General features: G+C 66.2%; 45 protein-coding genes and 4 pseudogenes (1 of these 49 cut by a window edge). 25 read left to right on the top strand and 24 right to left on the bottom strand.

All coding sequences use genetic code 11. The features are described from left to right. The 4 genes from I6H87_RS24405 to I6H87_RS24390 form a co-directional block, all read right to left on the bottom strand. Nucleotides 1-1,509, bottom strand: partial view of an efflux transporter outer membrane subunit gene (locus I6H87_RS24405; protein WP_037025558.1) — the 5' portion only. Its footprint begins 24 nt before the window's first position; the window shows 1,509 of its 1,533 coding nt (coding positions 1-1,509); its start codon is at nucleotides 1,507-1,509; its stop codon lies off the left edge, out of view. Between the two features lie 11 nt (nucleotides 1,510-1,520). Next, nucleotides 1,521-4,706 carry an efflux RND transporter permease subunit gene (locus I6H87_RS24400; RefSeq protein ID WP_041688376.1) on the bottom strand — a complete coding sequence of 1,062 codons (3,186 nt, stop codon included), beginning with the start codon at nucleotides 4,704-4,706 and terminating at the stop codon, nucleotides 1,521-1,523. Nucleotides 4,707-4,900: 194 nt separating this feature from the next. Continuing rightward, on the bottom strand, nucleotides 4,901-6,142 hold the full coding sequence (locus I6H87_RS24395; protein ID WP_011617018.1) for an efflux RND transporter periplasmic adaptor subunit: 1,242 nt from the start codon (nucleotides 6,140-6,142) through the stop codon (nucleotides 4,901-4,903). 183 nt (nucleotides 6,143-6,325) lie between these two features. Beyond that, entirely contained in the window at nucleotides 6,326-7,291 is a 966-nt protein-coding gene (locus tag I6H87_RS24390) for an alpha/beta hydrolase (RefSeq protein WP_011617017.1), read from the bottom strand. Between the two features lie 388 nt (nucleotides 7,292-7,679). On the opposite strand from I6H87_RS24390, the gene I6H87_RS24385 reads away from it, so the two are divergent. After that, complete coding sequence (locus I6H87_RS24385) at nucleotides 7,680-8,615, top strand: LysR family transcriptional regulator (RefSeq protein ID WP_011617016.1); 936 nt, start codon at nucleotides 7,680-7,682, stop codon at nucleotides 8,613-8,615. A gap of 152 nt (nucleotides 8,616-8,767) precedes the next feature. Then, nucleotides 8,768-9,340 (top strand): superoxide dismutase family protein, encoded by a 573-nt coding sequence (locus tag I6H87_RS24380; RefSeq protein ID WP_010812454.1) that lies wholly within the window; start codon nucleotides 8,768-8,770, stop codon nucleotides 9,338-9,340. A 103-nt stretch (nucleotides 9,341-9,443) separates the two neighbouring features. On the opposite strand, the gene I6H87_RS24375 is transcribed toward I6H87_RS24380, so the two are convergent. Continuing rightward, nucleotides 9,444-10,442, bottom strand: a complete 999-nt coding sequence (locus tag I6H87_RS24375; RefSeq protein ID WP_011617015.1) for an isopenicillin N synthase family dioxygenase — start codon at nucleotides 10,440-10,442, stop codon at nucleotides 9,444-9,446. Nucleotides 10,443-10,985: 543 nt separating this feature from the next. Between I6H87_RS24375 and I6H87_RS24370 the strand changes: the two genes are divergently transcribed. Both I6H87_RS24370 and I6H87_RS24365 read left to right on the top strand, forming a co-directional pair. Beyond that, nucleotides 10,986-12,026 carry an ABC transporter substrate-binding protein gene (locus I6H87_RS24370; protein WP_041688374.1) on the top strand — a complete coding sequence of 347 codons (1,041 nt, stop codon included), beginning with the start codon at nucleotides 10,986-10,988 and terminating at the stop codon, nucleotides 12,024-12,026. A 174-nt stretch (nucleotides 12,027-12,200) separates the two neighbouring features. Further along, nucleotides 12,201-13,778: a phospholipase D family protein gene (locus tag I6H87_RS24365; RefSeq protein ID WP_011617013.1), complete on the top strand. Its 1,578-nt coding sequence runs from the start codon at nucleotides 12,201-12,203 to the stop codon at nucleotides 13,776-13,778. Nucleotides 13,779-13,803: 25 nt separating this feature from the next. Here the strand turns inward: I6H87_RS24365 and I6H87_RS24360 are convergent, their stop codons facing one another. Beyond that, nucleotides 13,804-14,067 carry a hypothetical protein gene (locus tag I6H87_RS24360; RefSeq protein WP_010812450.1) on the bottom strand — a complete coding sequence of 88 codons (264 nt, stop codon included), beginning with the start codon at nucleotides 14,065-14,067 and terminating at the stop codon, nucleotides 13,804-13,806. Nucleotides 14,068-14,189: 122 nt separating this feature from the next. Continuing rightward, the gene (locus tag I6H87_RS24355) at nucleotides 14,190-15,449 is read right to left on the bottom strand and encodes a M20/M25/M40 family metallo-hydrolase (protein WP_011617012.1); all 1,260 of its coding nucleotides are present in this window, start codon (nucleotides 15,447-15,449) and stop codon (nucleotides 14,190-14,192) included. A gap of 185 nt (nucleotides 15,450-15,634) precedes the next feature. Here I6H87_RS24355 and I6H87_RS24350 point away from each other — a divergent pair, with 185 nt between their 5' ends. Continuing rightward, the gene (locus I6H87_RS24350) at nucleotides 15,635-16,717 is read left to right on the top strand and encodes a GlxA family transcriptional regulator (RefSeq protein WP_011617011.1); all 1,083 of its coding nucleotides are present in this window, start codon (nucleotides 15,635-15,637) and stop codon (nucleotides 16,715-16,717) included. Nucleotides 16,718-16,735: 18 nt separating this feature from the next. Here I6H87_RS24350 and I6H87_RS24345 read toward each other — a convergent pair whose 3' ends face one another. Both I6H87_RS24345 and I6H87_RS24340 read right to left on the bottom strand, forming a co-directional pair. Next, nucleotides 16,736-17,467: a BON domain-containing protein gene (locus tag I6H87_RS24345; RefSeq protein WP_010812447.1), complete on the bottom strand. Its 732-nt coding sequence runs from the start codon at nucleotides 17,465-17,467 to the stop codon at nucleotides 16,736-16,738. Between the two features lie 148 nt (nucleotides 17,468-17,615). Next, nucleotides 17,616-19,268: an AMP-binding protein gene (locus I6H87_RS24340; protein WP_011617010.1), complete on the bottom strand. Its 1,653-nt coding sequence runs from the start codon at nucleotides 19,266-19,268 to the stop codon at nucleotides 17,616-17,618. Between the two features lie 240 nt (nucleotides 19,269-19,508). On the opposite strand from I6H87_RS24340, the gene I6H87_RS24335 reads away from it, so the two are divergent. Then, on the top strand, nucleotides 19,509-20,183 hold the full coding sequence (locus I6H87_RS24335) for an SOS response-associated peptidase (protein WP_010812445.1): 675 nt from the start codon (nucleotides 19,509-19,511) through the stop codon (nucleotides 20,181-20,183). 51 nt (nucleotides 20,184-20,234) lie between these two features. Here the strand turns inward: I6H87_RS24335 and I6H87_RS24330 are convergent, their stop codons facing one another. From I6H87_RS24330 to I6H87_RS24315, 4 genes are all read right to left on the bottom strand, one after another. Continuing rightward, a complete protein-coding gene (locus tag I6H87_RS24330) occupies nucleotides 20,235-22,442 on the bottom strand; it encodes a TonB-dependent siderophore receptor (protein ID WP_011617009.1) in 2,208 nt (735 codons plus the stop codon). Nucleotides 22,443-22,659: 217 nt separating this feature from the next. Beyond that, on the bottom strand, nucleotides 22,660-23,208 hold the full coding sequence (locus I6H87_RS24325) for a TetR/AcrR family transcriptional regulator (RefSeq protein WP_011617008.1): 549 nt from the start codon (nucleotides 23,206-23,208) through the stop codon (nucleotides 22,660-22,662). 110 nt (nucleotides 23,209-23,318) lie between these two features. Continuing rightward, complete coding sequence (locus tag I6H87_RS24320) at nucleotides 23,319-24,710, bottom strand: dihydrolipoyl dehydrogenase (protein WP_010812442.1); 1,392 nt, start codon at nucleotides 24,708-24,710, stop codon at nucleotides 23,319-23,321. Nucleotides 24,711-24,848: 138 nt separating this feature from the next. After that, nucleotides 24,849-25,580 carry a glutathione peroxidase gene (locus I6H87_RS24315; RefSeq protein WP_010812441.1) on the bottom strand — a complete coding sequence of 244 codons (732 nt, stop codon included), beginning with the start codon at nucleotides 25,578-25,580 and terminating at the stop codon, nucleotides 24,849-24,851. Nucleotides 25,581-25,884: 304 nt separating this feature from the next. Here I6H87_RS24315 and I6H87_RS24310 point away from each other — a divergent pair, with 304 nt between their 5' ends. Continuing rightward, nucleotides 25,885-27,603, top strand: coding sequence for a dipeptidase (locus I6H87_RS24310; RefSeq protein WP_011617007.1), 1,719 nt, complete (start codon nucleotides 25,885-25,887; stop codon nucleotides 27,601-27,603). 129 nt (nucleotides 27,604-27,732) lie between these two features. Here I6H87_RS24310 and I6H87_RS24305 read toward each other — a convergent pair whose 3' ends face one another. After that, nucleotides 27,733-28,212 (bottom strand): nuclear transport factor 2 family protein, encoded by a 480-nt coding sequence (locus I6H87_RS24305; RefSeq protein ID WP_010812439.1) that lies wholly within the window; start codon nucleotides 28,210-28,212, stop codon nucleotides 27,733-27,735. 234 nt (nucleotides 28,213-28,446) lie between these two features. On the opposite strand from I6H87_RS24305, the gene I6H87_RS24300 reads away from it, so the two are divergent. Both I6H87_RS24300 and ada read left to right on the top strand, forming a co-directional pair. Then, complete coding sequence (locus tag I6H87_RS24300; RefSeq protein WP_371852256.1) at nucleotides 28,447-29,223, top strand: 2OG-Fe(II) oxygenase; 777 nt, start codon at nucleotides 28,447-28,449, stop codon at nucleotides 29,221-29,223. Nucleotides 29,224-29,231: 8 nt separating this feature from the next. Continuing rightward, a complete protein-coding gene (gene ada, locus I6H87_RS24295) occupies nucleotides 29,232-30,302 on the top strand; it encodes a bifunctional DNA-binding transcriptional regulator/O6-methylguanine-DNA methyltransferase Ada (protein WP_011617005.1) in 1,071 nt (356 codons plus the stop codon). An 11-nt stretch (nucleotides 30,303-30,313) separates the two neighbouring features. On the opposite strand, the gene I6H87_RS24290 is transcribed toward ada, so the two are convergent. Beyond that, nucleotides 30,314-32,050 (bottom strand): FAD-dependent oxidoreductase, encoded by a 1,737-nt coding sequence (locus tag I6H87_RS24290; protein WP_010812436.1) that lies wholly within the window; start codon nucleotides 32,048-32,050, stop codon nucleotides 30,314-30,316. 192 nt (nucleotides 32,051-32,242) lie between these two features. On the opposite strand from I6H87_RS24290, the gene I6H87_RS24285 reads away from it, so the two are divergent. The 3 genes from I6H87_RS24285 (at nucleotide 32,243) to I6H87_RS24275 (ending at nucleotide 34,848) form a co-directional block, all read left to right on the top strand. After that, nucleotides 32,243-32,974, top strand: a complete 732-nt coding sequence (locus I6H87_RS24285) for a YceH family protein (protein ID WP_010812435.1) — start codon at nucleotides 32,243-32,245, stop codon at nucleotides 32,972-32,974. 225 nt (nucleotides 32,975-33,199) lie between these two features. Further along, nucleotides 33,200-34,102, top strand: coding sequence for a patatin-like phospholipase family protein (locus I6H87_RS24280; RefSeq protein WP_010812434.1), 903 nt, complete (start codon nucleotides 33,200-33,202; stop codon nucleotides 34,100-34,102). 152 nt (nucleotides 34,103-34,254) lie between these two features. After that, nucleotides 34,255-34,848: a TetR/AcrR family transcriptional regulator gene (locus tag I6H87_RS24275; RefSeq protein WP_011617003.1), complete on the top strand. Its 594-nt coding sequence runs from the start codon at nucleotides 34,255-34,257 to the stop codon at nucleotides 34,846-34,848. A gap of 15 nt (nucleotides 34,849-34,863) precedes the next feature. On the opposite strand, the gene I6H87_RS24270 is transcribed toward I6H87_RS24275, so the two are convergent. The 3 genes from I6H87_RS24270 to I6H87_RS24260 all read right to left on the bottom strand — a co-directional run bounded on the left by I6H87_RS24270 (nucleotide 34,864) and on the right by I6H87_RS24260 (nucleotide 36,931). Then, the gene (locus I6H87_RS24270; RefSeq protein ID WP_010812432.1) at nucleotides 34,864-35,370 is read right to left on the bottom strand and encodes a hypothetical protein; all 507 of its coding nucleotides are present in this window, start codon (nucleotides 35,368-35,370) and stop codon (nucleotides 34,864-34,866) included. A gap of 214 nt (nucleotides 35,371-35,584) precedes the next feature. Beyond that, nucleotides 35,585-36,265, bottom strand: coding sequence for an Hpt domain-containing protein (locus I6H87_RS24265; protein ID WP_011617002.1), 681 nt, complete (start codon nucleotides 36,263-36,265; stop codon nucleotides 35,585-35,587). Between the two features lie 39 nt (nucleotides 36,266-36,304). Further along, the gene (locus I6H87_RS24260) at nucleotides 36,305-36,931 is read right to left on the bottom strand and encodes a response regulator transcription factor (RefSeq protein WP_010812430.1); all 627 of its coding nucleotides are present in this window, start codon (nucleotides 36,929-36,931) and stop codon (nucleotides 36,305-36,307) included. Nucleotides 36,932-37,694: 763 nt separating this feature from the next. Between I6H87_RS24260 and I6H87_RS24255 the strand changes: the two genes are divergently transcribed. Continuing rightward, a complete protein-coding gene (locus I6H87_RS24255; RefSeq protein WP_011617001.1) occupies nucleotides 37,695-39,521 on the top strand; it encodes a PAS domain-containing sensor histidine kinase in 1,827 nt (608 codons plus the stop codon). Between the two features lie 140 nt (nucleotides 39,522-39,661). Here I6H87_RS24255 and I6H87_RS24250 read toward each other — a convergent pair whose 3' ends face one another. Further along, the gene (locus tag I6H87_RS24250; RefSeq protein WP_010812428.1) at nucleotides 39,662-40,135 is read right to left on the bottom strand and encodes an Lrp/AsnC family transcriptional regulator; all 474 of its coding nucleotides are present in this window, start codon (nucleotides 40,133-40,135) and stop codon (nucleotides 39,662-39,664) included. A 230-nt stretch (nucleotides 40,136-40,365) separates the two neighbouring features. Here I6H87_RS24250 and hppD point away from each other — a divergent pair, with 230 nt between their 5' ends. The 9 genes and pseudogenes from hppD to I6H87_RS24210 all read left to right on the top strand — a co-directional run bounded on the left by hppD (nucleotide 40,366) and on the right by I6H87_RS24210 (nucleotide 49,469). Next, nucleotides 40,366-41,445: a 4-hydroxyphenylpyruvate dioxygenase gene (hppD, locus tag I6H87_RS24245; protein WP_010812427.1), complete on the top strand. Its 1,080-nt coding sequence runs from the start codon at nucleotides 40,366-40,368 to the stop codon at nucleotides 41,443-41,445. Nucleotides 41,446-41,619: 174 nt separating this feature from the next. Then, nucleotides 41,620-43,014, top strand: coding sequence for an amino acid permease (locus I6H87_RS24240; protein WP_010812426.1), 1,395 nt, complete (start codon nucleotides 41,620-41,622; stop codon nucleotides 43,012-43,014). A gap of 109 nt (nucleotides 43,015-43,123) precedes the next feature. Continuing rightward, nucleotides 43,124-44,320, top strand: coding sequence for an amino acid aminotransferase (locus I6H87_RS24235; protein WP_010812425.1), 1,197 nt, complete (start codon nucleotides 43,124-43,126; stop codon nucleotides 44,318-44,320). Nucleotides 44,321-44,765: 445 nt separating this feature from the next. After that, nucleotides 44,766-44,810, top strand: a pseudogene (locus tag I6H87_RS34920) (hypothetical protein); the annotation flags it as partial. Nucleotides 44,811-44,890: 80 nt separating this feature from the next. Further along, nucleotides 44,891-45,384, top strand: a pseudogene (locus I6H87_RS24225) (molybdopterin cofactor-binding domain-containing protein); the annotation flags it as partial. Nucleotides 45,385-45,495: 111 nt separating this feature from the next. Then, nucleotides 45,496-46,356: a MipA/OmpV family protein gene (locus I6H87_RS24220; protein ID WP_010812422.1), complete on the top strand. Its 861-nt coding sequence runs from the start codon at nucleotides 45,496-45,498 to the stop codon at nucleotides 46,354-46,356. 175 nt (nucleotides 46,357-46,531) lie between these two features. Then, nucleotides 46,532-47,533 (top strand): Bug family tripartite tricarboxylate transporter substrate binding protein, encoded by a 1,002-nt coding sequence (locus I6H87_RS24215; protein ID WP_010812421.1) that lies wholly within the window; start codon nucleotides 46,532-46,534, stop codon nucleotides 47,531-47,533. Between the two features lie 440 nt (nucleotides 47,534-47,973). Further along, a pseudogene (locus I6H87_RS34500) lies at nucleotides 47,974-48,098 on the top strand (IS5/IS1182 family transposase); the annotation flags it as partial. A 294-nt stretch (nucleotides 48,099-48,392) separates the two neighbouring features. After that, nucleotides 48,393-49,469: a porin gene (locus I6H87_RS24210; RefSeq protein WP_010812420.1), complete on the top strand. Its 1,077-nt coding sequence runs from the start codon at nucleotides 48,393-48,395 to the stop codon at nucleotides 49,467-49,469. A gap of 45 nt (nucleotides 49,470-49,514) precedes the next feature. On the opposite strand, the gene I6H87_RS24205 is transcribed toward I6H87_RS24210, so the two are convergent. The 4 genes and pseudogenes from I6H87_RS24205 to I6H87_RS24190 form a co-directional block, all read right to left on the bottom strand. Further along, nucleotides 49,515-50,651, bottom strand: a complete 1,137-nt coding sequence (locus tag I6H87_RS24205; protein WP_011616998.1) for a 3-deoxy-7-phosphoheptulonate synthase — start codon at nucleotides 50,649-50,651, stop codon at nucleotides 49,515-49,517. Nucleotides 50,652-51,151: 500 nt separating this feature from the next. Continuing rightward, nucleotides 51,152-51,877 (bottom strand): SDR family NAD(P)-dependent oxidoreductase, encoded by a 726-nt coding sequence (locus tag I6H87_RS24200; RefSeq protein ID WP_037025498.1) that lies wholly within the window; start codon nucleotides 51,875-51,877, stop codon nucleotides 51,152-51,154. Nucleotides 51,878-52,196: 319 nt separating this feature from the next. After that, nucleotides 52,197-52,486, bottom strand: a pseudogene (locus I6H87_RS24195) (hypothetical protein); the annotation flags it as partial. Between the two features lie 284 nt (nucleotides 52,487-52,770). Then, nucleotides 52,771-53,130 carry an alcohol dehydrogenase catalytic domain-containing protein gene (locus tag I6H87_RS24190; RefSeq protein ID WP_011616996.1) on the bottom strand — a complete coding sequence of 120 codons (360 nt, stop codon included), beginning with the start codon at nucleotides 53,128-53,130 and terminating at the stop codon, nucleotides 52,771-52,773. 540 nt (nucleotides 53,131-53,670) lie between these two features. Here I6H87_RS24190 and I6H87_RS24185 point away from each other — a divergent pair. Further along, a complete protein-coding gene (locus tag I6H87_RS24185) occupies nucleotides 53,671-54,060 on the top strand; it encodes a cupin domain-containing protein (protein WP_011616995.1) in 390 nt (129 codons plus the stop codon). Nucleotides 54,061-54,262: 202 nt separating this feature from the next. Continuing rightward, on the top strand, nucleotides 54,263-55,030 hold the full coding sequence (locus I6H87_RS24180) for a sulfite exporter TauE/SafE family protein (RefSeq protein WP_011616994.1): 768 nt from the start codon (nucleotides 54,263-54,265) through the stop codon (nucleotides 55,028-55,030). A 368-nt stretch (nucleotides 55,031-55,398) separates the two neighbouring features. Here I6H87_RS24180 and I6H87_RS24175 read toward each other — a convergent pair whose 3' ends face one another. Next, nucleotides 55,399-56,193, bottom strand: a complete 795-nt coding sequence (locus I6H87_RS24175) for an alpha/beta fold hydrolase (protein WP_010812413.1) — start codon at nucleotides 56,191-56,193, stop codon at nucleotides 55,399-55,401. Between the two features lie 1,005 nt (nucleotides 56,194-57,198). Between I6H87_RS24175 and I6H87_RS24170 the strand changes: the two genes are divergently transcribed. Continuing rightward, a complete protein-coding gene (locus I6H87_RS24170) occupies nucleotides 57,199-57,537 on the top strand; it encodes a hypothetical protein (RefSeq protein ID WP_011616993.1) in 339 nt (112 codons plus the stop codon). Nucleotides 57,538-57,671 lie beyond the last annotated feature (134 nt).

The following is a 57,671-nucleotide window of genomic DNA, read 5'->3' as shown; positions in this document are numbered from 1 at the left end:
GCCCTCGGCCGCCGGCGCCGGCACGGCCGCCACCGTCTCCGGCAGCGGGCCCCAGCCGCCGCCCAGCCGGCGGATCAGCGACACCGTTGCCGCAGCGCGCAGGCCGGCCACCTGGTTGGCCTCGCGCTGCGACTGCAGCACGGTACGGTCGGCATCGATCACCGTCAGGTAATCGACCGCGCCGGCATCGTAGCGGCTACGCGAGATCCGCGCCGCGCGCCGGGCGCCGCCAAGTGCGCCGTCCAGCGCGCCGGCCTGCTGGCTGAGCCAGCGCACGTCCGCCAGGCTGTCTTCCACCTCGCGGAACGCCACCAGCACGGTCTGCCGGTAGCCGGCCACGGATTCCTCGTGCGCGGCACGGGCACCGGCGAGGTTGGCGCTGTTGCGGCCGCCATCGAACACGGTCTGTGCGATGGTGGAGCCGATCAGCGGCCCCAGCGCCCAGGTGCGCGACGACCACTTGAACAGGTTCGACAGGTCCGCCGATTCAAAGCCGAACAGCCCCGTCAGCGTGATGCGCGGGAAGAACGCCGCCTTGGCCACGCCGATGCGCGCGTTGGCCGCGGCCATCTGGCGTTCCGCCGCGGCGATGTCGGGGCGGCGCTCCAGCAGCTCGGACGGCAACCCGGCGGGAATCGCGATCGGCGCCGCGTCGAACGGGCGCGCCGGCAGCGAGAATGCCGCCGGCGGCACGCCGGTCAGCACCGCCAGCGCATGCTCCTGGTTGGCACGGCGGCGTTCGATGCCGGCCAGGTCCGCGCGCGCGGTGCCGAGTTCAGCTTCGGCACGGGCGGGATCCAGGTCGGTGGTCTCGCCGGCGTCATAGCGCTTCTTCAGCAATGACAGCGCATCCTCGCGCAGTTTGATGGTGGCATTGAGCAGGTCGCGCTCGCTGTCCAGCGTGCGCAGCGCGAAGTACGCCTGCGCCACGTCGGCCTGCAGCGCCAGCTGCACCGAGCGGTACAGGTCCTCCGCGGCCTCGCCTTCAGCCCGGGCGGCGTTGACGCTGGACGCGACGCGGCCGAACAGGTCGAGCTCATAGCTGGCGAACGCGCGCGCCTTCAGCACCGTCTGCGGCGGCACCCGCGTGCCGTCAGGCAAGCCTTGCGAGGCCGCCGACGGCTGCGCGCGTGTCGGGTCCAGCCCCACGCTCAGTTGCGGGTACAGGTCCGCCTCAGTGGCACCCGTGAAGGCCCGCGCCTGCTTCAGGCGGGCAGCGGCAATCGCCAGATCCTGGTTGGAGCTGCCAGCCGCGTCGATCAGGCGGTCCAGTTCGGCATCGCCAAAGATCTTCCACCAGTCGCCGCGATGCTGGCCTTCGGCCGGCGTCGCGGTCTTCCATTGCGCGCCTTCGGCCTGGGCGGCCTCGGCCTCCTTGAAGGCCGGCACGGTGGCCGTTTCGGGCACCTTGTAGGTCGGGGCCAGCGAGCAGCCCGCAAGGATCAGCGCTGCCGCCAGGGTCGCCAGCTTAGGCAGCCAATTTGTTGTCGAAAATGCAGGGGCATTCATGTTGATCACCATTATTCAGCCGATGCCGTCAGTTGCGCGCCCTGCTCTTGCGTGGCCGCGCGGCGCTGGCCGCGCGTAGCCAGCAGGCGCAGCGCCACATAGAACACCGGCGTCAGGAACAGCCCGAAGAAGGTCACGCCGAGCATGCCCGCGAACACTGCCACGCCCATGGCATGGCGCATCTCGGAGCCGGCGCCGGTGGAGATCACCAGCGGCACCACGCCCATGATGAAAGCGAACGAGGTCATCAGGATCGGGCGCAGGCGCAGGCGGCTGGCTTCGATCGCGGCCTGCACCACGGTGCGGCCGTGATGCTCCAGTTCGCGCGCAAACTCCACGATCAGGATCGCGTTCTTCGCTGACAAGCCCACCAGCACGATGAAGCCGATCTGCGTGAAGATGTTGTTGTCGCCCTGCGTCAGCCACACCCCGGTCATCGCCGCCAGCAGGCTCATCGGCACGATCAGGATCACCGCCAGCGGCAGCGTCAGGCTTTCGTACTGGGCAGCCAGCACCAGGAACACCAGCAGCACGCACAGCGGGAAGATCCACACCCCCGCATTGCCGGCCAGGATGTCCTGGTAGGTCAGCTCGGTCCATTCGAACTTCATGCCCTTGGGCAGGGTCTCGGCGGCAATGCGCTCGGCCGCGGCCTGGGCCTGGCCCGACGAGAACCCGGGCGCGGGCCCGCCGTTCATGTCGGCGGCGGTAAAGCCGTTGTAGCGCACCACGCTGTCCGGACCAAAGCCCTGCTTGACCTGCACCAGCGACGACAGCGGCACCATGTCGCCGGCGGCGTTGCGCGTCTTCAGCTGCAGGATGTCCTCGGCATGGGCGCGGAACGGCGCGTCTGCCTGCACCTTGACCTGGTAGGTCCGGCCGAACTTGTTGAAGTCGTTGACATAGGCCGAGCCGAGGTAGGTCTGCAGCGTGTCGAACACCTCGGTCACCGGCACGCCCAGCTGCTTGGCCTTGACGCGGTCCAGCTTGACGTCGAGCTGCGGCACGTTGACCTGGTAGTTGCTGAAGATGCCAGTCAGCTCGGGCGTGGCGCGCGCCTTGTTGGCAAACGCGTTGGTGGCCTCGAACAGCGCGTCATAGCCCAGCGCCGCACGATCCTCGATCATCAGCTTGAAACCGCCGATGGTGCCCAGGCCCTGCACAGGCGGCGGCGGGAACACCGCGATAAAGGCATCCTGAACGGCCGCGTACTTCTGGTTCAGGTCGGCCGCGATCGCCGCGCCGGACAGCTCCTTGGTCTTGCGCTCCTCGAACGGCTTGAGCGTGGCGAAGACGATGCCGGCGCTGGGGCTGTTGGTGAAGCCGTTGATCGACAGGCCCGGGAAGGCCACCGCCGATTCCACGCCCGGATGCTTGAGCGCGATATCGCTCATCTTGCGGATCACGTCCTCGGTGCGGTCCAGCGTGGCGCCGTCCGGCAGCTTGGCAAAGCCCACCAGGTACTGCTTGTCCTGCGCCGGCACAAAGCCCTTGGGCACCAGCTGGAACACGCCCCAGGTCAGCGCCAGCATCACCGCGTAGACCCCGAATACCGAGCCCTTGCGGCGGATCACGCCCTTCACCCCACGGCCATAGCTTTCAGCGCTGCGGCCGAAGAAGCGGTTGAAGCGCTTGAAGAAACCGCCGAACACGCGGTCCATCCAGCGCGACAACCAGTCCTTGGGCGCGTCATGGCTCCTGAGCAGCAGTGCCGACAGCGCCGGCGACAGCGTCAGCGAGTTGAACGCCGAGATGATGGTCGAGATCGAGATGGTCAGCGCGAACTGCTTGTAGAACTGGCCGGTCAGGCCCGTCATGAAGGCCAGCGGCACGAACACGGCGATCAGCGTCAGCGCGATGGCGATGATGGGGCCGCTGACTTCGCGCATGGCCTTGTAGGTGGCCTCCTTCGGCGTCAGCCCCTCTTCGATATTGCGCTCGACGTTTTCCACCACCACGATCGCATCATCGACCACGATACCGATGGCCAGCACCAGCCCGAACAGCGACAGCGCGTTGATCGAGAAGCCGAACGCATGCATCAGCCCGAAGGTACCGACGATCGACACCGGCACCGCCAGCAGCGGGATGATCGACGCGCGCCAGGTCTGCAGGAACAGGATCACCACCAGCACCACCAGCGCGATGGCCTCGAACAGCGTATGCGTCACCGCCTCGATGGAGTGGCGCACGAACTGCGTGGGGTCATAGACGATGCTGTAGTCGATGCCGTCCGGGAAGTTCTGCTTGAGCTCTTCCATGGTCTTGCGCACGTCATCCGAGATCTGGATGGCGTTGGAGCCCGGCGCCTGGAAGATGGGAATGGCCACGGCCGGCTTGTTGTCCAGCAGCGAGCGCAGTGCGTACTCAGACGCGCCCAGCTCGATGCGGGCAACGTCCTTCAGGTACGTGACGGCACCGTCTGCGGAAGTGCGCACGACGATATCGGCGAACTCCTCCACCGTGCTCAGGCGGCCCTGCGCATTGACCGACAGCTGCAGGTCCGCGCCCGGCAGCGCCGGCGACTGGCCGATCACGCCGGCCGCCACCTGCACGTTCTGCTCGCGGATGGCCCTGACCACGTCGCTGGTGGCGAGCTGGCGCTCGGCCATCTTCTCCGGATTGAGCCAGACGCGCATGGCGTAGTCGCCCGAGCCGAACAGCTGCACCTGGCCCACGCCCTGCAGGCGCGCCAGCCGGTCCTTGACGTTGATCACCGCGTAGTTGCGCAGGTAGGTCATGTCATAGCGGTCGTTGGGCGAGACCAGGTGGACCACCATGGTCAGGTCCGGCGAGCTCTTGACCGTGGTGATGCCCAGCCGGCGCACGTCTTCCGGCAGGCGCGGCTCGGCCTGCGAGACGCGGTTCTGCACCAGCTGCTGGGCCTTGTCCGGGTCGGTGCCCAGCTTGAAGGTCACGGTCAGCGTGAGCAGGCCGTCGCTGTTGGACTGCGAAGACATGTACAGCATGTCTTCGACGCCGTTGATCTGCTCTTCCAGCGGCGAAGCCACGGTCTCGGCAATCACCTTGGGGTTGGCGCCCGGAAACTGCGCGCGCACCACCACCGACGGCGGCACCACTTCCGGGTACTCCGAGATCGGTAGCTTGAACATCGATATGGCGCCAATCAGGAAGATCAGCACCGACAGCACCCCCGCGAAGATGGGGCGGTCGATAAAAAATTTAGAGAGATTCATCTTGGTCTCTGCAAAAACGCTCCCCTGGCGGCCCGCCATGGCGGGCACCATCAACTGCTTTGGGAGCGAAAAAAACTAGGGGCGCTGGGTGTGCGGGTTCACGTGGTTACCATAAGCGACGGAATCAAACATCGCTCAGGCCGGCTCCCTCTCCCCTCAGCGGGAGAGGGGAGCAAACCATCGGCTCGCATGACTCAGCTCACCGGCTTCACGTCGGCTTCGCCCTTCTCGCTCGCAGCCTGCTTGCGGTCAGGCGTAGTGCCGCGTGGTTCCAGTTCGCTGCGGAAGGCCATCGCCACCGGCTTGGGCTGGACCGTGTCGCCCGGCCGCACGCGCTGCAGGCCATTGACGACGATGGTCTCGCCCGGCTTCAGGCCCTTGCGCACCACGCGCAGGCCGTCATGGTTAGGCCCCAGTTCCACTTCGCGGTAGACCAGCTTGTTGGTCTTGTCGACCACCAGCACGAACTTCTTGCCCTGGTCGGTGCCGATGGCGCGGTCATTGACCAGCACCGCCGCATGCGGCGCGCCGCCGCCCAGCTTGACCTTGGCGTACAGTCCCGGCAGCAGGCGCCCGTCTTCGTTCTGGAACACCGCGCGCACGCGGATGGTGCCGCTGCGCGGGTCCAGGCGGTTGTCGACCGACTGGATCTTGCCCTCATGCGGATTGCCGTCCTCGTTGGCCAGGCCCAGGTAGACCGGCAGGTTGGGCTGGCCACCGCCGGCACCCGGCGCGGTGTAGCGCAGGTAGCTCTGCTCGTCGATCTCGAAACTGGCATAGATCGGCGACACCGACACCACCGTGGTCAGGGCCGGCGAGCCCGTGCCCGCAGCCACCAGGTTGCCGACGGTGATCTCGGCGCGCGACACGCGCCCGGCGACCGGCGCGGTGATGCGGGTGTAGGCCAGGTTCAGGCGTGCGGTTTCCAGCTGCGCCTGGGCAGCCCGCACGTTGGCACTGGTTTCGCGGGCCGCGTTGATGCGCTCGTCGAACTCGCGCTTCGAGATCGCGTTGTCGTCCAGCAGCCGCTGGGCGCGCGTCTGTTCGCTCTGCGCATGGGCGGCGCGCACCTGCGCCGCGCCCAGCGCGGCGTCGGCACGGGCGACTTCCGCGGCATAAGGACGCGGGTCAATCGTGAAGAGCGGGTCGCCCTTCTTCACCAGCGCGCCCTCGCGGAAGTGCACGGCGTCAATGGTGCCGCCGACGCGCGGGCGGATCTCGACGCGCTCCACGGCCTCGACCCGTCCGGAGAACTCATCCCACTCGGTGATGGTCTGGCCGACCACGGCGGCCACTTCAATCGCCGGCGCGGGCGGCGGGGTGTTGGCATGGGCTTCGCCTCCATGCCACGGGCGCAAGATCGAGCCGGCCACGCCGGCGCCCAGCACCACGACGATGGCGAGGGCAATCAAAGTACGTCGTTTCTGCTGCTGCATTTCTCAAACTCCTGGATCGGGTTTTCTTCAACCGGAAAAGCAAATGGCCGAACGCCGCCTGCCGGTCCGCGTGGGCGGACCGGAACCATGGCCAAACTGATGGTCGGACTTAGGACCGCTTGCGTGTCGCGGCGGTCCTGGCTCTGGCCGAAACAGAGCCGGCTGGCGGTTGTCTGGAGCGGCTCAGCCGGCGGGCTTGGCTCCAGGCCGGCTGGCGTTGGCGTCAGCGCGGCGTTCAGTCAGGGATGAGGTATCGTCGGCCGCGGCCAGACATCGCCGCAGGAACCGCGCACCTTCGTCGACCCATGCCTGACAGCTGTCATGGGCCTCTTCCACGCCGTCGCCGCAGGCGCCGGGCATGATCATGGCCTGGGCCGGCACACCGGCCTTGGCCAGGCGCCCGGCGAAGGCTTCGCCTTCGGCACGCAGCGCGTCGTATTCAGCCACCTGGACCAGCGTGGGCGGCAGCCCGGCCAGGCGCGAGGCCAGCGCCGGGGCGGCATACGGATGCACCGTATCCGCCGGCGTCGGCAGGTAATCGCGATAGTTGTCGGCCAGGCGCCGCAGGGTGTCCATCGGCACCTGCCCGCCGTCGAACCCCGCGCAGGACGCATGCTGCAGGCACGGGTCCGTCACCGGGCGGATCAGCCATTGCCCGCGCGGTTGCGCGGTGCCGCGGTCGCGCAGCATCTGCGCCAGCGCGATCGCCAGGTTGCCCCCGGCCTCCTCGCCCACCAGCGCAAAGCGGATCTTGTCCAGCTTCAGCCGCCGGGCATTGCGCAGCACCCACTGCACCGTGCTGTGCGCGTCCTCCGGCGCCGCCGGGAACGGATGGTCCGGCGCCAGCGAATACGCCGGCGTTACCACCACCGCCGGCACCGTGGTGGCCAGGTCCTGCACCAGATGGCATGCGTGTTCCAGGCCGCCTTCGACGAAGCCGCCGGCATGCAGGTACACCAGCCAGGGCAGCAGCGCGGCGCCCTCGGCGCCCGGCGCCGGATAGCCCGCCGGGTAGCACACCCGAACCAGGATCTCGCGCCCGTCACTGGTCACCGTATGCTCGGCCACGCGCACCTGCCCCTGCCCGGCTGCCGTGGGGGCAGAGGCGGCGCTGGCTGCATCAGGGCGTTGGCCTGGCTTCTCGGACATGGCGTTGGCGCACGGCGGAAACAATGCGCTTGAGTGTTGCGATGCAACGGATTATGGTGATTGACGAGGATGGGATAAAGCGAGAGATCGCCAATGCACTGTTCCGGGATTGGAATAATCGCAAACCGCCCCGTCATGCCACTGAAACCGCATATCCCCACGCATGACAAGGTCTTGGATTTTGTGATTCACTGCGGCTCTCGGCACGCGCGGCGGTCTGCCAGGCCGGTGCGCGCCCGATCAGAAATCCATGCCGGAACCCGCGCCCAGCCAGCGCGCAGTCCCTGTACCAGCCAGCCGGCAGACTCCCCACAACAACAACCAGCATGGCCACGTGCGTCACGAGCGCGCGCGGCACGCCGTTCGGATCTATCGTCGGAACCTCATCATGGACCGTCTCGTATCAATGCAGGCATTCACCCGGGTCGTGGACGTCGGCAGCTTTGCGCGCGCCGCGGAATCGATGGACTTGCCCAAGGCCACGCTGACCCGCCTGATCCAGAACCTGGAAACCCACCTGGGCGTCAAGCTGCTGCACCGGACCACGCGCCGCATCAGCGTGACCAACGACGGCGCGGCCTATTACGAACGGTGCGTGCGCATCCTGGCCGATGTCGAGGAAGCCGAGCAGTCGCTGACGCGGCAGAACAACTCGCCACGCGGCACGCTGTCGGTGGACACCACCGCGGGGCTGGCGCAGCTGGTGCTGGTGCCCCACCTGCACGAATTCTTCCAGGCCTACCCGGACCTGAAGCTGGACCTGACCATCAACGGCAAGCCGATCGACCTGCTGCAGGAAGGCGTGGACGTGGTGCTGCGCGTGGGCACGCCGGTCGAGGAATCCATGGTGGCCCGCCGCATCGGCCATGTACAACTGGCGTTCTACGCCTCGCCGATCTACCTGAACCGCTTCGGCACCCCGCACGACCTGGCCGAACTGGCCCAGCACAAGGCGGTCAATTTCCTGTCCAACCGCACCGGCCGTGAGATGCCGTGGCCCATGGCGCGCGGCATGGAGCGCAGCGAGGTGCTGCTGCCGTCGGCCATTTCCACCAACGATGCCGATGTCTACATGGGCTGCGCCCTGGAAGGCCACGGCGTGGCACGGGTCTCGCGCGCCATGGCCGAGCCCTATGTGGCCAGCGGCCGGCTGGTGGAGGTCATGACCGACTGGCAGACCGAAGAACTGCCGATCTCGGCGATGTATCCGCAGAACCGGCACCTGTCGGCCAAGGTGCGGGTGTTCGTCAACTGGGCAGCGGACCTGTTCTCGCGCCACCCGCACTTTGGTGCGGCACAGCAGCGGCTGGCAGCCGCAGCCTGATGGCGTGATTGGCTAGTGTCCTGTTCCGTATCTACGGAACAGGACACTAGTGCACTCAGTCTAGTGCGGCATGTAGGACAAAACCGGAAATCGGCCTGGCGCCGGCCAGCCTATACTGTTTCTTCCGAAATCATGACAAGAAGAGGAGTCCGATGAAACAAGTGCTTCCCCCCCTGGCGGCCTGCATCGCCGCGACCATTGCACTGGCCGGCTGCGCCGGCTCCGGCATGAGCTCCTCGTCTGCGGCCAGCGCGTCCGGCACCAGCGCCAGCAGCAGCGCCAGGGCGGCGGCCACGCTCCAGCCCAAGAGCGGCAGCAATACTGGCGGCACCGTGACCTTCCAGCAGCAGCCCGGCGGCGTGATGATGACTGCGGCGATCACCGGCCTGCCGCCCAACTCCGTGCACGGCTTCCACGTCCATGAGAAGGGCGACTGCTCCGCGCCTGACGCGATGAGCGCGGGCGGCCACTTCAACCCGACCGGCAAGCCCCACGGCCAGATGACCATGCCCGACCACCATGCCGGCGACATGAACAACGTCACCGCGGACGCCAGCGGCAACGTTCGCGTCAGCATGCTGCTGCCGGACCTGACCGTTGGCACGGGCGCCAACGGGGTGATCGGCCGCGCGGTGGTGGTACACAAGGATCCGGACGACTACAAGACGCAGCCGACCGGTAATGCGGGCGGGCGGATTGCTTGCGGGGTTGTCGCGGCTTCGTAAGTCGTAGGCTCACTACCGGCGCGTCCAGCGACTGCGGGTGGACTCCCTCTCCCGCAAGCGGGAGAGGGGGAGCAGACCGTCGGCATGGAAATTCTTCCGCGCCTCAATACCCCTTGAAATTCGCATTCACCCGCTGCCGCAGGTAGTCCCCCGCGCTGATCGGCGGATACTTGCCACCCGGCCCTTCGATCATCGCACCTCGGTTGGCCTGGCAGAAGAACGCCATGCTGTAGCGCGGGCCCATGTATTCATCCGGCGCGGGATTGCGCACGCGGTGGAAGTTCGACGGCAGCCGGTCGTCGCTCCAGCGCATCAGCATGTCGCCAATATTGCAGGTGATGACTTCCTCGTCCGGCTCGATCGGGGTCCATGCCTGCGCCTCCATCTCCTTGCCGGGGCAGACCTGCAGCCCGCCCTGGCCGGGGCGCTGGAACAGCAGCGTCAGGCAATCGAAATCCGTATGCGCGCCGGCGCGCCAGAGCTCCAGCTTGTCGCGCAGTTCGGGCGGGATCGCGTAGTAGTGCAGCAGCCGCAGCGTGCTCTGGTAGTCCGGCGCCCGCGGATCGTGCGCCTGCGTGAAGAAGTCGCTGGCAAAGCCGAGCTTGCCGGCGAAGCATGACAGCACCTTCATGCCCACCTCCCAGCATTGCGCCTCGAAGGCAAGCATGGTGGCGCGAAAGCCTTCCAGTTCGTCATCGCCGGGCCACAGCCCGGCCATGTGCGGGCGCGTGATCTGGTAGGACTCCTTCTGGTCCGGGGTGCCGGTCGAGGGGCGCACCTGCGCGCGGCTTTCCCAGCCGGCGTTGTTGGCCTTCTGCAGCGGGTATTGCGCCTTGACGGCGTCAGGCAGCGCGAAGAAGCGCTCGGTCATGGCAAAGGCTTCGCGCACGCTGGTCAGGTCGATGCCGTGGTTGGCGATCTGGAAGAAGCCGACGTCGACCGATGCCTGCCACAGTTCGTCGGCGATCTGCGCCTTGCGCCGCGCGTAGTCGGACAGGTCGATGCGGCGGATCTCGCGCTGGCGGGTTTCCGAACCGAACGCGCCCATGCGCGATTCGCGGTGGAGTTCGGCCAGGGCGTAGGCGGTGTCTGGTTGGCTCATGGTGTTCCTTGTGCAAAGCGGGTCAGGGATTGGCCCCTCGCCGGCACAGGCAGACCACCATGGCAACGCACGCCGGGACAACGCGCTCCTGAGGTCGCCTGTGCCAGCCTGCGCGATGGCGAGAGGCACGGACTTCAAGAGCAATTCCCGGCCATCCGGCGTGCGTCTGCGACGCGCCGCGCGGATGGTGAACGCTTCTACTCTTGCCCGAGGTTATGCAGGTTCCGGGCCAGGGGTTTTTGCACCGGGATCGCAGCGATTGCGCCGGGGCTTGCGCCGTGATGGCGCATGCCGGGCAACGGCTTGGTGCATGGCGCCGCGCAGCGCCCGGCACGGATCCTGCTGAAACCGCAGCGGAGTAGAAGCGTTCAGCGGCACGCCGCCCGGAAATTGCTCCCGATGATGTGCACGGTCCCCGCGCATGCCCTGGCCGCATGCCGGCGCGGCGTGGTGCCGGCGTCCTGGGAGGCCACGCTCTCCTTCCGCACCCGCGCCACCGGCCCGCGCACGCATCGTCCAGTGACATTCGTTCCGGAGAAAGACATGCGTCGCCGTTCCTTCCTGCGCGCCACTGGCGCCACCGCCCTGCTTGCCGCCGCCCCGTTCGCGGTGCCCCATGTCCGCGCGGCGGGCTCGCTGCAGAAGTTCAAGTTCAATCTCGGCTGGAAGGTGGAAGCCTCGGGCGCGGGGTTCCTGCTGGCGCACCAGCGCGGCTACTACAAGGACGCCGGGCTGGACGTCACCATCGATACCGGCAACGGCTCGGCCTCGGCCATCAGCCTGGTCGCGGGCGGCGCCTATGACTGCGCCTCGGCCGACCTCGCGGCGATGATCGAATTCAACACCACCAATCCGTCCGCCGCGCTCAAGGCGGTGGCCATCCAGTATGACCTGAATCCGAACGCGATCCTGGTGCGCAAGGGCAGCGGCATCGTCAGGCCAGCGGACCTGGCCGGCAAGTCCATCCTGGGCCAGCCGTTCAATGCCTCGCGCAAGCTGTTCCCGGTCTTCGCCAGGGCACAGGGTTTCGACCCCGGCGGCGTGAAGTGGGAGAGCGTCACGCCCGATATCGGCGACACGCGCTTCGTCAAGGGCGACTTCGATGCCGCCGCCTACTTCTTCTTCACCGGCCTGGTGAACCTGAAGGCGCGCGGCATGGGGCCAGAGAGGATCACCGTGTTCCGCTTCTCGGACTACGGCATGAAGTCCTACGGCAACGGGCTGGTGGCCAACCGCAAGAGCATGACATCCGATCCGGAGGTGATGAAGGCCTTCGTCAAGGCCTCTACCCGCGGCTGGCTCGACGCCATTGCCAATCCCGCCGCGGGCGGTGCCGCGGTCAAGGCGCGCGAGCCGCTGGCCGACCAGGCGCTGGAGACTGAGCGCCTGCGCCTGATCGTCGACGGCACCATGAAGACGCCCGACACCCGGCGCGACGGCTGGGGCGCGGCCACGCCGGCACGGCTGCAGGCAACGCTGGATGAAACCGTCGGCGCCTTCGGCATCAAGGCGCCGCTGACGGTGGCGGACATCTGGACTGACCAGTTCCTGCCAGCGCCATCGGACCGCCGCCTCAAGGCGTAAGGAGAGCACGCCCGTCTCTATATCGTCCCTGGCCTGAGCGATGCGCCGGAGCCCCGTGGCGCGCCACCACTTCCCGCTCCCGGTGCGTAATTAAGCCCGCGGCCCGCGCGGCATGGCAACGTGGCGGCATTGCCGTAACGATCGGACCCCGCGAGGGGCCCGACAGGACCCGCCATGCCATCGCCGACAGACGCCGCGTTCGCCCCCCACCGCCGCCTGCGTGCCAATTCGCTGCTGCTGTGCTGTGCCGCCCTGCTCGGCGGCTGCGCCTTGCCGCCGCTGGATCCCCGCACCGAATCCTTTGCGCTGACGCCCGCCGAATCCCAGGCCACTCCGCTGGGCCAGGCGGTGGCCGGCGAAGTGGCGCGCCATCCGGGCCTGAGCGGCATCCATCCGCTCGAGAATGCCTACGCTGCCTTTGCCGCGCGCGTGCATCTGGCGCGCACCGCGCAGCGCACGCTAGACGTCCAGTACTACATCTGGCGCGACGACCTGACCGGCACCCTGCTGCTGGAAACGTTGCATGAAGCCGCCGACCGCGGCGTGCGCGTGCGCCTGCTGCTTGACGACAACGGCATCGCCGGCATGGACGAATGGCTGGCGGCCATGGACGCGCATCCGCAGGTCGAGGTGCGGATATTCAACCCGTTCGTGATCCGCCACCCCAAGGCGCTCAATTTCCTGACTGATTTCCGGCGCCTGAACCGGCGCATGCACAACAAGTCCTTCACCGCCGACGGCGTCGCCACCATCATCGGCGGGCGCAATGTCGGCGACGAATACTTCGGCGCCACCGATGGCGTGCTGTTTGCCGACCTCGACGTGATCGCCATCGGGCCCGCGGCCGGCGACGTGGCGCACGATTTCGACCGCTACTGGTCCAGTGCGTCGGCCTACCCGGTGGACCGGCTGGTGCCGCCGGTCAGCGTCGAACGGCTGCAGGCGCTGGTCAGCAATGCCCGCGCAGTCGAGCAGAACCCCGCTGCCGCCGCCTACCTGGCCGCGGTGCGCGACCTGCCTGACGTGCAGCGGATGCTGGACGGCACGCTGCGGTTCCAGTGGGCAAGAACGCGCATGGTCAGCGACAACCCGGCCAAGGCTCTCGGCGAGGCATCGCGCGACACCCTGGTGGCGCACCAGCTGCGTGAAATCCTGGGCGACCCGCAGCGCGAGCTTGACCTGGTCTCGCCCTACTTCGTGCCATCGACGGGCGGCACGTCCTATTTTGCCGACATGGCCAGGCGCGGCGTGGCGGTGCGCGTGCTGACCAATGCGCTGGAAGCCACCGACGTGGCCGCCGTGCATTCGGGCTATGCCAAGCGGCGCAAGGCACTGCTGGAAGCTGGCGTGGACCTGTATGAACTGCGCCGCTCGGCCGCGCCCGGCAAGAAGGAAGAGCGCGCCGGCCCCTTTGGCAGCTCGGGCTCCAGCCTGCACGCCAAGACCTTTGCCGTCGACGGCACCCGGGTCTTCGTGGGCTCGTTCAATTTCGACCCGCGCTCGGCCACGATCAACACCGAACTGGGCTTCGTCATCGACAGCCCGGATCTGGCCGGCCGGATCGAATCCACCTTCGCCAGCGTGGTGCCGCGCGCGGCCTACCAGGTCAAGCTCGATGAAACCGGCAAGCTGTACTGGCTGGAACGGCGCGACGACGAAGTCATCCGCCACGACACCGAGCCGAACACCAGCTGGTGGCGCCGGCTTGGCATCTGGTTCCTGTCGATCCTGCCGATCGAGTCGATGCTGTAGAACGGGTTCCCGGGGGCACCGCCCCTCAGATCTGGTCGAGCAGGCTGCGCACCACATCGGCCAGCCGGCCGGCGCGCTGGCGCCCCTTGGTGTCCAGCGCCATGCCGCTGCCGCCGGCCAGCGCCTTCAGGCCAAACAAGGCATCGCCCACGTCGCGCCAGGCCGGGTAATCGGCGTGGATTTTTTCCAGCGCGGCGGCACCGGCGGCCACCTGCGCGGGTGCGGGGGTGCGGCCGGCGGCCAGGTCTTCCAGTGCCGTGGCCGCGTCCAGCAAGCCTTTGCGGTTCATCTCTGTCTCCCCCTGCAAGGTCTCTTTTGTCATGGCCGCCGCATGCGGGCAGCCATGACACTGTAGCAGGCTTGCCGGGAGGGGCAACCGGGCGCCGGCAATGCAGGCCTGGCGGCGCCGGCTCAGTTGCGCCCGATATCCTGCAGGATGCGGGTCATCAGGTACAGGCGCGGCACGATCGAGTCCAGTTCGATGTACTCGTCACGGGCGTGATAGCCGAAGCCGGCCAGCCCGAAGCTTTCCACCACCGCGGGCTTGCCCGAGCGCGCGGCATAGCTGGCGTCAGTGGCGCCGCCGGTGCCTTCGGCCAGGGCCAGCGTGCGGCCGTCCAGCTCGGCGTAGATCTCCTGCGCGCGCTTGGCCAGCGCGCGGCCGCGCGCGTCGGCCACGAACGGCGGGCGGCCCTCTTCCATCGTCACCGTGGTCTGCGTCTCCGGCACCAGCTGGCCGGACTTGACCTTGTCCTGCAGCGCCACCTTCAGCTTCTCGGCGGCGCCGGCCGCGGTGGTGCGCACATCGCCGTAGGCGACAGCGCTTTCCGGGATCTGGTTGCGCACCGTGCCGGCCTGCGCCTGGGTCCAGTTCAGCTGCGAGCCCGGCACCAGGCTGGCGGTGTCGCGCGTCTGCTGCAGCTGGTGGGCGAGTTCGAGCAGCGCATTGCGGCCGCGCTCCGGCGCGGCGCCGGCGTGGGATGCTCGGCCCTTGACCTGCATCGTGGCGGTGGCGGTGCCGGAAGCGCCCAGCAGCAGCGACTCGGCCTTGACCACGTCCTTGGCCGCGGTCGGCTCGCACGACAGCACCACGTCGTGCTGCGCGGCCAGCGCGGCGATGGCTTCGCCGGAGCCGACCGAGCCGACCTCCTCGTCCGGGTTGAACAGCACCGTGATCTGCGCATAGTCGCGCCAGCCCTGGTTCTTCAGGATCTCCAGCGAGTGCAGGATCACGGCGATGCCGCCCTTGTCGTCGGCAATGCCCGGCCCGTACAGCCGGTTGCCTTCCTCGCGGATGGGCTGCGTGGCGAGGGTGTTGTCCGGATACACCGTGTCCATGTGGGCAATCAGCATGATGCGGCGCTTGCCGGTACCGGTGAAGGTGGCCTTGACCATGGTGCCCGGACCCTTGGTGACGGGCATGCGTTCAACCTTCGCGCCCAGCGCCTGCAGGCGCTTCTCGGTATAGCCGGCCATCTGCGCCAGCCCCTTCGCGTTGGCGCTGCCGGATTCGATCGACACCATCTCCTTGAGCGACTGCACCAGCGCGGGCTGGGCCGACTGCGCGGCGGACAGCAGCGCGGCATCGGGCTGGGCGGCACTGGCCAGGGTACCGGCCCCGGCAAGCGTCAGGGCGGCGGCAACGGCAACGTGGCGAACGGAAAACGGCATGGAATCTCCTCGGATTGGTCTTGTTGGTGCCATGCCCCGGCGCACGGGCGGCGCCGCGGCACAACGGCACGATGCTAGCCCTTGCCAGAACCTTAGGGGAGGATCAATATCGCCAATCCGGATGCCGATCCCGCCACGACATCCTGCCAACTCTTCGCGCCATGCACCCGACCACGCCCCCAGGCATGCCCGCCGCCATCGCGCCGCCGTCACAGAACATCCCGCTGCATGTCCGCCTGCTATGGCTGCCGCAAGCCATGCCGGGCAGCCTGTTCACCACGCTCGACGTGCTCCGCACCGTGGCCGGCGTCGCCAGCCTGCAGCGGCCCGACGCCGCGCCCACGCTGAGCTGGCAGCTGTGCGGCAGCAACGGGCGCACGCTGGCGGCGGACCTGCCGGGGCTGGTGTCCTCCACCCGGCGCGCACGGGCCGCGGACCGCCGCACGCTGCTGGTGATCCCGGCCCTGCTGGCCAGCAATGCGCTGCAGCTGGGCGAGATCGTGAAGCGCGATGCCGCGGCGCTGCGCCTGGTGGAACGCCATGCGCAGGCCGGCGGCTGGATCGCGGCGTGTTCGTCGGGGATGGTCTTTCCGCTGCAGCTGGGGCTGCTCGACGGCGCCAGGACCGGCGCGCCGTGGATGTACCAGAGCTGGATGATGCGCCAGTATCCGCATTGCGACCTGGGCAGCGACCAGGCCATGAGCGTGCACCAGCGTGTGTTCTCGTGCGTGGCGCCGGCGCTGCAGGTGGAATTCATGCTGCGCGTGCTGGGCCACCTGCACGACCCGGACCTGGCACAGGCGGCGTCGCGGCTGATGCTGTTCCAGCCCGAGCGCCAGCGCAACGTGCCGGCACTGGTGTCGCAACGCTGGCTCAGCCGCACCGCCGACAGCCCGGTGTATCGCGCCATCCAATGGCTGCAGGACCATGTGTCCGAGCCCTACAAGCTGGCCGCGGTGGCCCAGGCGGCCGCGGTCAGCGAACGCACGCTGCTGCGGCATTTCCGCCAGGTCACCGGGCTGAGCCCGCTGGACTACCTGCACACCCTGCGCGTGGAGCGCGCACGCATGCTGCTGGAAGTCACGCTGCACGGCACGCAGGGCATTGCCGAAGCCTGCGGCTACAGCGACGCCGCCGCGTTCCGGCGGCTGTTCCAGCGCACCACGGGCATGTCGATGTCAGACTATCGCGCCCGCTTTGCGCTGCGGGCGCGGCGGCGCTACTGGCGCATGGAAGATGCCGCGGTACGGCGCGGCACCGGGGAGTGACCGCGCCCAGGGCAGCGCTCAGGTGCGCAAGGCGATGTGGTTGACCACGTTCTCAACGCCCTGCACGTACCATGCGTCGCGCTCGGCCTGGCGCCGCGTGTCCTCGCTGGCGACGCAGCCTTCCAGCGTCACCACGCGGTTCTCGGTGCGCGCGCTGACCTGGCCGGCATCAATGAAGGGATCAGTCTCCAGCACCAGCATCAGTGCCTCGGTGATTTCGTCGTCGCGGTCGGCTTCGGCGGGCGCTACCACCAGTTCATTGACCACGCAGCGGCAACCGCGCGACCACCAGGCCAGCACCCCTGCCAGGCGCATGTGCGACAGGCTGATTACCTGCCCCCACAGCGTGACCACGCCGTCGTGCACTTCCACTTCAATCCAGCCGCTGCGTTCGCCCACGGCTTCGCGCATGGCCTCGGGCTTGCCCTTGACGCGCGCGCAGATCCTGCAATTGCGGAAATCGATGGCATTGAGCAGGCGCTCGCACACCGCGTCGCGCAGTTCGCCGTCGCCTACCTGCATGCCGCCATTGGCCACGCGCAGGTGATCAATCACGCTGGTTACACCGTCCACGCGCCGCACCGTCGCCGCGGCCCGGGTCTTGTCGACGATATCGGCCACCTCGCCTTCCAGGATCAGCGCGCCGTCGGAAAGCCGCAACTGGATGGTGGGATGGAGGACATGACCCTGATAAGGCACATGCGCCAAGGCTGCGCGCGCCTGCGTCAGCACCGCTTCGCTACTCTGCATTTTGTTCGCCTCGCCCGATTGGTCTGGAGATGGAAGACGCGCGCCCCTGCCTGCAGGCGCGCCTTGCGCGGCGCCGCAGGCTCCTTCACCCCCGGGGCCTGGCAACCGCTTCCTCATTATAGGAAGCGGTCCGGGAACGGCTCAGGCCTCAGGCAGCGGCCGCCTCGCGCGCGCGGGCCACTTCCTGGTTGCGCAGGATAAAGCGCTGGACCTTGCCGCTGGGGGTCTTGGGCAGCTCGACGACGAACTCGATCTCGCGCGGGTAGGCATGGGCGGCCAGGCGCTTACGCACGTGCTGGCGCAGCGCCTCGGCCAGTTCCGGCGCGGCGCGATATTGCGGGTCCAGCACGACAAAGGCCTTGATCAGCTCGGTGCGCTCCGGATCGGGCTTGCCGATCACCGCGGCCTCGACCACGGCCGGGTGCTCGATCAGCGCGCTTTCCACGTCGAACGGGCCCACGCGGTAGCCAGAGGTGGTGATGACGTCGTCGGCCCGGCCTATGAAGCTGATGCTGCCGTCGTCATTCAGCTCGGCGGAATCGCCGGTCAGGTAGTAGCCGCCGGCAAACCCGCTGGTGGGCGTGCCGTGATAGCCGCCGAACCAGCACATCGGCGAGCGCTTCAGGTCCAGCGCCAGCGTGCCCGGCCGGCCCGGCGGCAGTTCGCGCTGTTCATCGTCCACCACCACCACGCGGTGCCCGGGGCTGGCAAAGCCGGCCGCGCCCATGCGCACCGGATGCGCCAGCGCATGGTGGTTGCACAGCACCATGCCCAGCTCGGTCTGGCCGTAGTGGTCGTGGATGGTCACGCCCAGCTCGCTGGCGAACCAGCGGATCACTTCCGGGTTGAGCGGCTCGCCCGCGCTGCTGACCGCGCGCAGCCGCCCGCGCAGCGGGCCTGACACGGCCTCGCCCGCGGCGATCAGCAGCCGGTATGCCGTGGGCGAGCCGGCCAGGTTGGTGATGCCGTACTTGCGGATCACACGGCATGTGCTCTCCACGGTGAACGGGCCATCGTAGAAGGTGGTGGGATGGCCCAGCGCCAGCGGGCCCGTGACCGCGTAATACAGGCCATAGGCCCAGCCCGGATCGGCCAGGTTCCAGAAAGCGTCTTCCGCGCGCAGGTCGACCGCGTCGCTCATATAGCCGGCAAACGCGGCAATGGCCTTGAGCGGCACCAGCAGCGGCTTGGCCGGGCCGGTGGTGCCGGAGGTGAACATCATCAGGAAGGGGTCGTCGCCCCGGCGCGGCACCGGCTCGAACGACGCCGGCTGGCGTTCCAGTTCGGCCCAGAAGCTGAAGTCGCCGCGCACCAGGCCGCGGCCCTTGTCGCCGGCCACGGTGACAATGGCGGGACAGCCATCCACGTCATCCAGCTTGGGGCGGTTGGCGCCATCGGTGACCACAACCTTCGCGCCGGACGCATTGAGCCGGTGCTCGATGGCCTTGGGGCCGAAGGCCGTGAACAGCGGCTGGTACACCGCGCCGGCGCGCCAGGTGCCGAGAATCGTCACCAGCAGTTCCGCATTGCGCGGCAGCAGGCCCGCCACGCGGTCGCCCGGCTGCACGCCCTGCGCCTTCAGGAAGCCGGCAAACTGCGCGGACAGTGCCTGCAGCTCGGTAAAGGTCCAGCTGCGCGAATTGCCGTCTCGCCCTTCCCAGAACAGCGCGATACGGCCCGGCAGCGCGTGGCGGTCGCAGCATTCGACGCAGGCGTTCATTGCCTCCTGGCTGCCGTGCAGTTGCCGTGCCACGGCGTCGTCATAGGAAAATCCGTCGAAGGCTTGGGCGTAGTCGCGCATGATGTCTCCTGTATTCCGGCTGGTGCCTTTTGGTAGGTGGCCGCTGCGCGCGGGGTGCCGGCGCGCAACGGCTGCCGCAAGAGTGTGCGCGAGCGCCACGGGAGCAGGCAATAACCGATTCCGCCAGCGCGGCTGACGGTTTTTGCCATCCCTGCCGTGAACCCTGACGCACCTCCGGGCACCCTTGACGCGGCACCGCCCGGCGCCGACGATACGGGCATCGCCGCCAGGAGACAGCGCATGTGCACCAACTACGCCCCGGTCCAGAGCCGGATCCTGCGCGAGATCTTCGGCGTGGAACCGCCGCCGGGGCTGTACAAGGCTGAAACCTATCCGGACTACGCGGCGCCGATCGTGCGCGCCGCGGACGATGGCACGCGCAGTGGCGCTCTGGCCTCGTTCGGCATGGTGCCGCGCCCGCGCATCCCGCCCGGCGCACGGCGCTTTGACACCACCAATGCCCGCAGCGAGACCGTGGGCGAACGCCCCGCCTTTGCGCGCTACTGGCGCCAGGGCCAGCTGTGCCTGGTGCCGGCCACGGCGTTCTATGAGTTTGCGTATCCCGAAGATGCAGCGCCCGGCGGCCCGCCCGGCAAGCCGGTGCGCTGGCGCGTCTGGCTGCCCGGCGAGCCGGCCTTCGGCATTGCGGGCCTGTGGCGCAGCTGGCCGGACCAGTCGCTGTCCTTCACCATGCTGACCATCAACTCGGCCCAGCACCCGGTGATGCAGCGCTTTCACAAGCCGGGCGAGGAAAAGCGGTCAGTGGTGATCGTGCCGCGTGAACAGTGGGACGACTGGCTCGCCTGCCGCGATCCCGAGGTCGCGCGCACCTTCCTGACGCTCTGGCCCGCAGACGCCATGCGGGCCGAACCGGCGCCCAAAGTGCAGGGAGCGCCAATCCCCGACTCGGAGTAAGCGCGCCGCTATCGCCGCCCCGGCCGCAGGCGCGCTTCCCTGCAAGGCGGCTCAGAAGCGATAGGTAACGCTGCCCACCACCGTGCGGCGCGCGCCGAAGTAGCAGTCACCGCGCGCCAGGCAGGTGGTCAGGAATTGCTTGTCGAACAGGTTGCTGGCATTCAGCGAGACGCGCAGCGGGCCGTGGTCATAGGCAATCATCGCGTCGTAGAGCGTGACGCCGCCCACCCGGTTCTGGTCGGCACCGTCATAGCTGGGACCGACATAGCGCACCCCGCCGCCGGCGACAAAGCCCGGCACGCCAAACAGCTTGAAGCGATAGTTGGCCCACAGCGACGCCATGTTCGACGGCGTGCTCGCCAGCTTCTTGCCCACCTCGGCCGGCGTGCCGTCGATCACGCGCGCATCCAGGTAGGTATAGGTTGCGATCAGGTCCAGCCGGCTGGACAGCGAGGCCAGTGCCTCAACCTCGATGCCGCGCGTACGTGCCTCGCCCACCTGGACTGAATCGGGAATGCCGTTGACCACGCCGGCGGTCTTGCGGTTCTTCTCGCGCATATCGAATGCGGCAATGGTCAGCGTGGCGTTCTTGCCCGGCGGCTGGTACTTGATCCCCGCCTCCCACTGCGAACCGCGCAGCGGCTTGAAAGCCTGGTTGGCCTTGTTGAAGCCGGCCAGCCCCTGGAACGACTCGGAATAGCTGACGTACGGGTTGAGGCCGATGTCCGAGCGGTACATCAGGCCAGCACGCTTGGTAAGCTCGCTGTCGTCGCGGCTGGCCGAGGGCGTGTTGTCCTGCGCGGCGCGCGACCAGTCATAGCGCAGCCCCAGCATCAGCAGCCACTTGTTCCACGACAGCTGATCCTGCACGTACAGGCCGGTCTGCGCCTGCGTGGCGGGGTTCAGGTCGCGCGTGCCCGGCAGGGTGAAATTGCCGTAGACCGGGTTGAACACATTGAGCGGCGCGGCCGTGCCCCCCACCCCGGCGCGCCCCGTGATCTCTGAGTGCTGGTAGTCGACGCCGGTCAGCAGCGTGTGCTGGACCGGGCCGGTGCGGAAGTTGGTCTGCGCCTGGGTATCGACCGCGAACGAGTTCAGCGTGGGCTGGTTCAGGTAGACCGTGCGGCGCATCAGCGTATCGCTGCCCGGCACCCAACCGTGGCCGGCGCCGTTAAAACCGGCCGCGTAGATGCTGCGGTAGTCCACCGTGCTGTGCGAATAGCGCAGGTTCTGCCGCACCGTCACGGTGTCGTTGAACTTGTGCTGGAACTCATAGCCCACCGACGCCTGCTCGGCGTTGTAGCGGTCGAAGCCGGGCTCGCTGATAAACAGGTGATCGGGGATCTGGCCGGCCGGGTTGGCCTGCAGCGTGCCCCGCCAGGGGAAGAAGCCGACCGAGGTCCCGCTTTCATCGCGCTGGAAGTTGGCCAGCAGCGTGAGCGAGGTGTCCTGGCTCGGGCGCCACGTCAGCGAAGGCGCGATCAGGTAGCGGTTGTCCTTGACGTAGTCCACCTGCGTGTCGCTGTCGCGCGCCAGCGCCACCAGCCGGTACAGCCACTTGCCGTCCGCATCGAGCGGGCCGGTCAGGTCGGCCTGCACCTGCTTGCGGTTGTAGTTGCCGAACTGCACCCCGATCTCGCGCGCCGCCTCAGCCTGCGGGCGTTTGCTGACCAGGTTCAGGATGCCGCCGACCGCGCCCTGCCCGAACAGCATCGACGACGGCCCGCGCAGCACGTCGATGCGTTCCAGCGCGTAAACATCGGGCCGCACGTTGTTGTAGAAGCCGACCTGGTTCAGCAGGCCGTCGCGGTACTGCGTGAACTCGGTGCCCCGGAACCGGCCCCAGTCGCCGCGGGCGTCGTTGCCGAACGGCCCGGCATAGACGCCGGCGCTGTAGCCGATGGCCTGCTGCACGCTCTGCGCGCCTTGCGCCTCCATCCGGTCGCGCGTGATGACGGTGATCGACTGGGGCGTCTCCATCACCGGGGTGTCGGTCTTGGTGGCGGTGGCGCTGCGTTTTGCCACGAAGCCATGAACCGGGCCGGTGGCGGTTTCGTCGTCGCTGCCGGCGCGGATCGTGACGGCCGGCAGTTCTGCCGCGGCACTGGCCGTTGCCGGCGCAGGCACTTCGCCGGATTGGGCAAACACGCCACCGGCCTGCAGGCTCAATACAAGGGTGGTCAGCGAAAGGCCGCGCGGGGTGACAAGCGCGGGGCGGGCAAAGCGCGGCTTTGCCTGCTTGGTCGGGTGGAAATACATCACTCAGGGATCGGAAGGTAGCTACCCCGCAGGCGCGGCGTGGCAAGTGGAAAATTCTGATTACGAATGCGAATAATTCGTAATTACAACAGAATTGTAGCCTGAATGTGTCAGAAGCGAGACATTTTCTATTCGCACCGGATGCTGCCTCGGCGCTAAGCCAGACGAAGGAAGTGTTGGGCAGTCCCCGGCCTCAGTGGCCAGCCCCCCAAGCCAATCAGCCGGCCTGCAGCCGGCCCAGCAACCGCCGCCCCGCCTCGATCACCGCCGCATCCGGCTGCATCTGGTAGCGCACGATCATGCCTTCGATGCACAGCATCGCTTCCTCGGCCACCGCTTGCGGCTGGTCCAGGCCCAGGCGCGTGGCGATGTCGGCGACGAATGCGGCCAACTCGGCCTTGTGCGCCGCGGCCTGTTCGGCCGCGCGCGCGTCGCCGCCCGCCTCGGCCACCACGTTGATAAAGGCGCAGCCACGGAAGTCTCGGCCGAACCAGTCCGCCAGCGCGTCGGCAATCACGTCCAGGTGCGGGCGCGCGGCCAGCCGGGCTTCCACGTCCTGCCGGAACCACGTCATCCACTCGTCATGGCGGCGGTCCAGGAACGCCGAAATCAACTCGTTCTTGGAGGCGAAATGGCGGTAGAGCGACATCTTGGCGACGCCGGATTCGGCAATGATCTTGTCGATGCCGGTGGCGCGGTAGCCCCCCTGGTAGAACAGGCGGGCAGCGGTGTCGAGGATGCGGTCGCGGGCGGAAGGCGTGGCCATGGTGGCGGCGTAGTCGGTAAAGGTGCGCGGCCGGACAGCGCCCTGCGCCGCCCTGCCTCTCTATAGGTCGATACTATGACAGACAGACCTGTCTAGCAAACCTGGCCCGCTCAGGCCTCCAGCTTCGCCTCCGCATCACGCAGCGCCGTACGCAGGCCCTCTTCCACCACCGGGTGGTAGAAAGGCATGCCCAGCATCTGCCCGATGGTCAGGCCCTGCTGGTACGACCACGCCAGCAGGTGGGCGATGTTCTCGGCACGCGGGCCGGTCCATTCCGCGCCCAGGAAGCGGCCCGTGGCCTTGTCGGCATAGACATGCATCAGGCCGCGGTTCTTCAGCATCACGCGGCTGCGGCCCTGGTCCTCGAAGCTGACCTCGCCGGTCACGAACGTGCCTTCGGCCAGGTCGGCGTAACGCTGGCCGACCATCGCGATCTGCGGGTCCGTGAACACCACCGCGATCGGCGCGCGCCGTGCCAGCGGCTTCACTTGCGGATAGCTGGCGGCGTTCTCGCCCGCGGCCTTGCCCTCGTCCGCGGCCTCATGCAGCAGCGGCAGGATGTTGTTGGCGTCGCCGGCAATGAATACCGGTGCATTGCCGCACTGGAGCGTGCGCGCATCGAACAGCGGCACGCCGCGCGCATCCAGCGCCAGGCCGGCATTTTCCAGGCCCAGGCCGCGCACATTGGGCACGCGGCCGGTGGCGACCAGCGCATAGTCGAAGCGCTCGGTCACGCTGCGGCCTTCGCGGTCCAGGTAAGTCACCACCACCTGGTCGCCGTCGCGGGCCATGTCGGTCACCCTGGCGTCCGGATCGAGATAGAACTCGCCGTTGAAGGTCTTCGCCGCGTAGGCGCGGATCACGGGATCAGTCAGCGGCCCGAGCGAGCCGCTGACGCCGAACACGCGCACCCGCACGCCAAGGCGCGACAAGGCCTGGCCAAGCTCCAGCCCGATCACGCCGGGGCCGAACGCCACCACGCTGGCGGGCAGGTCTTCCCAAGCGAACACATCGTCATTGACGATCAGGCGGTCGCCGAACACCTGGAACGGCGCCGGCAGCATCGGCGTGGAGCCGGTGGCAATGACCACGCGGCTGGCACGCACGGTGGTGTGCCCATCCACTTCCAGCGTGGTGTTGTCGATAAAGCGGGCATAGCCGCGGACGCGGTCGGCTTCGGGGATGTTCTCCACGCCGCGCACCACGAAGCCGACAAAGCGGTCGCGCTCGCTGCGCACGCGGGCCATCACCTCGCGGCCATCGATGCGGACCTCGCCATCCACGTGCACGCCGAACGGCGCAGTGTGGCGCAGTTCGTGCGCGGCCTCGGCGGCAGCGATCAGCAGCTTGGAGGGCATGCAGCCCACCCGGGCGCAGGTGGTGCCGTACGGGCCGCCTTCGATGATCACGGCGCGCTTGCCCGCGGCAATCGCGGCACGGTAGGCGGCAAGGCCGGCGGTGCCTGCGCCGATCACGGCGACGTCGGTCTGGATGGTGGTCATGGCGGTCAATTCCTTTGTCTTGATGGCGTCAAGCTGGTGTCAATCAGCGGGCTGGATGGGGCCGCCATGCCGGGCAAGGCGACCCCATCGGGTCCGGCGACTGCCGGTCCCCGGGTGCGGGATGAAGGGAGAATCGGCTTACTTGCCCAGGTACTGCTGCAGCGCCTCGGCGCCGCCGATGAGCTTGCCGTTGATAAAGACCTGCGGTGCGGTCATCTCGCCCGACACGGCGCCCAGCACCTTGCCGCGCACCTTGTTGTCCAGCGGCACGTCGATATAGTCGAAGCCGTTGTCGTCAAGCAGTTGCTTGGCCTTGGCGCAGAACGAGCAGCCGACCTTGGAGAACACCACCACCTGGTCCGGCTTGCGCGCGTCCGGGGCGATATGGGCCAGCATGGTGTCGGCGTCGGACACCTTGAACGGGTCGCCCGGCTCTTGCGGTTCGATGAACATCTTCTGCACCACGCCGTCCTTGACCAGCATCGAATAGCGCCAGCTGCGCTTGCCGAAGCCCAGGTCGGCCTTGTCCACCAGCATGCCCATGCCTTCGGTGAATTCACCGTTGCCGTCGGGGATCATGGTGATGTTCTCGGACTCCTGGTCCTTGGCCCATTCGTTCATCACGAAGGTGTCGTTGACGGACACGCACAGGATGTCGTCCACGCCGTGCTTCGCGAACACCGGGGCCAGCTCGTTGTAGCGCGGCAGGTGGGTCGACGAGCAGGTCGGCGTGAAGGCGCCCGGCAGCGAGAACACGACCACGGTCTTGCCGTTGAACAGCTCGCCGGTGGTGACGGTCTTCCACTCGTTGTCTTCACGCATGCGGAAAGCGACATTGGGAACGCGTTGGCCTTCACGGGATTGCAGCATCAGTTCACTCCTTGGTCTGGATCGGGTTGGTTTCGGCTGCGGGTTGCAGCGAAGGCCCCATTCTGTAGACCGGGATGTGATTTGTACAATTCATCGTTTTAACCACGACGATTGCCTTACGCTATTGACTCGGCATGGCCATCCCCTATTGCGCCGGCCCTTGCACTTCATCCGCGGGCACGCAAAAGCATATTTTTTCGGCAAATACCGGCGAGTGCCCTATCATGCGGCATCCACTCAGACTCCCGTTTTGTCCGCAATGACCCGACCTTGCCGCCTGCCGTCTCTCTACCGATGGGCCCCGATGCTCGCGCTGTCGCTGGTGCTGGCGCACCCCGCGCAGGCGCAAACCCTGAAGAAACCGGCGCTGGATGCGCTGGTCTCCGGCACCCGAACGGCGGCCCAGGCCGACCTGCAGGCATTCATGGCCGCCGCGGCCAGGGCCGAGCCTTCCGTGGCGCCGGCCGTGGCGGCGTGGCAGGCCCGGTCGCCACTGGCCGGCGACAACCTGGTCAATATCGGCCGCCTGCTGGGCGTCTACAACCGCGTCCGCAATGAGGCCGCGGTGATCGACGCCATCGGCAGGATGGTGGCGCTGCGCACCGTGCGCGACGAGAAAATCCCGCAGCACGAGAACCCCGCCATCATCGAGTTCGGCAAGATGATCGAGGCCATGGCGCGCGACTTCGGGCTGGCCTACCGCAATGTCGACAACCGGGTCTTCGAGGTCACGCTGCCCGGCGGCGGCAAGGATACCTTCGGCATCCTGACCCACGCCGACGTGGTGCCCGCGGTGGCCGAGGAATGGGTACTGGAGGACGGCACCAGGCTGGATCCGTTCCGCATGACGCGCGTGGGCGACATGCTGTACGGGCGCGGCACCATCGACGACAAGGGCTCGATCGCCGCGGTCATGTATGCCATGAAGACCGTCAAGGAAAGCGGCGTGCCGCTGGAGCGCACCATCCGCCTGATGATCGAGACCACCGAGGAAACCGGCGGCGACGGCATGAAATACTACCGCCAGCACACCACCCTGCCCGAGTACAACGTCGTGCTCGACAGCAAATACCCCGCGGTGGTGGCGGAGAAAGGCGCGGGCACGCTGACCGTTTCCTTCGGCATCAAGGCGGCGGACGACAAGAGCGCGCAAGGCAAGTCCGACCGGAAGGGACCTGCCATCGTTGCCATGCGCGGCGCGGCCTCGGCCAACGCCATCCCCGAGACCGCCACCGCTCGCATTGCCGGCGGCGATGCTGCCGCCGTCGCTGCCGCGCTGGAACAGGCACGCGCTGAATTCCTGCGCCGCCACACCCCGCGCGGCAAGTTCTCCATCGACGTGAAGCGCGCCGGCAACGACGTGGAAGTGAAGGTCACTGGCGCCTCGGCGCACGGATCGCGCCCTGAGGAAGGGGTCAACCCGCTGCCGCGGCTGGCGCTGTTCCTGCAGGCCAGCCGCGTGCAGTTTGCCGAGAACCACTACCTGAACGCGGTCCGCTACCTGAACGACCTGTACGGGCTGGATTACCTTGGCACCAGGATGGAGGTGGCCTACCGGGACCCGTTCATGGGCCCGCTGACCATGTCGCCCACGCTGGTGCGCGAGCGCGGCGAATACGTCGACGTGGTCACCAACGTGCGCATGCCGCGTGGCCGCACGCCGGACGAGCTGGGCGGCAAGATCACCAAGCGCATCTTCGGCTGGGCCGCCACCCATGGGCCAGTCGAAATCAAGTACGACCAGGGCAACTGGATGGCGCGCGATCCCAAGGGCGCGTGGCTGTCCACGCTGCTGAATATCTTTGGCGATACCACCGGGCTGGAAGCCAAGCCGGTTTCCACCGCCGGCAGCACCACCGCCAAGCTGATGCCCAATGCCATCAACTTCGGGCCGGCCATGCCGGGCAAGAAATACACTGCGCACAACGCGCGCGAGTACAAGGAAGTGGCCGACCTGAACCTGGATATGCAGATGTTCACCGAGATGCTGGTGCGGATCGGGAACCTGGACAAGATGCAGTAACGAGGGTTTCAGGCGTGTCCCTCTGCGCTTGTGTGCTCCCTCTCCCCTCATGGGGAGAGGCCCGGGGTGAGGGGTGGTCCAGCTAGGAACCACATCAAGCGGGACCTTCGGTTTTAGGACCCAACAGCTTCACAACTCCAGTTCACTCAACCCCGCATGTTCATCCGGCCGCCGGCCCAGTGGCCAGTGGAACTTGCGGTCCGCCGCCTTGATCGGCGCATCGTTGATGCAGGCAAAACGCCTGCGCATCAGCCCCGCCTCATCGAACTCCCAGTTCTCATTGCCGTATGACCGGTACCAGTTGCCGGAATCGTCGTGCCATTCATAGGCAAAGCGCACGGCGATGCGGTTGCCGTCGTGCGCCCATAGCTCCTTGATCAGCCGGTAATCCAACTCCTTCTGCCACTTGCGCTGCAGGAAGGCGACGATGTCGGCACGGCCATTGACGAATTCCGCACGGTTGCGCCAGGCGCTGTCGACGGTATAGGCCAGCGCCACGCGCTCTGGATCGCGGCTGTTCCAGCCATCCTCCGCGGCACGGACCTTGGCGATGGCGGATTCACGCGTGAATGGGGGCAACGGCGGACGGATTTCGGCTTGTGCGGACATGCGGAGGCTCCTTTGCTGAAACAGGGTGAATCAGATGGAAGAACAGGCTGCTCAATATGATACAGACCTGTCTCATTATTGATAGACAGATCTGTCTTGTCAAGGCAGGATACCGGGCAGAATTCAAAAGCAAGACCCGGAGTGCCAGGTGCACGCGGGCGGCCTAAAGTTGGCACCATGCAAGCGAGAGAAAGGAGACCCGCGGTGAGCATCAGCCAGATACAGCGTCCCGAAATGGCCGTGGCAGGGCCGCGCCGGCCAATACTGCCAGCGCGCGGCACGGCGCGGGGGCATAGGCACGAAGCCGATATCGCCACCCGCGTCGATGGCACCGACTGGGCCGCCATTGCACGCGAGCTCGACGACTACGGCTGCGCCGCGATCCGCGGCCTGCTGTCGGCAGCCGAATGCGACGCGCTTGCCGCCGGCTATGCGCAGGACGCGTGGTTCCGCTCTCGCATCGAGATGCGCCGGCACGGCTTTGGCCAGGGCGAGTACAAGTACTTCCGCTACCCGCTGCCCGACACCGTGGCCGCAATGCGCACGGCGCTGTATCCGCACCTGGTGCCGGTGGCCAACCGCTGGAACGCCGCCATGGGCATCGATGTGCGTTATCCCGCCGCGCACGCCGATTATCTTGCCCGCTGCCACGACGCCGGCCAGTTGCGCCCGACGCCCCTGCTGCTGCGCTACGGCCCCGACGACTACAACTGCCTGCACCAGGACCTGTACGGCGAGCACGTATTCCCGCTGCAGGTCGCCATCCTGCTGTCCGAGCCGGGCCGCGACTTTACCGGCGGAGAATTTGTGATGACCGAGCAGCGGCCGCGCATGCAGTCGCGGGCCGAGGTGGTGACGCTGCACCAGGGCGATGCCGTGGTCTTTGCCGTCAGCCAGCGCCCGGTGCAGGGCAGCCGCGGCAGCTACCGCGTGAACCTGCGGCATGGCGTCAGCCGGCTGCACGCGGGCCAGCGCTACACGCTGGGCATCATCTTCCACGACGCCACGTGAGGTATCCCATGACCCGTCCCACACAACAACCGGAAGTCAGCACCATCGAACGCGACCCGCGCTGGGCTCGCGTGCTGGCGCGCGATCCGGGCGCCGACGGTGCCTTTGTCTATGCGGTCAAGACCACCGGCGTGTACTGCCTGCCGAGCAGCCCGTCGCGCCTGCCGCATCCGGCCAATGTCGAGTTCTTCGACAATGCCGCCGCGGCCGAAGCCGCCGGCTACCGGCCCAGCCGACGTGCCGCCGCGCCTGCGCTGGCGGCACAGCACGCAGCCATCGTGGCCGACGCCTGCCGCCGCATCGAGGCCGCCGACACCCTGCCCACGCTGCCCGAACTGGCCAACGCAGCGGGCGTCAGCCCCTATCACTTTCACCGCCTTTTCAAGGCCGCCACCGGCCTGACGCCGCGTGCCTATGCCGCCGCGCATCGCGCCAGGAAACTCCGCGAGCAACTGGGCACCAGCGACTCCGTGACCGAGGCAATCTACGACGCCGGCTTCGGCTCCAACAGCCGCTTCTACGAAACCTCGGACGCAGTGCTGGGCATGACCCCGTCGCGCTACCGCGCGGGCGGGGCCGACACCGATATCCGCTTTGCCATCGGCCAGTGCTCGCTGGGCGCGATCCTGGTGGCCCAGAGCGAGCGCGGTGTCTGCGCGATCCTGCTGGGCGACGATCCCCAAACGCTGTTGCAGGACCTGCAGGACCAGTTCCCGCGCGCCAACCTGATCGGCGGCGATGCGCAGTTCGAGCAACTGGTGGCGCAAGTGGTGGGCTTTATCGAGGCACCTTCAATCGGCCTGGCGCTGCCGCTGGATGTGCGCGGCACCGCGTTCCAGCAGCGTGTATGGCAGGCCCTGCAAGAGATCCCCGCGGGCAGCACCGCCAGCTATGCCGAGATCGCGGCCCGCATCGGCGCGCCGCGTGCGGTGCGCGCGGTGGCGCAGGCCTGCGCCACCAACCACCTGGCGGTGGCCATTCCCTGCCATCGCGTGGTGCGCAGCGACGGCAACCTGTCGGGCTACCGCTGGGGCGTGGCGCGCAAGCGCGAGTTGCTGGAGCGCGAGGCGCAAGCCTGAGTGGCCCGCGCTCAGCGCGCCACGGCTGCCTGCACCCGAGCCAGGTAGTCGTGGATCTGCGCCACCACCGCCGCGCCCTCGCCTACCGCCGCGGCGACCCGCTTGGTCGATCCCGCCCGCACGTCGCCGATGGCAAACACGCCCGGCACGTTGGTCTGCAGCGGATACGGCACCGCCGACGCGCAGCCCAGCTCGCCGCCGCCGGTGCGCACGAAGCCCTTGTCATCGACCTCGACGTTGCAGGTGCGCAGCCACGACGCATTGGGATCGGCGCCGATGAACAGGAACAGGTGCCGCACGTCCATCGTGACCGGGGCCGGGCTTTCCGCCCGGCATTCGTAGCGCACGGAACTGAGCCACCCTTCCCCCGCCAGCGCGCTGATCTGCGCGTGCGTGTGCAGCGTGATATTGGGCAGCGAACCGATGCGGTCGATCAGGTAGCGCGACATGGTGGCGGCCAGCCCCGGCCCGCGCACCAGCATATGCACGTGCGCCGCGTGCGAGGCCAGGTAGACCGCTGCCTGCCCGGCCGAATTGCCGCCGCCCACCAGCATCGCCGGCTCGTTCTTGCACAGCTTGGCCTCCACCGGCGAAGCCCAGTAGTAGACACCACGCCCTTCAAAGTGCTCCAGCGCGGCGATGTCCGGGCGACGGTACTGCGCGCCGGTGGCAATCACCACGGTGTGGGTCGGGATCATGCGGCCATCGGCCAGCTCCAGCCGGATCGGGTCCGCGCCGCAATGCAGTGCCTTGACCTCCAGCGGGATGGCGATATGCGCGCCGAACTTCAGTGCCTGCACGAACGCGCGCCCGGCCAGCGCCTGTCCGGAGATGCCGGTGGGAAAGCCAAGATAGTTCTCGATCCGCGCACTCGCACCCGCCTGCCCGCCCGGCGAGCGGCAATCGATCACCGCCACCGACAAGCCTTCGGATGCGGCATACACGGCCGTGGCCAGCCCCGCAGGCCCGGCGCCGACCACCACCACGTCATAGACATGGACCGGATCGAACTCCGGCAACAGCCCCAGGCACGAAGCCAGCTGCCCTTCGTCCGGCGCGCGCAGCACGCGGCCGTCGGCGCAGATCACCAGCGGGAAGTCGCTGGCGGGCGCGTTGGCATAGTCGAGCAGCAATGAGCAGTCGCGTTCGGCGTCGATATCGATAACCGTATGCGGGTAGCCGTTGCGCCGCAGGAAGGCTTGCAGTGCCACCAGCTGCGGCTCGGTGCCGTGGCCGACCAGCACCGGCCCGCTGCCGAATTCGATCAGCCCCACGCGGCGCAGGATCAGCGCGCGCATGATGCGCTCGCCCAGTTCGGCCTCGGCCACCAGCAGGGCGCGCAGCCGCTCTGGCGTGATCACATAGCCCTGGGTATCGGTCACGGCCACGCCGTCGACCAGCGCCGGGCGGCCGCTGAGCGTGCCGACCTCGGCCAGGAAGTGGCCGGCGCCCTGCTCGGTGATCTGGTGCTCGCGGCCCAGGCCGTCGCGCCGCATCAGGCGCACGCGGCCGCTGCCGATCAGGTACATGCCCCGGCCCGTATCGCCGATGGCAAAGAGCTTCTCGCCCGCGCGCCAGCTCTGCGGCGTGCCAAAGCGGCGCACGCGCGCCATGTCGTCGGCGCCGAGCTGCGGGAACATCTGGTGCCAGCGTGACTCCAGCGTGGAATACGGCGCCTCCAGGCCGCCGCCGGCCTCCGGGCCGGTGTCCTCATCCGGGGCCATTGCCTCCGACTGCGAAATCGCCATGCTCCCTCCCCGTCTGGACCCGCGCCTGCCCTGGGCACATCTTCCCGGTTGCGCGCGGCCTATCGATAGTAGACGGCTGCGCGCAGAATGCGAGAATCGCACGGCGCAGTTGCGGATTGCGCTGGCTTGGGATTGAATGAGCGCCTCGGCGTGTCGGCATTCGCCGTCACCTTCAGCAAGAAACCAGTCTTGATGCAATCCAACCATGATTCCGACGCCAGCCAGGCTGGCGACCGCCCCGCCCGTCCGGCATTGCGCCCCCTGACGCCCGTCGAAGGCCGCGTGCTCGGCGTGCTGGTCGAAAAACAGCACACCGTGCCCGATACCTACCCGCTGTCGCTCAATGCGCTGGCCTCGGGCTGCAACCAGAAGACCGCCCGCGCCCCGGTGATGAACGTCAGCGAGGCCGATATCCTTGAAGCCATCGATGGCCTCAAGGGCCTGAGCCTGGTCTTTGAAGGCAGCAGCAGCCGCGTGCCGCGCTTCGAGCACAATATGCAGCGCGTGCTGGCCGTGCCCAGCCAGTCCGTCGCACTGCTGGCCATGCTGCTGCTGCGCGGCCCGCAGACCGCGGCGGAGCTGCGCCTGAACACCGCGCGCCTGCACGGCTTTGCCGATATCTCGTCGGTCGAGGCCTTCCTTGACGAACTGGCCAGCCATGCTCCGCCCTTTGTCGTCCGGCTGCCGCGCGCGCCGGGCGCACGCGAAAATCGCTGGATGCACCTGCTGAGCGGCGAAGTGAGCGCCGCGGCGGACGCCGACGATGCCGACCGCACCACCGGCGGCGCCACCGCCGCGCCGGGCGAACTCGAACAGCTGCGCGCCGAACAGCAGGCCCTGACCGAGAAGGTGGCGAAGCTGCAAAGCCTGGTCGAACACATGGCCGGCCAACTCGGCATCCCTGTCGACGAGTTTCTCGACTGACACCGCGCCTGCGTCATGGCTGACGGTACCGACCACCCTGCTGTTAGCCAGCATTGGTGGTTGGAGGATATTGCTGGCGGTTAATTGCGTTATTACCTCGCGAAGGCGAGCCACAGGCTCAGACCCCAGCGCGGCAGACGGCTTGCCGTCCGACCTGCCCGATGGCCCGGATGTCACCTATCCTTTGCTCAGGACCGCAAACTGGACAGGGAGACCGGCGCAGCCATGGACAAGACAGCCTTCGTATTTGCGGGCGGCGGCAGCCTGGGTGCGATCCAGGTCGGCATGCTGCGCGAACTGGCGGCATGGGGCGTGATGCCCGATATCGTGATCGGCGCCTCGGCCGGCGCCATCAACGGCGCCTACTTTGCCTGCAATCCGGGCGTGGCCGGCGCCGGCCGGCTTGACGCGCTGTGGCGCGGCATCCGGCGCTCGGACATCCTGCCGTGGAGCTGGCGCAGCGTCTGGAGCATGTTCGGCGGCAACCGCGGCCACCTGGTGGAGGCGGCCGGGTTGCGCCGACTGCTGGCGCAGCACTTCGGCACGCTGCGGCTGGAAGCAGCGGAACTGCAGCTGCACGTGGTGGCCACCGACATGCACAGCGGCGACGAAGTCTTGCTGTCCAGCGGCAGCATAGTCGACGCGGTGCTGGCCAGCGCGGCCATCCCCGGCGTGTTCCCGCCGGTGCAGTTCGAGGGCCGCACGCTGATCGATGGCGGCGTGGCCAACAACACCCCGGTATCCACCGCGATCGCACTTGGTGCCACGCACGTGATCGTGCTGCCCGCGGGCTTTACCTGTGCGGAGCGCCGCCCGCCGCGCGGCGCGCTGGAGCATGCGTTCAATGCGCTCTCGCTGCTGGTGGCGCGCCAGCTCGTGCACGACCTGCAGCACTTCGCCGACCGCGCGCAGATCAGCGTGGTGCCGCCGCTGTGCCCGCTCGACATCTCGCCCTACGACTACTCCAAATGCGGCGAGCTGATCGACCGCGCCGCGGCCACCACCGCGCAATGGCTGCAAGGCAAGGGGCTTGACAGCCAGCGCATACCGGGCGCGCTGGCGCCGCATTCGCACGACGAAGCGACGCCCAGCTGCAGCGCCGACATCCCGGCGGCGGCGCCCCACTGACGCCGCTCAGCGCCGGGTGGAAGTACCCGAACGGATTGTGCCGCGCCGCATGCTGGCCGCCCTGGTACCGCCCTCATCGACGCGGATCAAGGCAAGCTCACCCTGCCCGCGCGCCAGGCTGCGCTCTGGCAGCCATTGCTACAATCCGACAGATGTCCACCCAAGCCGAACGCAGCGCCAGCACCCGCCAGTCCCTGATCGACGCCGCCGTGACCTTGCTCGTCGAGCAAGGCTATGCGGCCTTTTCAGAAGCGCGCGTGTGCGAACTGGCCGGCAGCAGCCGCGGCTCGCTGCGGCACCATTTCCCCGAAGGCCGCTATGACCTGCTGCCAGCCATGCTCACCTGGCTGCTGGAGCGCGAGGCGGCGCGCCTGGCCGCGCTGGGCCCGCTCAGCCCCTCGCTGTGCCTGCACCTGATGCTGCATATCCTGGCGACCCGCCCACAGCGGCATACCTCGCTCGCCATACTGGAGGTGTGGATGGCAACGCGTGGCGACGCGCGCCTGGCCACCGCCGTGCGCGCGCCGCTGGAGGCTGTGCCGCAGATGCTGTTCGGCCAGCCGCCGGACGCGCCGCCGGAGCCGGAATGGCTGGCGCTGCGCTGTTTCCTGCACGGCGCCACGCTGCACAGCTTCGCGCCGGACTACGACGGCCAGGGCTTGTCCGAAGCGGTGCGCTGGCTGATCGCGCGCCTGCCGGCCCCGGCGGGGCTGGACGCCTTGCTGGCGCGCTTGCACGCAGACTAGTTGTAGAGCGCCGGATCAGGGCAGCCGCGCCAGCAACCGGTCGCCCAGCGTGGGCGGCAGCGCCAGGCGCCCTGCCTTGCCAGGCGCCGCGGCATCGAAGACCACGGCCTGGCCGTCCCAGCTGAGCCGCACCGGCCCGCTGCTGTTGAAGGTGCGCTGGGCCAGCACGCGGTCGCGCTCCACGCCGTAGATGCGCAGCAACACCCGCTCCCGACCCAGATAGCAGTATTCCGCTGCGTAGCGCGCGGCGGCATCCAACGACGGCAGGTGCCGGCAGTTATGCGCGCCGGCGCGCTCCCAGGCGCCGTGGCCATAGGCGATGGCGGTCCAGATACCGCCGAGCGCCAGCAGCCGCCCCGCGGTCACCAGTGCCAGGCGCTGCGCGCGGGCCTTGCGCCCGTCCGGGGTCGCCATCACGTGCGACACCGCGCGATACAGCGCCAGCCCCAGCAGCAGCATGGTTACCGCCGCCAGATGGAAATAAAACGCCGACTCCGGCATTGACGCCATGATCTGACCCATGCCCGCTCCCGGAAAATATCGTCAAACTAACCGTCCTGCCGAATATCAGAATCCGGCGTCCGCGCCGTCATATAAAAACGCACCGCATTAATCGGCGTCATTAATTCCAGAATATTGAAAATCGGCGCCCTGATATATCCGAGCATAATCAACCGACCGCACCGGGCCAATCCGGTGTATTCCCGCACCGGAGCTGCCGGCGACCGCCGCCATCTTATTTTTCCGATGGCAGCGCCGCCAGCAGGGCGAGCAGCCGCGCCACCGTCGGCGCCACGATCGCGGCCAGCGCAGCGGCGTTGGCGGCATCGCCGTCGCTGGCGGCATGCTCCAGGCGCTGGGCAAGAGCACGCAAGGCATGGCAGCCGACGTAGTGGGCAGATGCCTTGAGCCGGTGGGCGACGCTGCGCACGGTGTCCAGCGCACCGTCCGCGGCGCGCAACTGCGCCAGGTCGGCCTGCGCCGAGGTGACCAGGGCGTGCACCAGCTCAGCGGCAAAGGCGCGGTTGCCGAAGGTCTGCGACGCGATGGCTGGCCCGATTCCCGCAGCCTCGCGGGGGGACAGCGCCAGGTAGCGCTGGCGGGCCAGCATGGCGACGATGGCCGCTTCGGTCACCGGCTCGCGCAGGCAGGCGATCACACCTTCGTCCGCGCCGGGCACCGGCACCGCGTCGGCCGGCAGCACCACGGCGCAGACCGGGCCGGTGGCACGCCAGGCGCGCAACAGGCTGTCAGGGATCTCGGTGGCGGCGCCGGCTATCACCAGGCCGATGTCTGCGGCGGCGTCCGGCGCGGGCGTGTCGGTGTGCACATCAAAGCCGAGATCGCGCAGGATCGGGGCAACCCCGGCGACCCAGCGCGTGTCGCCGGGCGTGGCAAGCAGCAACGCGCCGGTCATGCGCCGCTTCTCAATGCGAGTCGAATCACGGGCAGCATGCTAGCCGATCGCGATATGGTGGCGCCGCGCAAAGTCGATGACATCGACAATCGATTTTGCCCCGAGTTTTTCCATGGCCCGGGTCTTGTGGGTGCTGACCGTCTTGTTGGAAATAAACAGGGTTTCGCCGATTTCCTTGTTCGACATGCCCTTGGCAAGCATCTGCATGACCACCAGTTCCTTGTCGGAAAGACTGGCCAGGCGCGCGGCTTCGTCGGCGTGGCCGGCGTTGTTGCCGCGGTCGGTTTCCGGCATCACCGTATAGCCGGCCAGCACGGACTCGGTGCAGCGCACGATCTCGGCCAGTTCCTGGGTCTTGCTGACAAAACCATGCGCGCCGGCCTGGCGCGCGCGCGGGGCAAACGTGTTCTGGTCCTGGCCGGAAATGACCAGGATGCGCACGGCGGGGTGGCAGGCCTTGAGGCGGGGGATCACGTCCAGCCCGTTGATCTTCGGGATGTCCAGGTCCAGGATCACCACGTCGGGGGTGTACTGCCGCACGATCTCGATGGCGGCCTGGCCATTGTCGGCCTCAAGCACATGGGTGATGCCCAGCACCTGGGAAAAGTGCGTCTTTAGCACCACCCGCACGGGCGGGTGGTCGTCGACGATCAGGATTGTGGTCAAAACTTGAACTCCATAACAGGCGCCCTGATGTCCGGGCGCCCATGCACATCATTTTGCTCAGCATTTGTGCCGGAGGGCACCGGAAATTTCCGAGCGCGGGCTTGCTTCTTCCGAAAACCCGGCTGGTTTTGCAGGCCTGGCGCAATGCGGACCATGGCAGTTGCGCAATCCAATCATAACGCTGCCGCCACAGCTGAAAAACCACGTCGCCGGACCATGGCAGGGGGTACCGGAAGGTTTTGTTTTGGACCTGCCTGCCGCCATCGGGTTTCTCGACGCTGGCGCGTGCGTGCCTGGCTGATGCCGGCGTTGGCCCCGTGAGATGCTGCCCGGCATTTATCTTCGATATGTGACGTGAAAGGCATCAACGGCGCGTGATCCGGAAATTTCACCCCCAATCTCAGATTCGTCCTAATGAGATATCGAGGCTGAGCCCATAGAGTGAAAACTATCCAGCCACCGCTACGCCAACCGCGCGGCGGCCGCTGCCATGTTTCACTGAATTTTGCCGCCCCGCTTGTCCATTCATCAGCCCATCCATAACGAATCTCCATCGGCCACCGCTTGCCCGCACCGCTTCACGCGCGCCTGGCGGCTGGCAAGTGCCGCGTTGTTCGTCAGCGTATTGGCCTGCGCCGTTGCCCAGCGGACGGCAGATCCCGCGCCAGCGCCATCCCCGGCCGGCACGCCAGTCGCCTTGCCCGAGGCACCGGCCCTGCAACCAGCCCCGCCACCACAAGCAGCGCCACAGGCGCACTGGCAGGTGCTGGGGTGGACGACCGGGCTGCTCTGCCTGCTGACGCCATGCCTGCTGGCATGGATCTTCGTGCTGTATCGCGAGGTGCGCCGGCGCCGCGCCGCGGAGATTGCGCTGAAGGACAATATCGCGATCCAGTCGGCGCTGCTCGACGGCATTCCCCAGCCTGTCTACCTGCGCGATGCCTCGCTGCGGCTCATCACCTGCAACCGCAGCTATGAAGAACTGGTCGGCGCCACGCGCGACACCTTGCGCGGGCAGCCGCTGGACACATCGGTCCAGGTGCATCCCATCGCCATCGACATGGCCGAGGTGGAGCGCGACTACCGCAAGGTGATCAAGGACGGCATCCCGCTGCACAAGGACCGCTGCCTGCGCCTGGGCGGGCGCACCCACCACGTGCTGAACTGGCTGACACCGCTGCGCGGCGCCGATGGCACCGTCAAGGGCCTGGCCGGCGGCTGCGTCGACCTGACCGAACGCCACGACATGCTGGCCGAGCTGGCGCAGGCCAAGACAGAAGCCGAGGCCGCCAACCGCGCCAAGTCCACCTTCCTGGCCTCGGTCAGCCATGAGATCCGCACCCCGATGAACGCCATCACCGGCATGCTGGAGCTGACCCTGGCGCGCTGCCAGCTGGCCGAGCAGGAACGCCTGCAGCTGGTCACGGCGCATAAGTCGGCAGTGGGCCTGCTGGCGCTGATCGACGACATCCTGGACCTGTCCAAGATGGAGGCCGGCAAGTTCAGCATCCACCCGGCACCCGCTTCGCTGCCCGGGCTGGTCAAGGACACGCTGCTGATCTTCGGGCCGGTGGCGGCACAGAAGGGCCTGCCGCTGACCAGCGGCATCGGCGTCGCCGTTGCGCCGCTGCATCAGGTCGATGCGCTGCGTTTCCGTCAGATCCTGGCCAACCTGGTGTCCAACGCGGTGCGCTTCACCGACAGCGGCACGATCCACGTCAGGCTTGACGCCCTGGCGCCTCGCGACGGCGTGCAGCAGGTCATGCTGACCGTCTCCGACACCGGCATCGGGATACCCGCCGGCGAGCAGGCGCGCATGTTCGAACCCTTCGAACAGGTGCATGACCGCACCCGGCCCCATGCCGGCGGCACCGGGCTGGGGCTGGCAATCTGCCAGCGCCTGGCCAGCGCGATGGGAGGCCAGATCTCGCTGTCCAGCCAGCCGGGCCAGGGCACGCGCGTCATGGTGACGCTGCCGTTGGCGCTTGCCGTCGCCACGGAACTGCCCGAGCCGGTGCCGCCGCCCATGGCGGGCTGCGCACGGCGCCGGGTCAACGTCCTGGTGATCGACGACCATGCGCCCAACCGGCTGCTGCTGCAGCGCCAGCTGGAGCACCTGGGCCACCGCGTGAGCACCGCCTGTGATGGCCGCGAAGGGCTGGCCATGCTGGACCGGTCCAGCTTCGACGTGATCTTGTGCGACTGCGCCATGCCGGTCATGGACGGCATGGCATTCGCACGGGCGGTGCGCGCACGCAAGGATGCGCGCGGCAGCGTGCCGGTGATCGGTTGCACCGCAAGCGCCGTCGCGGTGGACCATGCCGCGGCGCTGGCGGCGGGCATGAATGCCGTGATCGTCAAGCCGGTTGGCCTGCAGGCGCTGGATGCGGCGGTGGCACAAGCCTGCGCCAGTGGCCACCGGGTGCGCGAGATAGCCGTGCCAGTGCGGGTCAGCGCGCCCGACAGCCAGGCCGGCACGCGTGACGAGGCCGCCCACTGCGGCGTCAAGCCCGGCTCGCGGCCATCATGGTGCGCGGTGTGCCGGGCAATGAACGTACAGTGCGACCGCCTCGACCAGCCGGAAGATTAAGAACCCGTTTCAGAATGAAAAAGGGGCGCGAAGGCTGCTGCCGGGCCGCAGGGCGTTGTTGCGGCCTCCTTGCGTGGAAATAACCACGCGGCGTCGACCACGCCTAGCCCTGCGGCCCGGCAGCAGCCTTCCCTTCGGGTTCAGGCCTCCAGCGGCACCGCGCTGGTGCACTTGATCTCGTCCAGGCACACGCTGGACTTCACGCCGCTGACACCCGGGATACGCATCAGCGTATCGAGCAGGAAGTCAGACAGCGACTTCAGGTCCTTTGCGACCACCTTGAGCACGTAGTCGATATCCCCGGTCACCGAGAAGCATTCCTGGATCTGCGCCAGTTCCGCCACCAGGCGCTTGAAGTTGGACAGGTCGCGGATATGCCCGCGCTCCATCGTCACATGGATAAAGGCCACCACGCCAAAGCCCAGCGCCGCCGCGTCCAGCCGCGCCTCATAGCGTTTGACCAGCCCGGCCTCTTCCAGGCGGCGGTGGCGCCGCAAAGTCTGCGCCGGCGACAGCGCGATGGCCTCTGCCAGCTCCAGGTTGGAGGCCCGCCCCTGCTCCTGCAAAACCCCCAGCAAGCGGCGATCGGTACGGTCCAGCTCGATCGATTGCACTTTGATTTCCTCACATCAGAGATTCACGCAATCGAATTTCATAATCTAGGGTTTCCCTGCCTGTTTTACGAAATCCAATTTTGCCGTCAGGAATATACACTGCATCCCAAGCAAGCGCACTACAGGCCTGTCCTGCAACAGGTTTCCGCCGAGCCGACTGACTCCGGCGCGACCTCGTTGCCAAGTGCCGCAGCCACAATATTATTTCCCGCCCCTTTAGTGAGAAAGCCATGGCCGACCTGTTTGACAACCCGATGCAGCTGATGGGCTTCGAATTCGTGGAATTCGCCTCGCCCACCCCAAACGTGCTTGAGCCCCTGTTCGAGCAGATGGGCTTCACGCTGGTGGCAAAGCACCGCTCCAAGGACGTGGTGCTGTACCGCCAGGGCGAAGTGAACTTCATTGTCAACCGCGAGCCGCACAGCCACGCCGCCTACTTTGCCGCCGAGCACGGCCCGAGCGCCTGCGGCATGGCTTTCCGCGTCAAGGATTCGCACAAGGCCTACGCCCGTGCACTGGAACTGGGCGCCCAGCCGGTCGAGATCCCGACCGGCCCGATGGAGCTGCGCCTGCCCGCGATCAAGGGCATCGGCGGCGCGCCGCTGTACCTGATCGACCGTTTCGAGGAAGGCAAGTCGATCTATGACATCGACTTCGAATTCATCGAAGGCGTCGACCGCCACCCGGTCGGCCACGGCCTCAAGCTGATCGACCACCTGACTCACAACGTCTACCGTGGCCGTATGGCTTACTGGGCCAATTTCTACGAAAAACTGTTCAACTTCCGCGAAATCCGTTACTTCGACATCCAGGGTGAGTACACCGGCCTGACCTCCAAGGCCATGACTGCGCCGGATGGTAAAATCCGCATCCCGCTGAACGAGGAATCGTCCAAGGGCGCCGGCCAGATCGAAGAGTTCCTGATGGCCTTCAACGGCGAGGGCATCCAGCACATCGCCTTCCTGACCGACAACCTGATCGAGGTCATCGACCGCCTGCAACTGGCAGGCGTGCCGCTGATGACTGCGCCGAACGACTACTACTATGAAGCACTGGACACGCGCCTGCCCGGCCACGGCCAGCCTGTGGAGCAACTGAAGTCGCGCGGCATCCTGCTGGACGGCACCACCGAAGGCGGCAAGCCCCGCCTGCTGCTGCAGATCTTCTCCAAGACCGCGCTCGGCCCGGTGTTCTTCGAGTTCATCCAGCGCCGCGGCGACGAAGGCTTCGGCGAAGGCAACTTCAAGGCCCTGTTCGAGTCGCTGGAACGCGACCAGATCGAACGCGGCACGCTCAAGGTCGAGGCCTGACCGGCATCGATCTTCCCTGACCGGCTCCGGCCGGTTCCGGAAACGCGCACACCTCCTTCGCGGCAGTGACCCTGCCGCGCGGGCGGTGACGTCCCCCAGGCCCAAGCGTCCGACTCGACAATAGCCAGAGGCGCGGGCCCGCATTCCATGAGAATGGGTAGAGGAAACAACTGAATGCATGCAAGCAGCAATGACGGCACGCTCAAGCGCGGCCTGAAGAACCGGCATATCCAGCTGATCGCGCTGGGTGGCGCCATCGGCACCGGCCTTTTCCTGGGCATCGCCCAGACCATCAAGATGGCGGGGCCCTCGGTCCTGCTGGGCTACGCGATCGCCGGCATCGTGGCGTTCTTCATCATGCGCCAGCTGGGCGAGATGGTGGTGGACGAGCCCGTCGCCGGCTCGTTCAGCTACTTCGCCGACAAATACTGCGGCCACTTCGCCGGCTTCCTGTCGGGCTGGAACTACTGGGTGCTGTACATCCTGGTGAGCATGGCCGAGCTTTCGGCCGTTGGCATCTACGTGCAGTACTGGTGGCCCGAGATCCCGACCTGGGTCTCGGCGCTGGCCTTCTTCGTGATCATCAACCTGATCAACCTGTCGAGCGTGAAGTCCTTCGGCGAGATGGAGTTCTGGTTCTCGATCATCAAGGTCGCGGCCATCATCGGCATGATCGGCTTCGGCGGCTACCTGCTGCTGTCCGGCAATGCCGGCCCGCAAGCGAGCGTGGCCAACCTGTGGCAGCACGGCGGCTTCTTCCCCAACGGCATGGGCGGCCTGGTAATGGCCATGGCCGTGATCATGTTCTCGTTCGGCGGGCTGGAGCTGGTGGGCATCACCGCGGCCGAGGCGGATTCTCCCGAGAAGACCATCCCCAAGGCCACCAACCAGGTGATCTACCGCATCCTGATCTTCTACGTGGGCGCGCTGGCGGTGCTGCTGTCGCTGTACCCGTGGGAGAACGTGGTCACCGGCGGCAGCCCGTTCGTGCTGATCTTCCACGCGCTGAACAGCAACTGGGTGGCCAATGTGCTGAACGTGGTGGTGCTGACCGCGGCGCTGTCGGTCTACAACAGCGGCGTGTACTGCAACAGCCGCATGCTGTACGGTCTGGCGCAGCAGGGCAACGCCCCCAAGGCGCTGCTCAAGGTCAACCAGCGCGGCATTCCGCTGACCGCGCTGGCGTTCTCGGCCGTGGCCACCGCGGCCTGCGTGGTGATCAACTACTTCATGCCCGGCAAGGCCTTTGAGATGCTGATGGGCCTGGTGGTGTCGGCGCTCATCATCAACTGGGCGATGATCAGCCTGATCCACCTGAAGTTCCGCGCCGACAAGCGCCGCGCCGGCCAGGCCACGAAGTTCCAGAGCTGGGGCTATCCGCTCACCAACTACCTGTGCCTGGTGTTCCTGGCCGGCATCCTGGTGGTGATGTACCTGACGCCTGGCCTGCGCCTCTCGGTCTACCTGATCCCGGTGTGGCTGGTGGTGCTCGGCGTGAGCTACCTGGTGCGCCAGAAGAACGCGGCCGCCGCGCTGCAAAGCGGCATCGCCGCCCAGCAACTGCGCTGAAGCGGCAAGGCGGCGCCTGCAGACTGCGGGCGCCGCCGGTTAGAATTCAGGCTGCGCGACGCCCCCTGCGCCGCGGCAGCTGCCCCCCGACCCAATTCCATCGCATCCCATGTTTGCACACATCGAGGCATTTCCCGGCGATCCGATCCTCTCGCTCAACGAGGACTTCCAGCGCGACCCGCGTACCGACAAGGTCAACCTGAGCATCGGCATCTACTTTGACGACGAGGGCCGCCTGCCGGTGATGCAGGCCGTGGCCAAGGCCGAAGCCGCGCTGCTGGCCGACATGGGCCCGCGCCCCTACCTGCCGATGTCGGGCCTGGTGGCCTACCGCAACGCGGTGCAGGCGCTGGTGTTCGGCGAAAACTCGCCGGCGCGCGCCGCCGGCCGCATCGCCACGCTGCAGACGCTGGGCGGCTCGGGCGCGCTGCGCGTGGGCGCCGATTTCCTCAAGCGCTACTACCCGCAGGCGCAGGTGTGGATCAGCGATCCCAGCTGGGAAAACCACCGCGTGGTGTTCGAGCGCGCCGGCTTCACCGTCAATACCTACCCGTACTATGACGACGCCACCGGCGGCCTGAAGTTCGACGCGATGATGGACGCGCTGCGTACCATCCCCGCGGGCAGCATCGTGCTGCTGCACGCCTGCTGCCACAACCCGACCGGCGTGGACCTGAACCAGGACCAGTGGCGCCAGCTGATCGCGCTGCTCAAGGCCAACCAGCTGCTGCCGTTCGTCGACATGGCCTACCAGGGCTTCGGCGCCGGCCTGGAAGACGACGCCTTCGCCATCCGCGAGCTGGTGGCGCAGGACGTGCCCTGCCTGGTGGCCAACTCGTTCTCGAAGAACTTCTCGCTGTACGGCGAGCGCTGCGGCGGCCTGAGCGTGTTCTGCAACACCGCCGGCGAAGCCACCAACGTGCTGGGCCAGCTGACCGGCGCGGTGCGCGCCAACTACAGCAACCCGCCCACGCACGGCGCGCGCGTGGTGTCCAAGGTGCTGACCACGCCCGAGCTGCGCCAGCTGTGGGAAGAAGAACTGGCCCAGATGTGCGGCCGCATCGCGCGCATGCGCGAGGCGATCCATCACAACCTGCGCGACCATGTCAGCGGCGAGGCCCTGTCGCGCTACCTGACCCAGCGCGGCATGTTCACCTACACCGGCCTCACCGCCGACCAGGCCGAGCGCCTGCGCGAGCAGCATGGCGTGTACCTGCTGCGCTCGGGCCGCATGTGCGTGGCCGGGCTGAACGAGCGCAATGTAGGGATCGTGGCCAAGGCCATCGGGAGTGTGCTGAAGGGCTGAGCCTGACGGCAGACGGCATCACCAGGCGGCGCCTTCGGGCGCCGTTTTTTATTTGGCGGCGCATGGGACGCGCCAGCGTAATCTCTACAAACGCCGTGGAGTTTTGACTTTCCAGCCATGGCTTCCCCTGGCTTTCCTCAGGCCCATCGCCACGGCCATCCCCGGCACTGAACTTGCAGCCTTCCTGCATCCCAGGCACCGTCCCCAACCGTGCCGGAGTTCCCACAGAAGGCCCGCAAATGTCCGAAGACAAGGCCCCCGCCCAGTGCAGCACCGCCCTGCCCCCGGCACCGCCGCCCGCCCTGTCACGCTGCACATCAACGGCAAGCCCTGCACGCTGCAGCTGGAGCCCCGCTGCACGCTGCTTGACGCGCTGCGCGAAGTGATCCACCTGACCGGCGCCAAGAAGGGCTGCGACCGCGGCCAGTGCGGCGCGCTGCATCCGATGCAGGCCGCCTTCCTCGCGCACGACGCGCTGCAGTGCGGCTTCTGCACGCCGGGCCAGATCTGCTCTGCGGTGGGCATGCTGGCCGAGGCCCAGGCTGGTGAGGCAAGTTCGGTTCAGCCGCTGCCTCGCCGCTGTCGGGCGTGCCGGCGAAAGAAGTGGAGATCAGCGACGGCTGGCTGCAACGCCGATCCGATCCGACGCAGCGCGAATCCGTGTCCGCGCCGATCACCCGCGCAGGCGGCCACGCGATTGAAGCGCGGGCCAGCGCCAGGCCCGGCAAGGAGCGGAAGCAATACGCAATGCACGCGTTTGGCGCGGTCTTTGCAGAGGTCCACGTCGATCCCGACCTGGGCGAGATCCGCGTCCACCGCATCGTCGCCAGCTACGGCGTGGGCCGGCTGCTGAACCGCAAGACCGCGCACAGCCAGCTCAAGGGCGGCATTATCTGGGGCATCGGCATGGCGCTGCATGAGAAGACCGAGCTGGATCCCGTCACCGGGCGCGTTGCCAATGCCAACCTGGCCGAGTACCACGTGCCGGTCAATGCCGACGTCGGCACCATCGACGCCGGCGCGTACGGGACCTGCCGATTACGCTGGACAAGCTGCTGGACTGAGGCCCGCTCAGGCCCCGGGTGGTTGCGCTGGCCGCCATCCAATGGAAAGATGTCGCCCACGGGCCTCGTGCCCGCAACCTGACTGCCCGCCTGGCGGGCGTGGAGGCTGCCGTGACCGAGCTCTACCCCAAGCGTCCGTTCTCGTGCATTGCCCTGCTGCTGGCCGCCGGCGCCGTCCTGGCCCCGGGCCTGGCCAGCGCCCAGACCCCGGCACCGCTGGCGGAATGGCAGTTCTCCGCCGGCATCCCGTTACAGAAGCTGTTTGAAGACACCATCCCCGACTGGCAAGTCCGGCTCGGCGCCGCGGCCATGGTGCGGCCGCGCTACGACGGCTCGTCGGAATACATCCTCATCGGCGGGCCCAGCATCGATATCCGCTACCGCGACCTGGCCTTTGCCTCGATCGGCGAAGGGCTGGGCGTGAACCTGCTGCGGGGCAAGAACTGGCGCGCGGGGATCGCGCTGTCCTACAACCTTGGGCGGCGCGCAAAGGAGGACTCGCCGCACCTGGACGGCATGGGCAATATCAACCCGGCGCCCGAAGGCAAGCTGTTCGCTGAATACGCGGTCTCGAAGGAATTCCCGCTGGTGCTGCGCATCGACGCGCGCCGCAGCCTGGGCGGCAGCGACGGCTGGGTCGGCGATATCGGCGCCTATATGCCGCTGCCGGGCAGCTCCGAGAAATTCTTCTGGTTTGCCGGCCCCACCGTGACGCTGGCCGACTCGCGCTATATGAACGCCTGGTACGGCGTCAGCGACTCGCAGGCCCGCGCCGGACGGCCCGCCTACCATGCGCGCGGCGGCATCAAGTCCTACGGCTTCGGCGTCAGTGCGGTGTGGTATTTCAACAAGCACTGGTTTGCCACCAGCGATATCGCGATCTCGCAACTGGCCGGCGATGCGGCGGACAGCCCGATCACGCGCAAGTCGACCAACGGGGTCTTCGACCTGTCGATCAACTACGAATTCTGACGCCGATAGCCGTCCGCCCAGTGCGGCTATCGCACAGTGGATGGCCCGCGCCCGCGATTTGGGCGGTACCGCCACGGTTCTTCGAAACTGCGTCCCGCATAATTGGCCGGCCGGAATATCCGGCCGCAGCATCCCCGCCAGGGGATAGTCGAAGAAGCCAAAGAAGGAGATGTAGTTGAAGTCCAGCATCAAGCACCGCGTGGCGCGCAGCGCGCGTTTCGCCGCCATGGCCATTGCCGGCCTGGCCGCCGCCCACACCGCCCCCACTGCCCTCGCCGCCGAAGCGTGGCCGGCCAAGCCGATCAAGGTGATCGTGCCTTACACACCGGGCGGGTCCACCGACACCGTCTCGCGCGTCGTGTTCGAAAGAGTCTCGCAGCGGCTGGGCCAGCCGATCATCATCGAAAACAAGCCCGGCGCCAACAGCACCCTGGGCGTCGGCGTGGCCGCGCGCTCGGCGCCGGATGGCTACACCTTCGTGTCGGTACTTGCCGCCTACAGCGCGAACATGTCGCTGTATTCCAAGCTCAGCTACAAGCCCACGGACCTGGTGCCGGTGGCGGAAATGGCCGAGCTGCCGCTGTTCCTGTTCTCCAGCAAGAAGCTGCCGGTCAAGACCGTCGCCGAACTGGTCGACTACGGCAAGAAGCACCCCGACACGCTGACCTTTGGTTCCAGCGGCGTCGGCAGCTCCGCGCACCTGACGGGCGAGCGACTGGCGATGGAATCGAAGCTCAAGCTGACCCACGTGCCGTACAACGGCAGCGCGCCGATCCTGCCCGCGCTGGTGTCCGGCGAAGTCTCGGTCGCCTTCGACCCGCTGCTGGTGCCGATGCCGCATGTGAAATCGGGCAAGATCAATGTGCTGGCCGTGGCCTCCGCCAAGCGCTGGCCAGGCGAGCCCAACATCCCGACCATGGAAGAAGCAGGTTTTCCCGGCTTCGTGATGAGTTCCTGGACCGGGCTGATGGCGCCTGCCGGCACGCCCCAACCGATCGTGGCCCGCATGGCCAGGGAAATCGCCGCGGCCACGCGCAGCCCGGAGGTCGCGAAGAAGCTGACCGATCTCGGTTTTGTGCCGGTGGGCGGTACTTCTGAAGAATTCCGCAAGCTGATCGAGCGCGATACCACGCGCTACGGGGAGATTGTTAAGGCGGGGAAAATTACGCTGGATTGAGGTTGCAGACCGCGATACAAGCCCGGGTATAAACGTGGCGAGCTACCAGGCTCGCCACGTTTTTTTTGGGATGGCGACTTGCGGGGTGAACGAAGGCCTCTTGTCGACCCTGAGCAGTCAGATGAGTCTCCCGAAAAATCGACGCCCAGTTTTCATTGTGGTGGTGGCGCCGGCACCAGCCCGTACCTAGACATGACATCGATAAGCTTCGAGCGGTCGAGCGGCCCGCCGGCGCTTACGATTGTTCCGACATCACGAAAATACAATCACTCGTCCGCAATGCGTGCGCAAGCGAACATCGCGTGTGGGTGCCCATCTGCACACTCCGGGAGGCAGGCTCCAATCCAGCCTGCAATGCCTTGAGCGCCCCGCTAGTCCCCCGGCTACGGGGTGCCTTTTTGCTACAAATTCCTGAATAGCGGATCAGCGTGGAGCGCTCGACTGGCTCCACTCGTTCAGACGCCTAGAGCTTCGATACGAACGATATGTCGATGTCCTCGAACCCTCCCTGTCCCTTGCCTGTTCACTGATTTGCCGGAGCAGGCTAAAGCACTGCATGAACTGATTTCGCAACAGCTTCTTGTGAGGCCGCAGATCACGTTCCCTTCCATCACAGCGTATTCGGTGGGCATTCGCACAAAGCATCGCTCAATAGTCCATCGTATCCAGATACACAGCAATACAATTCAGCTTCAAAGTGCGTGTGCCGCGGAATGACCTGTGTCGATATGTACGCTTGTTCCGTGGCTACGCGCGGCATGGACGGGGTATGCAAGCATTGGCCGCCGGTAGTTGGTTAATCTGCGGGCACTGCATGGCAGTGCCATGCACGTCTGCCATGAGCAAAATGAGAGGTCAGATGAAAAAGATTCTTGCGGTCGTTGCCGCATCCGTCGCAGCCAATGCCGTGTCTGCCCAGTCCGGCGTGACGCTGTTCGGTATCGCCGACGCTGGTATCGAGTTCAACAACAATGCTGGGCGCAACGGTGACAGTGTCGTGCGACTGGTTTCCGGGAACCAGTCTGGCTCGCGTTGGGGTCTGCGTGGCGTGGAGGATCTGGGCAGCGGGCTGAAGGCGGTCTTTTATCTGGAAAGCGGCTTCGACATCGATACCGGCAATTCGGCCCAGGGCGGGCGTCTGTTCGGCCGCGGCGCCTATGTGGGGCTGGATAGCCACTATGGCTCACTGCTGTTCGGGCGGCAGCAGACCGCCATGCGCGAATTCGGCAATATCTACGATCCTAATGCGATTGCTGACCGCTACGGCATCCTCTCGATTGCTCCAGAATTTGGAGCGCGCGCAGACAATGCCGTCAAATATGTCGGAAAGTTCGGGAGACTCACCGCACAGGCTTTCTACTCCTTCCAGGCTAATGGCAGCGAAGTGGCGGGCAGCAACGTATTCGGGCGCAATTTCGGCGCGTTCGTCAACTATGCCTCCGGCCCCTTCGCGCTCGGCGTGGCCTATGACGATGCGCACGTCGGCACGCCCTCAAACCAGGCGCCGGTCCTGCGACGCGTTTCCGTGGCCGGCACGTATGCGGTGAGTGATGCCAAGGTATATGTGGGCTACCGCCTGGCGAAGGCCTATGATGGGGCCATGCTGCCGGGCGCCCAGGAGGCCAATGCCGGCTCGAACCTTTACTGGCTGGGCCTGGCTTACAAGCTGACGCAGGCGTTTTCCCTGACTGGCACGGCCTACTACCAGGACTTCCGGCAGACTGGGTCTGACCCGTGGCAGTTCGTGCTGACCGGCGACTATTTGCTCAGCAAGCGCACCGACCTCTACGCGTCAGTCTCCTACGCGCTAAACAAGGATAATTCGGCACTGGGCGTCAACGGCTTCAACAGCGGCAGCGGCACGTCGGCCGTCTTCAACGTACAGCCGGGCAAGAACCAGGCGGGTGCCGTGATGGGCGTTCGCCACCGGTTCTGATGCGAATACTGGAGGCATGAAGTGACCTGACGTCTTTTCCTATGGCTACAAAGCCAACCTGCGGCGCAGGTTGACCGCCTCACTAAGCATGTCCAGCACTGCCACCGAGTCGTCCCATCCGATGCAGGCGTCCGTAATGCTCTGTCCGTATGACAACGCCGACGGACTGTGCACGCCCGGGGTGAACTTCTGCGCGCCGGGGACCAGATGGCTCTCGACCATCACCCCGAAAATGGAGTCACTGCCGCCGCTGATCTGTTGCGCCACGTCCCGCGCGACATCGACCTGCCGCAGGTGTTGCTTACTGCTGTTGGCATGGCTGCAATCCACCATCAGCGAGTTACCGAGCCCGGCCGCTTCCAGTTCCCTGCAGGCGGCCGCCACGGAATCCGCATCGTAGTTCGGGGCCTTGCCGCCGCGGAGAATGACGTGGCAGTCCGGGTTGCCCTTGGTATGCACCGTCGCCACCTGCCCGTTCTTGTGCACTCCCAGGAAGTGATGTGGACGCGATGCGGCCTGGATAGCGTCGATGGCAATCTTGATGTTGCCGTCAGTGCCATTCTTGAAGCCAATCGGTGCTGAAATGCCCGAAGCCAGCTCGCGGTGCACCTGGCTCTCGGTGGTGCGGGCACCAATCGCGCCCCAGCAGATCAGGTCACCTATGTACTGGGGCGAGATCACGTCCAGGAACTCACCGGCCGCCGGCAAACCGAGGCGATTGATATCAACCAGCAGGCTGCGCGCGATGCGCAGGCCCTCATCGATGCGATAGCTTTCGTCCAGGTAGGGGTCGTTGATCAGTCCTTTCCAGCCCACCGTGGTACGCGGCTTCTCGAAGTACACACGCATCACGATCTCCAGCGACCCGGCGTAGCGCTGCCGCTGCTCCATCAACCGCCGTGCGTACTCGAGTGCCGCCTGCGGGTCGTGGATCGAGCAAGGTCCCATGATCACAAGCAGCCGGTCATCCTTGCCGTGCAGAATGCGCGAGATTCGCTGGCGCGTCTGGGTGACCAGGGATTCGACCGGCGTGCCCCGGATCGGGAAGAAACGGATCAGGTGTTCAGGCGGAGGCAGCGGAATGATGTCTTCGACGCGGGCGTCGTCAGTCACGCCGGTGCGGTCCGGTGGCGCCTGCCAACCCTCGGCAATGGTCAACGGGGATTTCTGTGGATCATTCATGGCTAGCTCCTGGAAAACTGGGACAGGAAGACCGCCGGCGGGTGCCAGTCAGGCGCAGCAGCGGAGTCCGGGCAATATGTCGTTGCGATGCGGCAGGTAGCAATGGCGAGGGATCCTGAAGGGCGGCCCAGGCGCGCTGGTACGCGCCAGCAAACGCCGCATCCAGCCAGGACCTGGCTGTCCCCCTCCTCAGCCCTCGTCGTTATGCATCCTCCCAAGACCACTGTCGTGATTATCAGCCCGGCGCAGCGCAATGCCAACCATGGAGATTGGCGAACCGCCAATCAGCGGTCCCGGTTTTTGCGGGGGAACTACTATGTCAGGCCGCCCGCCGAATGCCCATAGCCGGGTAAGACGGCAGCCGTTCGCGCCACGAAGCTTGGCTCGAATGCCGTCTGTGTCGCGTGCTGCGATTCGCGGAAGATCAAGCCGTAGACGCCCGGGTCGGAGCGGATTATCGAATCGATCTCACGGCATGCCAACCGAAGATCCGCACTTCCTTAAAATCGCGCCCGCCCACCGGACATGTCAAAGACAGCGCCTGCATTAAAGCGGCTGGCGTCCGAACATAGCCACGCTACCAGGTGCGCAGCCTCGGCCGGATCGCCCAGGCGCCCGGCCGGGCTATCAGCAACCATGGCCGCCACCTCGTGGCTGCCGAGCCCGTGAATCATGTCGGTATCCATGGGCCCGGGCGCCACGCAATTAACGTAGATGTTGCGCTTCACCAGTTCGCGGCCGATTGCTTTGGTTAGAACGACCACGCCGCCGCTGGCCGCGGAGTATGCAGCCAGCCCGGCCAGCCCCTCCTTGCCGGCCAGCGAGCCCATATTGATGATACGGCCGCCTCCCCAGCGCAACATGTGCGGCAACATCGCCTGCACGACGTACATGGTCCCCAGGAGATTCACGGCGATGATGCGATGCCATTGTGAAGCCTCGTGATTCTCGAATGGCTGCATCGGGCCAAGGTAGCCGGCAGCGTTGACCAGGATGTCGAAGCGATATCCCGCATCGACCAGTCGCGCCAGCGCCAGCCCCACCTGCCCGGCATCGGAGACATCGACGACCTCAGTGCTGGCACCTTCCATCTGGAACGGCACGATATCCCAAGCATGCACACGCGCACCACTGTCGATCAGTTGCGCAACGATCGCCCGGCCGAGCCCCTTTGCACCGCCGGTCACCAGCGCTGCCTTCCCCGAAAGATCATAGAAATTTGACACGGCATCCCCAGCGCGCCATGGCTGCGCAGAAGCGGTAGCGCCCACGGCACACGCCGCCCCGCCTTATGACGCAGGCAACTGCCCTGAGCCTTGCCTCGTCGCGTCATCGGCGACAGGGCTTGCCATGCAGCCCACCCGCCGATCCCAACGGTACTAGCCCTCGTGAGACATGCTCTGTTCGCTTCCAGACAAATACGTGCATGGTCGAAGGCGGCCACACAGACATGGTGTTCGCCGGCCGTCAGATGTCAGCGGAGTCCCTCTCGCGGTCGTCAATCTGCGCCACCGCGAAGGCTGACGCTCAATATCGGCCCAGACCGTGACCAGCTAGCTGCCAGTCGACGTGTAGTGGCGCAGCCCGGTACGCCATGCGCCGATGGCCGCCAGGAGAAAAACGAAACCCGTCGAATTCGCCGGTACGCAAAAAGGTCTGCCCAGCACGTCGAAACCGCGCCCGATGGCATCGGCGATGGCGAACATGCAGTTCACCAGCCCGTAGAACAGCGCCACTTCGCCGATGCGCCAGCCCTGCACGTCGCCGAAGCGGTCGAACAGCGCCCAGACCGCGACCACCTCGATTCCGGTGACAAGGAACTGACCCAGCGTGAGGCATCCCGTTATCTAAGGTGAACGAAGGTCTCTTGTCGACCCGTCTGCGACGGTCAAGGTAGCCAACCCAAATGGCGGTAGACAGTCCGGTAGCGTTCGTTCGTTTTCACTAGGGCGCAGCAGCGCTATGGCTGCCAACCTCTTCCGTCTTGCGGACTCCGTTCTTGTGCGGGTCTTATCGACTTACGGCCATTGAGAACGTGAATCCGATCAGCAGCGCCAGAAGCGAAGGCACGTTGCTTTTCCCGGTCCAGCATGACACGAAGTAGCCTTCTACACGTCCTTCAGGGAAGGTCTGTGTTGTCTGGCAATTTGACGGCCTGCGTCGCGGGCAAGACGATATACTCGGCGGCCGTTCCAAGCGGACGTTGCCACTGCCCGTTCCAAATCCAGACCCGCTCACCGAGCCGGGCAGCAGACACTTCCGCACCCAATGCCTCGATGACACCGGCGCCGTCACTGTGCGGGATGATTCGGTCGCTGGTCAGGGGACGACTGCGCCGGGACTTCACGTCGGACGGGTTCACCCCTGATGTGGCGACTCTGACACGGACCTCCCCGGGGCCTGGGGTCGGAGTTGGCAGCTCTCCAGTTACCAGAACTCCACGGGCTTCGCCGTTTTTGGTGTACCAGGCGGCTCGCATGATGGCTCCCACTGTGCGCATAGCACTTGCCATTGACGGGGCACAGGCATCGGCCCTTCAGGCGCTTCGTGGCATATTAGGCCGAAAAATCGGTATCGGCTGGAAAAAGGCCGAATGGAGGCAGCAGAGCGGGCAGGCGGTGCGCAGTCGCTATGTCGCTATGTCGCTAAATGAGTAGCGCCTGGAGACCGTGCGGCACGAGTTCAATGCCTTGGTCTCGCCTCTTTCTCGGCGAGTCGTCGTCGGGTCGTGGGACGTCTTAGCGGCGCCATTTGGATTGTCACGCTTGCCTACTCCGTTCGTTCTCGTACATACAACGAGAGGCGCTGGCAAAAGACTCGCTTTAGTCGGCGGCTCAGCCGGCTCGAGGCGCCCCGAGGGACCAACACATGCTTCGCGTTTGCGAATCACTGTATATGTCTTTGCGATCGCAGTTATGGCTGCCGGTCTACGGTGCGCGGGGTTGCCGCCTATATCGCGTCACTCTGCAGGTCGCCTGCTAGCACCTTCGAAACTCCAACAAAAGTCTAAGGAGACATCATGCACTACAAGAGTTTGATCATGTTGGGCGCGGTGGCACTGGTGGCAGGTAGCGCGCTAGCGCAGAGTTCGGGCCTTACCCGTACTTTGGTAGGAAGGGCCGATGTATCTGTACCAGGTCGCGAAGCTGTTGTCGCGCGCGTGGAGGTAGCGCCAGGCACCTATGCCGGGCGTCATACGCATCCCGGCGACGAGATCAGCTACGTCATGGAAGGTGAGGTGCAACTCCTGATCGATGGTCAGTCGCCGCGCACGGTCAAGGCCGGTGAATCATTCGTAGTGCCTGCCGGCGTTGTGCATGATGCCCACAACAACAGTAGCGCGGCGGCGCGGGTTCTTGGCGTGTACGTGGTCGAGAAGGGGAAGCCGCTGGCATCGCCGGCCCCGTGACGGGCCTGGCACCCTCAGCCGCGGAGATCGTTGAATTGGTGGGCATTGGGCGCGCCACGGCTGGAGCGTTAGCCGTAGTGGTTTGCGGTCACTTCTACAAGAAGTATTGCATTCGAGATGCAGGGAGGCCTTCGCTTGTGCAGGCGAAGCGAAGTTTTCCGTAAGCTGGGGAGACGGATGCTGGCACGGGAAACATTGGTCCATGGATGCAATGATTCTGGTCTTCTCTGCGGGAGTATTCGCTGGCGCGATGAATGCGCTGGCCGGGGGCGGCTCGTTCGTCAGTTTGCCGGCGCTGATTGCAGTGGGCGTACCTCCGGTTCAAGCGAATACTTCCAGCACGGTCGCGCTATTTCCTGGCGGGCTTGCCAGTGCTTGGGCCTATCGAGATGGACTGCGCCCGGTCGGCTCCGTGGCGCTGCGCGCTCTCCTGCTGGCGACGCTATGTGGCGGCTTGGTGGGGGCCTACCTGTTGCTGCGAACTTCATCCGCGGCGTTCACGTTCGTTCTGCCCTGGCTGCTTCTGGTTGCGTCCGTTGCCCTGGCGTTCGGGCGACGCTTTGGGGAGGCAATGCGCACACGCTGGCACATTCACGCGTCTGCGGTACTGGCCGTCCAGTTCGTGCTTGGCATCTATGGCGGCTACTTCGGCTGCGCGGTTGGAATCATGATGATCGCGGTGTGGAGACTGCTCGACAACTGCGACCTAAAGTACCTCAATGCGGACCGTACGCTGCTGGTCAGTGCTGCCAACGCCGTAGCGGTGGTCGCTTTCATCGTGGCCAATGCGGTGCGCTGGCCAGAGACGTTAATCATGCTGATGGGGGCGATCATTGGTGGATACAGTGGCGCGCGGATCGGGCGCCGGGCGACGCCGGGGACTATCCGGGCCATCACGCTACTTGTTACCTTCTGCATCACGCTAGCATTCTTCGTGAAGACCTACGCGGCCACTCTGCTGATTCGGTGACTAGCCCCATGCGCGGAACGACGCTTTCCGGCGTTGGAAGCGATCTGAGGCCAAGGCGTTTCAGTACCCCCTACGAGTATTTGCAGGCTTGGGTTCGTGATGGCCTCGTGCGATAACCCGAGTGTCCGCTTTATAGCATTAGCCAAGACGCTCGAACGTCGGCTCATGGCCGACCTCGGCCCTCGGCCTACCTGTGGCAGGGCTTGCACCGGAGACGACTTCCGATCCGTCTCGGTCATTCGCGCACCCATCTGCGGACGACCGAAGTTCGGCCGAACCGGCCGGTCGCAGGCCGCGGCTAGATAACGGCCCGCTCGCAGCGTCACTCTAATGGGAGGCTTCCGCCTACCGGCAGAGAGCTAAGCTCATCATTTTTCGTGCTTGGCGATGAAGGCCTCAACAGTGTCGTGCAGTAGTTCGGGCTTTTCTAGGAAGATGAAGTGACCACTGTCCAGGATGGCAAACTCGGCTTCCGGAATCAGCTTTGCAAGTTCCGCGGAGAAGTACGGCGGGGCGCAGAAGTCGCGTTCGCCCACCAACACCAGCGTCGGCGTCGCGATCGAAGGAAGCTCATCGAATGCGTCGTGCCCCACGATCATGTCGATCCGGGCAAAGGCGATTTCCCGCTCAAATGTGCCAGCCGCCGTAGCGTTCACCCACGCCTGCACCTGCTCCGGGTGCTCGCGCATGAATCTCGGATCAAAGAGGAATAGTGCGTTGGCCTCGGTGGACGCGCGCAGGCCGGAATCGGTCAACATGCGTCGCCGCATGTCGAACTGACGACGGTAGAACGCGTCCGCCCGTGCAATCGAAGACACAATGCTTGCGCTGCGTAATAGCTCGCGGTGATGGATCGCCAGCAGTTGCGCGATGGCGCCACCGGTCGAGGAACCGACCACGTGGACCGGCCCGCATCCGACCGCCTCGATGACCCGCGCCATGTCCCGGGCGTGTTGTGAAATCGTCATGTCGCGCGCGGTGTGCTCAGACGCGCCGGTGCCGCGGTGGTCAGGGACGATCACTTGGTGATGCTCGGCAAACAATTCGATTAGGAGGCCCCACGATGCGCCGATCCCCGCAAGTCCTGCCAGAAGAAGCACAGGCGAACCTTGGCCCTTGACCTCGTAATGGATTGAAACACCGTCGGACGTTATGTTTGGCACTTTGCTTCTCCGTTTCTGCGTGAGGCGAATGAGAAGGCGAGCACGTCGTCGGGCGCTGCGGTTTCTTAATATTAGATTTGGAAATGCAGCACCTACACCTAGCCAAAGCCCTGATGCGGCCACGCCGCCAGCTTCAGTGTTCTACGGCCATTTGATGGGCGGCTGCCAAGGTTGATTGCCCTCTCCCGCCCCGGTTGTCGGCAGCCATATCAGCACCCTTGCACCGTAGCAGCTTTGTCGTAGGCGTGCAGTACGAATAAGGCAGTAGCCACGCACAGTCGGTTTCAAGTCAGAAACGTTCTCACCCATTGCCCGTGTAGTGGCAATGTCGACCTGCCACATCCACTTTCTTGTTACGACAACCTCTGTGCTCACCTGCACCACACTACGCGAAGAGTCCATGAGCTTCATGGCTAACCGTTGAATGGGTAATGGGTTCGGCGTGAAAAGTGCTGAGGCATTCAGAAGGAAGCTACTCAATTAAAATCATCATAGACAGCTCCCAATTAGGGTCATGTGAATCTTGCTCATTTCAGATTGAAACGATATCCATAACGTATCACTAATGAAACTGCCGAAGCGGCTTGAGGGGCTGCCTGACCGAACGGCCGCAGTCGCTGATGAAGACGATTGTGGAGAGCAATCAAACGGGTCAGTCGACAGCAAGTAGCCACCACGAAGGCCGCTACTTCTTCCTCAAGGACCGAGCTCACCGACGCCCTGGTTGGTGCATTGACCCTTCCAATTTGCTGGGCTAGAGTAAATGTGGACTTAAGCGAAATGGCATTGACTTTGCCGCTCAAGCCCCTCCACAACGGGCAGAAAGTCCAGTCAAGGGTCGAGTTTTGTGTTCTTATACGTTTTGCTCGAAATGACCTGCTCGGTCCGCGATTCTGGGCAGCGTTTGATGTCGCTTTTTCAGGCGAAATGGGCTTTAGCAAGTGCCATTCAGACTAAAGTCACTGTCCTCGTCGACGGAGGTCATTTTCCACAGGGAGTCTTACCATGGCGAATTGGCAAGTTGGAAGCAATTGGGATATTGTTCAGGGCAATGGCTTTCGTGTCCACGTCTTCCTGACGCAGAACGAGGATAGGATTGCAGGCTCGGCGGAAACTTCCGACGGCAGTCACGTAAGCTCTCGCCTCGAAGGTTTCGTAACAGATAACGAGTTTCACCTATCCATCCTCTGGAAAAATGGCTCAGATGGAAGGTACATCGGGTCATTTAAGGGCAAAGGCTTCCCAGCCGGTCAAGGGGTACTTGAGGGTTTTACTGGCGACCTAGCGCATCCGGAGAGCAGTACAAAGTGGTTCTCGGAGAACGTCATCTTCAAACGTGCGTAGTGATCCCCGGGCGGAAGATTGGGCCCTCTGCGGGCGAAGGCTGCGAGCAAGTGGGTGTTGGCCGTCACGTTGTCCGCTCAATAGATGGCGCATCAGTACACGTTGCGCCACCTGCAGCACCGGCGTGACCAGCT

This window comes from Cupriavidus necator (genome assembly GCF_016127575.1).
GTDB classification, from domain to species: Bacteria; Pseudomonadota; Gammaproteobacteria; order Burkholderiales; family Burkholderiaceae; genus Cupriavidus; species Cupriavidus necator_D.
This window is presented reverse-complemented; position numbering and strand designations above follow the sequence as displayed.

Coding starts and splice junctions, on each gene's coding strand:
- I6H87_RS24350 (WP_011617011.1), top strand. CDS start 15,635: ATGCCCGCCGCCATCGCGCCGCCGTCACAGAACATCCCGCTGCATGTC.
- I6H87_RS24190 (WP_011616996.1), bottom strand. CDS start 53,130: ATGCGAGCCGCCTGGTACACCAAAAACGGCGAAGCCCGTGGAGTTCTG.
- I6H87_RS24320 (WP_010812442.1), bottom strand. CDS start 24,710: ATGACCACCATCCAGACCGACGTCGCCGTGATCGGCGCAGGCACCGCC.
- I6H87_RS24300 (WP_371852256.1), top strand. CDS start 28,447: ATGGCCGTGGCAGGGCCGCGCCGGCCAATACTGCCAGCGCGCGGCACG.
- I6H87_RS24315 (WP_010812441.1), bottom strand. CDS start 25,580: ATGCTGCAATCCCGTGAAGGCCAACGCGTTCCCAATGTCGCTTTCCGC.
- I6H87_RS24390 (WP_011617017.1), bottom strand. CDS start 7,291: ATGTCCGAGAAGCCAGGCCAACGCCCTGATGCAGCCAGCGCCGCCTCT.
- I6H87_RS24325 (WP_011617008.1), bottom strand. CDS start 23,208: ATGGCCACGCCTTCCGCCCGCGACCGCATCCTCGACACCGCTGCCCGC.
- ada (WP_011617005.1), top strand. CDS start 29,232: ATGACCCGTCCCACACAACAACCGGAAGTCAGCACCATCGAACGCGAC.
- I6H87_RS24365 (WP_011617013.1), top strand. CDS start 12,201: ATGCCATCGCCGACAGACGCCGCGTTCGCCCCCCACCGCCGCCTGCGT.
- hppD (WP_010812427.1), top strand. CDS start 40,366: ATGGCCGACCTGTTTGACAACCCGATGCAGCTGATGGGCTTCGAATTC.
- I6H87_RS24275 (WP_011617003.1), top strand. CDS start 34,255: ATGTCCACCCAAGCCGAACGCAGCGCCAGCACCCGCCAGTCCCTGATC.
- I6H87_RS24340 (WP_011617010.1), bottom strand. CDS start 19,268: ATGCGCGACTACGCCCAAGCCTTCGACGGATTTTCCTATGACGACGCC.
- I6H87_RS24285 (WP_010812435.1), top strand. CDS start 32,243: ATGCAATCCAACCATGATTCCGACGCCAGCCAGGCTGGCGACCGCCCC.
- I6H87_RS24360 (WP_010812450.1), bottom strand. CDS start 14,067: ATGAACCGCAAAGGCTTGCTGGACGCGGCCACGGCACTGGAAGACCTG.
- I6H87_RS24235 (WP_010812425.1), top strand. CDS start 43,124: ATGTTTGCACACATCGAGGCATTTCCCGGCGATCCGATCCTCTCGCTC.
- I6H87_RS24280 (WP_010812434.1), top strand. CDS start 33,200: ATGGACAAGACAGCCTTCGTATTTGCGGGCGGCGGCAGCCTGGGTGCG.
- I6H87_RS24270 (WP_010812432.1), bottom strand. CDS start 35,370: ATGGGTCAGATCATGGCGTCAATGCCGGAGTCGGCGTTTTATTTCCAT.
- I6H87_RS24185 (WP_011616995.1), top strand. CDS start 53,671: ATGCACTACAAGAGTTTGATCATGTTGGGCGCGGTGGCACTGGTGGCA.
- I6H87_RS24395 (WP_011617018.1), bottom strand. CDS start 6,142: ATGCAGCAGCAGAAACGACGTACTTTGATTGCCCTCGCCATCGTCGTG.
- I6H87_RS24345 (WP_010812447.1), bottom strand. CDS start 17,467: ATGCAGAGTAGCGAAGCGGTGCTGACGCAGGCGCGCGCAGCCTTGGCG.
- I6H87_RS24240 (WP_010812426.1), top strand. CDS start 41,620: ATGCATGCAAGCAGCAATGACGGCACGCTCAAGCGCGGCCTGAAGAAC.
- I6H87_RS24380 (WP_010812454.1), top strand. CDS start 8,768: ATGAAACAAGTGCTTCCCCCCCTGGCGGCCTGCATCGCCGCGACCATT.
- I6H87_RS24290 (WP_010812436.1), bottom strand. CDS start 32,050: ATGGCGATTTCGCAGTCGGAGGCAATGGCCCCGGATGAGGACACCGGC.
- I6H87_RS24170 (WP_011616993.1), top strand. CDS start 57,199: ATGGCGAATTGGCAAGTTGGAAGCAATTGGGATATTGTTCAGGGCAAT.
- I6H87_RS24370 (WP_041688374.1), top strand. CDS start 10,986: ATGCGTCGCCGTTCCTTCCTGCGCGCCACTGGCGCCACCGCCCTGCTT.
- I6H87_RS24180 (WP_011616994.1), top strand. CDS start 54,263: ATGGATGCAATGATTCTGGTCTTCTCTGCGGGAGTATTCGCTGGCGCG.
- I6H87_RS24385 (WP_011617016.1), top strand. CDS start 7,680: ATGGACCGTCTCGTATCAATGCAGGCATTCACCCGGGTCGTGGACGTC.
- I6H87_RS24375 (WP_011617015.1), bottom strand. CDS start 10,442: ATGAGCCAACCAGACACCGCCTACGCCCTGGCCGAACTCCACCGCGAA.
- I6H87_RS24305 (WP_010812439.1), bottom strand. CDS start 28,212: ATGTCCGCACAAGCCGAAATCCGTCCGCCGTTGCCCCCATTCACGCGT.
- I6H87_RS24310 (WP_011617007.1), top strand. CDS start 25,885: ATGCTCGCGCTGTCGCTGGTGCTGGCGCACCCCGCGCAGGCGCAAACC.
- I6H87_RS24330 (WP_011617009.1), bottom strand. CDS start 22,442: ATGTATTTCCACCCGACCAAGCAGGCAAAGCCGCGCTTTGCCCGCCCC.
- I6H87_RS24400 (WP_041688376.1), bottom strand. CDS start 4,706: ATGAATCTCTCTAAATTTTTTATCGACCGCCCCATCTTCGCGGGGGTG.
- I6H87_RS24265 (WP_011617002.1), bottom strand. CDS start 36,265: ATGACCGGCGCGTTGCTGCTTGCCACGCCCGGCGACACGCGCTGGGTC.
- I6H87_RS24335 (WP_010812445.1), top strand. CDS start 19,509: ATGTGCACCAACTACGCCCCGGTCCAGAGCCGGATCCTGCGCGAGATC.
- I6H87_RS24355 (WP_011617012.1), bottom strand. CDS start 15,449: ATGCCGTTTTCCGTTCGCCACGTTGCCGTTGCCGCCGCCCTGACGCTT.
- I6H87_RS24210 (WP_010812420.1), top strand. CDS start 48,393: ATGAAAAAGATTCTTGCGGTCGTTGCCGCATCCGTCGCAGCCAATGCC.
- I6H87_RS24205 (WP_011616998.1), bottom strand. CDS start 50,651: ATGAATGATCCACAGAAATCCCCGTTGACCATTGCCGAGGGTTGGCAG.